This window comes from Celeribacter arenosi (assembly GCF_039539485.1).
Lineage (GTDB): Bacteria > Pseudomonadota > Alphaproteobacteria > Rhodobacterales > Rhodobacteraceae > Celeribacter > Celeribacter arenosi.
Genome location: NZ_BAABDF010000007.1, coordinates 1,391,087 through 1,448,757, shown reverse-complemented (window position 1 = coordinate 1,448,757; position 57,671 = coordinate 1,391,087). Strand labels below are relative to the sequence as shown.

Here is a 57,671-nt window from a genome sequence, read left to right as displayed (position 1 = left end):
CGCTCGGGTTTGAAGCGATCAACTGGTTCGGGGATAAGGCAAACGCTCTTTTCACCATTACGCTTCTAAGGATGTGGCAGTTCGGCTCCGCGATGGTGATTTTCCTCGCAGCGCTGCAATCCATTGACCGGTCGCTCTATGAGGCATCCGCAATTGACGGTGCGAATGCATGGCATCAGTTCCGGTTTATTACCCTGCCGCTCATCACGCCGGTGATCTTTTTCAACATGATCATGCAGACCGTTCAGGCGTTTCAGGAATTCAACGGACCCTACATCATCACGCAGGGCGGGCCGCTAAAATCGACCTACCTGTTGCCGCTCTATATCTATGAAAAAGCCTTTAAAAACTTTGATATGGGCTATGCGTCGGCGATCGCATGGGTTCTCTTTGCAATCATCATGGTGCTCACACTCGTGGCCTTCTGGTCGTCGAAAAAGTGGGTCTACTATGCCGGCGACAAGCGGAGCTAGAGCCCATGACAACTGTATCCGAAACCATGACCACACAAGACGCCGCCCGCGCGGTGCAGGCCAAGCTGGCCCGACGTCGCCGCATCTCCGCCTCGATCCGCTACGCGATTCTGGCCGGTGTTGGTCTGATTATGCTCTACCCGCTGATCTGGCTCATCGGCGCATCGTTCAAAACCAACAGCGAAATTTTCTCGAGCCCGAGTTTTATTCCCAAAGATCCGACCCTTGACGGGTATATCGAAGGGTGGAAAACCTCGACGCCTTACACCTTTGCGCGGTTCTTCTGGAACACGTTTCTGATCATCTTCCCGAAGGTTCTCTTTACCGCGATTTCTGCGACGATGGTGGCATACGGGTTTGCACGCTTTGAGTTTCCGGGCAAAAAGATCCTCTTTGCCTCCCTGATCGCGACGCTCCTTTTGCCCAACGTCGTGACGCGCATTCCGCAATATCTTCTGTTTCGCGACATCGGCTGGCTCGACAGTTTCCTGCCGCTCTGGGTGCCGTCTGCTTTGGCGGGGGATGCGTTCTTTGTCTTCATGCTGGTGCAGTTTCTGCGTGCGGTGCCGCGCGATATGGAGGAAGCCGCGCGCGTTGACGGGGCAAATTCGCTCCAGACGTTGGTCTTTATCGTGGTTCCCTTGCTCAAACCGGCAATCATTTCGGTTTGCCTGTTCCAGTTCATGTGGACGATGAACGATTTCCTCGGCCCACTGATCTACATTTCATCGGTCGAAAAATATCCGGTGAGCCTCGCGCTTAAACTGTCAATCGACACCACGGAAGCGTTCGACTGGAACAAGATTCTGGCGATGTCCGTACTCGCCATCACACCTGCGCTTGCGGTGTTCTTCATGGCACAAAAATATTTCATCGAGGGGATTTCCTCAGGGGGAGTCAAAGGCTGATGGCGGGTCTAACGATAAGAAACGTTGAGAAAACCTACGGCAACGGGTTCAAGGCCGTGCACGGGATCAATCTCGATATTGAAGACGGTGAGTTCATGGTTTTCGTCGGGCCATCGGGGTGCGCGAAGTCCACGACATTGCGCATGATCGCGGGTTTGGAGACGATCACGGGCGGCGAGGTGCGCATTGGCGACACGATCGTGAACGATCTGGCTCCGGGCAAGCGGGGCATTGCCATGGTGTTCCAGAACTACGCGCTCTACCCGCATATGAAGGTCAAAAACAATCTCGGCTTCGGCCTGCGTCTCAAACGGCGTCCAAAGCCGGAGATTGCGGAGGCGACACAGGCCGTTTCCGGCATTCTCGAAATCGGGGAACTGCTTGAGCGGTTGCCAAAGGAATTGTCAGGTGGTCAGGCCCAAAGGGTCGCGGTAGGGCGTGCTTTGATCAAGTCACCTGACGTGTTCCTGTTTGATGAACCCCTTTCCAACTTGGATGCAAAGCTGCGCGCGTCGATGCGTGTGCGCATCACGGATTTGCACAAACGCCTGCGCGCCGAGGGGCGGCCCGCGACGGTCATTTACGTCACCCACGATCAGGTCGAGGCGATGACAATGGGTGACAGGATTTGTGTGATGAAGGACGGCCATATCATGCAGGTGGCCGATCCTGTCACGCTCTACGAGAAGCCCGCGAATGCCTTCGTGGCCGGTTTCATCGGAATGCCGGAGATGAATCTCGTCGAGAGTATTCTGGACGCGTCCAGTGGGGGGGCGAATCTGTCCATCGGCGCTCAGACCCTTGATGGGGGCACCTCATTGGGATCGCGCCTCAGCGACCAGCCGAGCGCGGTCACCGTCGGAATTCGCCCCCAGCACCTCGCACAGGTGCCGCTGGGAACGCCGAACGCCCTCGAAGGGGATGTGCGCGTGATCGAGTTCATGGGGCACGAAGTCAATTTGCACGTCGAGATCGAGGGCCATCCGTTCATCGCTGTCATCGACGCAGAAAAATACGATCGCTCGATCCAGCGCGGCGACCGTGTCGCGTTGTCCGTTTTGATCGAGCGTCTCCACGTTTTCGACCGCGCAAGTGGTTTGAACATATCGCTGGGCGGGGCCTGAGGGAGGGCCCCGTTCTACACCTGAAACCGTTTCGATAAAATCTGGGAGGATACAATGAAACGATCAACGACTGCATTAGCCACGGCACTGGCTCTCACCGCACTTTCCGCGAATGCTGCCGACCTGCGCATGAGCTGGTGGGGGGGCGATAGCCGCCACCTCGCAACGCAAGAAGCGCTCAAGGTTTGCGGAGAGAAACACGGCCACACGGTTGCGCCGGAGTTCACAGGTTTCTCGGGTCACCTCGAAAAGCTCACCACCCAGCTTGCTGGCGGCACAGAGGCCGACATCATGCAGGTGAATTGGCCATGGTTGCCTTTGTTTTCGATCAACGGTGACGGTCTTGCTGATCTGAACGCCCTGTCGGGAACACTCGATCTGTCCAACTGGACGCCCGAGCAACTCGGTGCGGCGACCATGAACGGAAAACTGAACGGCCTGCCGGTTTCGACCACCGGGCGCGTCTTTATGTTCAACAAAGCCACCTACGACAAAGCGGGTGTGCCATTGCCCAAGACCTACGACGATCTCGTGACCGCTGCAAAAGCGTTCAAGGAGAAGTTGGGCGAAGATTACTATCCTATCGATATCACCACGCTAAACGCGGTTCTGATCGTGTCCAACTATATCACGCAGAAAACGGGTAAGGACCTCATCGACCCCGCAACGAACACAGTCGCATGGTCCGAAGATGAGATCACTGAAGGTCTGAACTTCTACCAGATGCTCGTCGATAACGGTGTGATGCGTTCCTGGAAGGTGGCAACCGGATCTGGCATTTCGAACCTGTGGGAAAACCCCGCATGGTCGGAGGGTCGTATTGCCGGCTCCTATGAGTGGGACAGCACGTACTTCAAATATTCGGACACGCTTGGCGAAGGTCAGGAACTCGTGCCCGTCAACATTCTGTCCGTCGAAGGTGGCCAGACCGAAGGCGTCTATCGCAAACCTTCCATGGTGTTCGCGATCTCCCAAAATTCGGAAAATCAAGAAGCCGCAGCTCAGGTCCTGAACTGTCTGCTGAACGAGCCCGAAGGCATCGCCGCTCTGGGTGCAACGCGTGGTTTGCCAGCCTCCAAAGCGGCCTCTGCGCAGCTGACAGAAGCCGGCACGATCGATCCCATTCTCGTAGATGCCAACAACATCGTCATGGCGTCGACCGGACCGAATGTATCGCCCTTCAACGAACATCCGGAAGTCCGCTCGGTGTTCACCGACACCCTGGAACTCTTTGCCTATGGTGAAATCAGCGCAGAAGACGCGGCTGACGAGATGATCCTCGGGATCAATGAAGTTCTCGAAAAATACTAAGGCTGACTAAGTCCATAACACTACCGTTCGCGCGTCGTTCAGACGCGCGGGCGACCCACGGGGCACGCGGGCGCTGACCTGTGGCTCAATGAATTCCTATGTCACACCGGAGGCCGACGCGTGAGCGATTTCATCGATACCGTTTTGCGCCCTAGCGTTGTTACGCCGCGCTATGGCGTCATGATGCTCGGTGGCTTGCGTTACACGTCACCGCATCCTGTTTTCTATCGGCTCGACGGGCCAGAAGGCACAGTGGAAGGCGAGACAAATACGGCCGTTATCCGGCTGCCCAATTTGCGGCCCGCGCAGGACTACCGCCTCACGGCAACAGCCAATGGCGAGGTGATGACGCTGTCTTTCGAGACACCGGTTTGCGCGGGTTTGATTGATGCCCGCGACTACGGCCTGTCGCAGGAAAGCGACGATAATGCTTATGCAATCCACCGCGCTGTCGCGGCCGCTCCTGATGGGGGGACGGTCTATATTCCTGCGGGAAGATTTCAGACGACGCCGCTGTTTCCAAAGGGAAATATTACACTTCACCTCGATGCGGGCGCCGAACTCATCGCTCATTCTGATCGGGACAAATATGGCAACCTGTACCCTCGCGATCCCGATGGTCGCATGCTCGGGACGTGGGAGGGTTTGCCTGCGCGCTGTTATGCTTCCTTGGTGAGTGCGATCGATTGTAACCATTTGTCAATCGTCGGTGACGGGGTGCTGAACGGTGGCGGCGCCGAGGGTGATTGGTGGACGTGGCCCAAAGAAACGAGAAACGGCGCCCGCCGCCCGCGCACTCTCTTTGCGACGCGCTGTGCCAATCTTCAGGTGGCGGGAATAACGGTGCGCAACAGCCCGTCTTGGACGGTCCACCCGGTGCAATGCAAGGGGGCGGTTTTTTCGGGGCTGACGATCGAGAACCCGCCGGACAGTCCCAACACCGATGGTCTCAATCCGGAAATGTGTGAGGAAACTTTGATCGAAGGCGTGCGGTTTTCTGTGGGGGACGACTGCATCGCGATCAAAGCAGGCAAAAGCGGGCCAGACGGCGAGGACGACCACCTCTTTGCCACGCGCGGTGTGATCATCCGGCAATGTAGGATGGAGCGTGGCCATGGAGCGGTCGTCATTGGCTCCGAGATGTCGGGCGATGTGCGCGACGTTTCGATAGATGCCTGTGAATTCACCGGAACAGATCGTGGTCTGCGCATTAAAACGCGGCGTGGTCGTGGGGGCAGGGTGCAAAACATCCAGCTCAGAGATGTGGTCATGGATAATGTGGAGACCGCATTTTCGGGCAACGCGCATTACTTTTGCGATCCCGACGGACATTCCCGCGCTGTTCAGGACCGCAATCCTGCGCCCGTCACCAAGACGACTCCATCGGTCACAGATATTTCGATCGAGGATGTAGAAATAAATGATCTGCATGTGGCGCTCGCGGCTTTTCTGGGCCTCGCCGAGGCGCCTATTACCGGCGTCCATCTGTCAAACGTGCGCTACCGATTTGCACCCAACGCGAAAGAAGGGGTCCCACTCATGGCCGATGATGTAGCGAAGATGCGACATGTCGCGATCTGGTCAGAAAACGCGCAGATCGCTGCCGACCAAGTTGTCGAGTTGTCACCGACGGATGGGGTGCGGACATGACCCAGTTGCTGACCTATTTCGATGCATTTGCCGCGCGCCATAAACCTTACAAAGGTGGTGCGTGGTGCTACGAGGATGGTTTGGTCTATGCCGGTCTCCTCGCGCTGCATGATGCGACGGGCGAGGCGCGATGGATCGACCATGCGGAACGGATGATTGCAGGTCAAATCGGTGCCGATGGCACTCTGTCCGGATATGAACGCGACGAGTTCAACATTGACAACATTCTTCCGGGTCGTGCGGTTCTCGGCCTCTACAAAAAGACGCAAACACCGATCTACCTCGCGGCGGCTGAAGTTCTGGCGGATCAACTACGTGATCACCCAAAGACGAAATCCGGCAATTACTGGCACAAGAAACGGTATCCTTGGCAAATCTGGTTGGATGGTCTGTACATGGGCCTGCCGTTTCAGGCCGAATACGGGTTGGTGACAGGCAAGGATGATTTGGTCGAGAACGCGTTGTCCCAGATGAAACAAGGGCTCGAGGTGACTTTTGTCGAGCGGACAGGTCTATACGCCCACGCCATTGATGAGTCCCGTAAACAGCTTTGGGCGGACCCGCAGAGCGGGCAGAATGCGGCCCATTGGTCGCGCGCCATCGGGTGGCTGGTCATGGCGCTGGTGGACTTGCGCGAAATGGTCGGGGCAGAGCGGTTTGACGCCGCGGGTCTCACAGCGCCAACTCACGCGCTTCTTACGCGGTTGGCGCAGTTGCAGGGGCAGTCGGGGTTTTGGCAACAGGTGACTGACGAACCCGATCTGGCACGTAATTACGATGAAAGCTCTGCTTCGGCGATGTTTGCCTACGGGTTTCTCAAGGCGGTCCGTTTGGGCCTATGGTCGTCGCCACAAGAAGGCGAGGCCGCCTTGGATGCGCTGGTTACATGCATGATGGATGGATCGCGAGCCGCGCAAGGAGTGGGGTTTGGCGGCATCTGTTGGGTCGCGGGACTGGGTGACTACAATGGTCGTTTCAGGGACGGAACCGCGGGCTATTACGTGCGTGAGGATATCGTTGAGGACGACCCGAAAGGTGTCGCGCCTTTGATGGCCGCCACGGCGGAAGCGATCCGCGCGGGTCATCCGCTCGCTCAGCCGGGTGCATCCTATGTCGCCCCGAAAACGCGCAGCTACGGGTAAAGCACGGCGTCGCGTACTTGCGCGGCGCGCAAGCCATCGCATTTTCAATGTCGTTCGGAATTTATCTATGTGGCTGCGCCCGTTTGCGGATTTGGGCGCACGACTTAAACGAATCTTCACTCCTCAAAGTCATGTCTCATGTCTATGGCCCCATTTCGAACTGGTGAACAGGTCGAGCGGTGCCAGTAGCCGGTTACGCCGTGGGACCGATACGCGACTTGAGGAGCCTGGATATGAAGATCTTTTACCGAGTTAAGTTGGCAAAAAAACTGCCCGCAATCATGATTGGATTGACGGCTCTCGCGATCATTATCGCAAATGTCGTGTCCTATCGGGGTGCTGCCAAAATGCTCCTCGTCCAGGCTGAGGAGGGGCTACAATCCGTTGCCGAAAGCCGAGCTCTCGAGATTTCGTCGTGGTTTGACATGATCAACATCGATGTCCGGTCTCAATCCGAAAACCCGACCGTCATGACCGCGATACGCGGCTTTGGCGAAGCGTGGCGGAGCCTCCCAAGAGGCGACAAAAAGGGCTACCTGCAGAACGCCTATATCGACGAGAACCCTCACGAGACCGGCCAGAAACACAACCTCGATTTCGCCGATGACGGGTCGGCGTACAGTCAGGTGCACAAGATCTACCATAGCTATTTTCGCAAACTCGTAGAGGAAAAGGACTACAGGGACGTCTTCGTTTTCAATACGGCTGGGGAGTTGATCTATTCCGTGGCCAAAGCGCGTGATTTCGCGTCCGACTTTACCTCGGGCGAGCTTAGCGAAACGGGCCTCGGGCGTGTGATCCAACAGTCTCTGGCTGACCAGAACTCGCAAATCTATTATTCTGATTTCGAAGCCTATGGCCCTTTTAATGGCGCACCTGCGGCTTTCGTTGCCACGCCGGTTCGTGATCGCAACGGCAAAATTGTAGGTGCGATCGGCTTTCAAATGTCAAACGACCGTATCGACACCATCGTCAACCGTCGTATCGGATTGGGTGAAAACGGCGACAATTACCTCGTCGGAATGGATGGTCTCCTGCGGTCGAACCGATCCCGTGGCACCGGCGACGATGTCATCAAGACCCGCGACGACACCGAGGCTGTGCGTTTGGCGCTTTCTGGCGAGGCTGGCGTTCTTGTCGCAGAAAAGGTTGATCCCGACACTGGTAACGTCACCGAAAACGCGGTCGCCTATATGCCGTTTAAGCACCACCATGTGACGTGGGCCTTCGTTGCAGAGCAACCTGTGTCAGACATTTTGGCACCGGCAAGGCAGCTCAGAACGACCATGCTGTGGCAGGGCGCACTTATGATCCTCGTAGTTGCAGGCATCGCATATTTGATTGCGCGCGCCATCTCGCGACCTCTGACCCGCGTTGAGAAATCGATGCTGTTGGTGTCTGATGGCGACTACGACACGTCAGTTCCCGAAACCGATCGCGCTGACGAAATCGGCGGTATCGCTAAAGCACTTGATGCCTTTCGTGCCGCGCTTGGTCGGGCCCAGAGCGCGACACGCGATGGTCTCTTTAAAGGCGCCGCATTCGAAGGTTCTTCTGCTGCGCTCATGATGGTCGACCGTGATTTTAACATCACCTATCTTAACAGTGCTGCTAACGATCTCATGCAATTACAACAGGACACGTTCCGCAGCCATATTGCCTCCTTTGACCCTGATGGAATTGTGGGCACGAATATCGACATGTTCCACGCACACCCAGAGCGGGTTCGCGCCATTCTCTCAGACAAAAATAATCTTCCTTACAGTACTGATCTGAAGGTTGGTCGAACGTACTTCTCAATCTCCGTAAATGCGGTCAGCGATGCCAATGGCGAACAAATTGGCTGCGTTATGGAATGGAAAGACGTCACAGCTATTCGCACCAATGCGGCGATTATTAGTGCCCTCGAAGCGGATCAGGCGAAAGCCGAATTCGACCTCGACGGATGTCTGGTTGCGGCAAATTCGAATTTCACCGAGATTCTTGGAGAAACACCTGAAACGTTGCAAGGTCGCAGTCAGGCAGAGATCTTTGATTTTGACCCCGTAAAGGCTGAAAAACATGGTGCGATTTGGGATCGGGTGCACGACGGGGAGAGCATCTATGGTCGTTTCAACCTGCGCGGAAAGGATGGTGCTGCGTCCATGCTCGACGGAACTTTCTCACCCATCAAAGACGCGAACGGTAAGCCTGTCGGTCTTATCCTGGTCGGCAACGACGTGACCGAGAGTCAAACCGCACTGCGTGAAGCAGAAGAGCTTCAATTGCGCACGAAAGTCGAACAGGACAAAGTCGTTGACGGGCTTCGTGTGGGCCTCAAGCGGTTGGCGGAAGGCGATCTTATGTCGCGCATTGAGACACCATTTGCCCCTGAATATGAAACGCTGCGGTCCGATTTTAATCTCGCAATGGAAAACCTCTTCGGTGCCATGCGAAGTGTGGTTGAGAACGCTGACATGATCCGCGGTGAAGCGTCAGAAATTTCGAACGCAGCGGACGACCTTTCCCGGCGTACGGAAAAGCAAGCAGCGACATTGGAAGAAACCGCAACTGCCCTGGACGAACTCACATCCTCTGTGAAATCTGCCGCAGACGGCGCTCACCACGCTAGCGACATGGTCAAGTCCGCGAAAACGAATGCCGAGAACTCTGGACAAATTGTTCAGGAAGCTGTCGAGGCGATGAGCCAGATTGAAACCTCTTCGAACCAGATTTCCAAAATTACGTCTGTAATCGACGATATCGCGTTTCAAACCAACCTTCTTGCACTCAATGCAGGCGTCGAAGCCGCGCGAGCCGGCGAAGCGGGGCGCGGTTTTGCAGTGGTTGCTTCGGAGGTCCGCGCGCTTGCCCAGAGATCTTCGGATGCGGCCAGAGAAATCAACGATCTCATTTCCAAGTCTGGCGTCCTCGTCAAACGAGGGGTTGGATTGGTCGGTGAGACCGGTGATGCGCTACGGGGGATCGTCACCTCTGTTACTGAGATTGCGAACAACGTCTCCGAGATTGCTGTTTCTTCAAAAGAACAGTCGGCTGGCCTCGCCGAGATCAATGCTTCCGTTAACCAGCTTGATCAAGTGACGCAGCAGAACGCGGCGATGTTCGAGGAAACGACAGCCGCCAGCCATGCGCTTACACGTGAAGCGGAGAATTTGACGGTGACGACGTCGCGGTTCTCGATCGGGGCCGCAAATGCCGCAAATTCGACCGCGCCGGTTCATGTCGATTTCAAGGCAGCCAAAGCCGCCGAGATCCAACGTGCTGCAGGCCCAGCCGTCAAGCAAACGGTCAACGCACCCACTCCTAAGCAAGTCGTAGAAGACGATTGGGAAGACTTTTGAAAGAGGGAAGGCCTCGCCACGGACGCTATTAGACACAGAATTTAGTCTCCAAAGGGAACTGACGTGCCGAAAATCAAGACCCTGATCGTCGACGATTCACCAACCATGCGGCGTTTGATCCGCAATATTCTTGAACGTGACGAGCGTCTGGAAGTTGTCGCAGAAGCGGAGACAGCCCGAGCTGCGAGAGACGCGGTAAATCGCTTTAGACCCGATGTCATGACGTTGGATGTCGAGATGCCAAATATGAATGGCCTCGAGTTTCTCGAAAGACTGATGCGCCATCGTCCCATGCCTGTCGTTATGGTGTCGACTTTGACTAAGCAAGGGAGCGACACGGCGGTCAAAGCTATGTCATTGGGCGCAGTTGATTGTGTCGAAAAACCACGCGCGGGTGCGTCGAATGACGATTTCAGTGCACTTTCCAACATCGTAGCAGTTGCTGCAGGTGCCAATGTACTGAACGTCAATTCGCGGACGAGTTACACACCAACGCTCTCGGGAAATGAATACAGCAAGATTTGTTTGATTGGTGGCTCCACGGGAGCGGTGGATGCAATCGAGCAAATCCTAAGAGTTTTCCCAGTGGATTGTCCTCCGACCATAATTACCCAGCACATGCCGGAGCACTTTCTCGCCAGTTTTGCCGCGCGGCTAGACACTTTGATGGCCCCGAAAGTACGACTGGCGCGCGAAGGTGATAGTATGGAAAAAGGTCATGTACTAATCGGGCCAGGTGGCCAACATCACGTCAACTTCTCGGGGTCAAAAGTGCCTCGGATCCGTTTGACAGAGGGTCCAAAGGTGTCTGGGCACAGACCGTCCGTGGATTCCATGTTCCGATCCGCTGTTCCATACGCAAAGAATGTTGTTGCGGCTATTTTGACAGGCATGGGCCACGATGGCGCTGCCGGCCTGCGCGAGTTGCGTGACAACGGTGCAACGACGATTGGACAGTCGAAGGAGACTTGTGTCGTTTTCGGGATGCCCCGCGTGGCGGCTGAACTCGGAGGCATTCAATCTTGGTGCGACATATCTGACTTAGGAAAAACTCTTTTGAGAGATGCGTTAAGCCATCGCAAAGTGGGTCCGGTATGAACCAAATCTTCAAAATGCGGTCCTCATGCCCAAGCACATATATTGCACAGGGCGAGTTTGCCATTTCCGCCGAGCCAGGGGCCGTCATTTCAACCATTCTGGGGTCTTGCGTAGCAACCTGTTTGTGGGACCCAGTGATGGCCTTGGGAGGAATGAACCATATTCTTCTGCCGGGGGAACCCTCTGCGAACTCGGATGCGAGTTACTTTGGGGCGGCTGCGATGGAGCAATTGATAAACGCTCTAATTCGCGAAGGCGCGGACAAGAGCCGTTTGCGGGCCAAGGTATTTGGCGGAGCAGAAATGTACCGTGGCCTCACAAAAGCCGGAAACCTGAATGGCGTCTTCGTTTTGGACTACCTCGGCCGTGAGAGAATTACTTGTGAAGCACAAAGCATCGGCGGTTCGCTGGCAAGGCGTGTCGAGTTCTTTCCGCAGTCGGGCGCGGCCCGTCAACGGTTCGTGGAAGACACTCACATTCCTGAGATACGACCAGCAAAGGTTGAAACGAATGATATCGAATTGCTTTGAAGTGTTCCTAGCCTCATGAAAATGAGTGGCCGATTGGGCGTGTACATTTGTGGAAAATGGGCCATTGGATGTGTATCGATCCAATGCGAAAAGCTGCACGTTAACCAGATTAGCGGGCTCCTGCTCCACCTTAACAGGCACGCGATACCCTAGGTGAGCAGGGATTTTTGCAGCGGTATAGATTTAGACTTTGCCAGTGCTCACATCTGCCCCTTCCATCAACCTAAAACCAAGCGACCTCACCTGAATCGTCGGCTGAAAGTGCGAAGGGAGTGTCGACATTGTCAAATAGCTTGTGCGCCAAATGGCGAAGATTGATGAGCTCCGACAGTGCAGAAGTGTCGATCTCTTCAGTCGAGCCATGCGCGGATATATGGCCCATGACCCTCTGCAAGTCGTCCAGCGTCTGATGAAGCCTGTCAATTGCTTGAAGACTACGTTGAACAGATGTTGGAAGAGTTGCGGTTGCAGCAAGGGCGGGCCCCAATGCAATTTGAACTTCCGCGGACAACATCGTTAACGCGATAATTTCGTCCTGAATGCGTTGGACAAGTGTCGTGAGGGGAATGGATGTGGGATTGGCCGCATCGGATATGTGACTAAACTTGTGATTTGCGATCGACATTACAGTTTACCCACAATGGCTTCTATAGCTTGTCGCAGGCGCGGCGGGTCAAATGGTTTTTTAAGGAAGTTGTTCATCCCCAATCGCTTTCCCGTTTCGATGATCTCGCGATCCGCGCGGCCGGTTATGAGCAAAAAACCCACGCCCCGCGTTGCTGCATTAGTGCGAAGAGCATGCAGGAGTTTCAGCCCGTCCATACCAGGCATGTTGAAATCGGAGATCACGAGATGCACAGGCGCACTGGCCATCTTTTGCAACGCTGTTGCACCATCCGCAGCACTTGAGACGTTTCTCACGCCAAATGAATCCAGTGCATTGGTAAGTAGTCCGCGGCTGGTCGACATATCGTCAACGACCATGACTCGAAGTTGGTCTCTCAATGCCATGTTTTTAGCCCCCGATCTTGGGTGTCATTTTGTGTTACGCTTTCACGAGATTTTCCGACCTGGTAGGTGGTTATCCCGCAACTTGTGAATACATCGGATTTGTCGGAGCTTAATCGTTCTGAGTGGCCAAGCATCATCCACCCATTTGGTTCAAGTGCGTGCGCAAATCTGTCGAAGAGCTTAGATTGCGCCGCCGCGTCAAAATAGATAATCACATTTCTACAGAAAATTACGTCAAAACTCTGCTTCATTGGCCAATTGCCATGTAAATTCAACTTGTTAAACCGAATGAGGTTTTTCAGGTTCGCATGGGCTGTCAGGGTCTCGACTCCGCAATCCATCGAGCGATCGAAAAACTTGTCCTTAGTGCTCTCATCAAGTCCAGAGATAAGGGTGCCTGTGTAGGCGCCGCGCCTCGCTGTTTCCAGAACCTCGGGATCAATGTCAGTGGCGAGAATGCGAACGTCCTTATTCGCGAGGCTTGGATCAAACTTGAGAAGGGTGATTGCGATTGAGTAGGCTTCTTGTCCGTTGGAGCAGCCAGCGGACCAGATTCTCAAACGACCATTGCTTTCAAGACGCGGTCGGATTTTGGGTAGGATGACTTCCGTGAGAAACTTGAAATGATGCTCTTCACGGAAAAAATGAGAAACATTTGTCGTCAACGCGGAAATGAATGCCGACATTTCTTCACCGACCTCAGCGTTTTCCAGGTAGTCGAGGTAGGCGTCAAAAGTGGTGATGCGAAGGGCCCTTAACCGGCGTGTGAGGCGCGATTTTATCATCGAGACTTTGGATTTCGAAAGCTGGAGACCCGCTTCGCGTTCGGCGATGCGTGCGATCCGGGCAAATGCCCGATCGGAAATGTCGCTTTCGATTGCACCAGTCAATGGTGTTTGGGCGAGTGCGTTCACGCGGCTTCCTCATCTCGGGGGGGGAATACGGATGCCAAATCCAAGATCCGGATCATCCTGTCGTCCACGACTGTCAACGCAGAGACGAATGTGTGCGCCTGGTCGGCCGCGAGGTCGGGTGGGGGCTGCATTTCGTCATGTGGAATTGCCAATATATCGGAGACTGCATCGACCATTAAACCAGCGGTACGACCGCCAAAATCGACGACAATGATTACGTTTCGCTCCGATTCTACCCCGTTCTCCAATCCCAATCGCGCAGCGAGATCGATGATGGGGAGGACAGTGCCGCGCAAGTTGATGACGCCTTTTACGAAAGACGGTGAATGGGGTAGGGACGTGGCCTTGGCAGAACCCCTGATTTCGCGCACTGACATGATATCAACGGAGTAATCCTGATCACCGACACGAAAGGAAAGCAGTTCGACGGAGTCGGAATCGATGTGTTTGTTTTGTTCTGTCATCGCTAAGCCTCCAAAGCGAACTGCGATTTCGGTGATTTAGTGCGGCCAGATGCCTGACCTACGAGGTCAACAGGGTCCAGTATGAGTGCGATTTGGCCGTCTCCCAAGATTGTGGCTGCTGCGATGCCAGGGACCCGACCATAGCTCGCCTCCAATCCCTTGATGACGACCTGGCGTTGGTCTTCGATTGCGTCGACCACCAGCGCGGCATGGTTGCCGTCTTCCTGTCCAATGAGAAGGACGATGCCGCCGACGTAGGACTCGCAGGGTGTCCGGTAGCCGAGTTCGGCCCCCAAATCCAAAAGCGGGACGAAACCGCTCCTGATTTGCACAACGTGTGTTTCAGGGCCGAGAGCTTTGAGGTCATTGTCGGTTAAGGTGAGCGTCTCAAGGATTGCGTTTAGGGGAACTACCAATGTCTCTCCCGCCACGCGCACGACCATACCGTCGAGCACTGCGAGCGTTAGGGGCAAGGAGATCGAGAATGTCGTCCCTTTCCCTTCCTGAGATGTAATCGTAATCCGGCCACCCAGTGCTTGGATCGCGCTTCTGACAACGTCCATACCCACGCCGCGACCGGAGAGGTTTGATACCTCGGCGGCAGTCGAAAAGCCTGGCATGAATAGTAAATTGTCGATGTCGCTGTCTGACAGAGCGGCGTCTTCAGAAATGAGACCCTTTTCAACTGCTTTTTGGCGGACCCGTGCGCGATTAATGCCAGCGCCGTCATCGGCCACTTCGATCAATATGCGCCCCGACCGATGCCGGGCTGTCAAGGTGACGTGACCCTCTGCAGGTTTGCCTGCGGCCAGTCGTTGTTCTGTGGTTTCGAGCCCGTGGTCGACGGCGTTTCGGATCATATGTGTCAGAGGATCCGCAAGACGCTCGATAACCGTTTTATCGACCTCGGTGTTTTCGCCATCGGTGTGTAAACGCGCGTCTTTCCCAACGGACGCCGAGGATTCGCGGACAATTCGACCCATGCGTTGGAACAGCGATTTGATCGGCTGCGCGCGGATCATCATCACAGATTCCTGAATGTCGCGTGTAAGTTGCTGGAATTCCTCAAGGCCCGTGGAGACGGGTGAATTTGGCTGCAAGCCGGCTTCGGTGACTGATTGGCTCAGCATGGCTTGGTTGATGACGAGTTCGCCGACGAGATTCACCAACCTGTCGATCCGCTCGAGATCGACTCTCACCGTTGCACGCGGCTGGGTGGGGGTGGGCGGTGTCCTTGGTGGTGTTGAGGCGGATGTTTCGTCTTCCGTTTGCGGCGTGGGGGCGTCCGGAGTTGCAACGGTTTCCACTATGGGCGCGGGTTCCGGTCCCTTTGGGGCCTCTACGACCGGTTGGGCAGATGGGAGGTCTTCTGGCGCAGTTGGGGGGGACGGCGCGATGGGTAGGTCCGCCAAGCTGGATTGAGCCATATCTATTGATGATTGATCATCTTCTGCCGGGTTTGCGCCCGACAGGGGGGTGATTACGAGTTCGCACAGGCCTTCGACAAACTCGAAAACTTCAACGACTGCTTGATGATCTTCCTCTGTCGCAACTTCAATGTCCCAAGTCAGGTAAGCGACTTCGGGGTCGAAGTTTGGGAGATCAGGGATCGCGCTGCAATCACAGGTGAGAGTGATATCGCCAAGGTCACGCAGGGCGCGAAGCAGGTAAAGTGGTTCATTTCCAGAGGTGTAGAGGGCGACATGCGGTTTGAAGGTGACGCGAAAGCCACTGCGTGCCTCAGAACCCGCTCCATCGATCGGTTCGGGAAATGGTTCCAAATCCGGCAGGTCGGGTAGATCCGGCAGTCCACCGTCGCCACTAAAATCCAGCGTCAGCGTCGACGGGGTGAAGTCGAGCTCTTCTTCGACCTCTTCTTCAATTCCCACCAACAGTTCGAGTTTTTCCAGGACGGGCGCAGTTACGGCCTCATCCACAGGTTCATCGTCGCGGGCGGCCCTTACGAGATCGCCCAGAATATCCGCGCAGGAAAAGAAGAGGCGGATCGTCTCGGCATTCGGGTGGAACCGTTCGGCGCGCACTTCGTCCATGACAGTTTCAAAGCGATGCGCAAAGGCGACGAGATCATCGAGTCCAAAAGCCCCGGCACCGCCCTTTATCGAGTGGACCGCGCGAAAAACGACATTGACGGTTTCCGGGTCGGTATCTCCGTCGACCATTAGCTGAAGCCCGTCTTGCAGGCTTTCGAGCAGTTCTTCGGCCTCAATAAAGAATGAGGCGCGGATTTCAGCCATCGGGTCGGACATAGGTGCTCCCTATCCTGCGACCATTTGGAGAGCTTTGACGAGTTTGGCCGGATCGAATGGTTTGACGATCCAACCGGTTGCTCCCGCAGCGCGAGCTTTCGCTTTCAATTCGTCTGCACTTTCGGTGGTGAGAACGAGAATTGGCACGCGGCTCCATTTTTCCTCGGAGCGGATCGCGTTGATAAAGCCGAAGCCGTCGAGGCGGGGCATGTTGATGTCGGTAATGATCACGTCCGGCTCGATGGTTTTGAGCACTTCAAGACCGTGTTCGCCGTCCTCTGCGAGGTGCGCAGTGAAGCCGGCAGAGGAAAGGGCGAGGTTCAGCATATCACGCATCGTGCGGCTGTCGTCGACCGCGAGGACTTCGAGGCTCATGTCCATGTCTCCGGTTGGGTCAGGGTTTCGGGTGAAAAGCCGAAAAGGCTGAGCATATCGACACAGCTATCGGAAGCGTTGGCCAAACGCGTTTTCTTGCCGGAACCTGCACGAGTTTTAACAGTCGACAAAATAGCCTGAAGGGGCAGGGTGCCCATATGACGGACCTGAGCCGCATCAAGAACGAGGTCGTCATCGTCGACGGCCCCGATATCGGCGAGCAGCGGAACTACAGATTGGTAGTCGAGGCGGTCGGGGAGTTGCACATGGACTGTCATCCGCGCGCGCCCCATTTACCGAGGGTCATATACATCCGAACAATCCCTTACATCTCCGGTCACGAAAACCTGTGTAAGGGGGAGTGCGTTAAGACGAGGTTACGGGGACCAAAATGGCTTGGGTCCGTGCCAAAATATGCCCCGACTTAAAGACCCGTTTGTCAGATGGTTTTAGGGAAACAGGTGATGGAGGTGCGACGCACAGCCCGTTAGCGCGGCGTAATCGTCTTCGATGACCGATACCGAAAAGTTCTTCATAAAACCGGCAAAGCGACCTTTGTCGCGGAACGCTTCTTTGAAACCGAAACGGTCGAAATAGGGTGTCATAGCGCGCGCAACGCCACCGATGAGGTACACGCCACCGAAGGGCAACTGGATCAGCGACAGGTTGCCCGCGACTGTGCCCAGAACCTTGATGAACAAATGCGCGGCTTCGTCGGCGCGGGGGTCGTTGCCTGCGCTGACCGCCTCCATAATCTCGGCGGCGGACTTTTCGCGAGTGTCGCCAACTTCGTTTCCGAGGAAGAGATAGACGCGCTCAAGTCCCCGTCCGGACAGAACATCTTCGACTGCAGGGAAGCCGTGGGCGGTTTCAACGAACTGGCAGAGGCGCAATTCGCGCTCGTTGCGGATAGGCAGGTTGGCATGTCCGGCTTCGGATGGGGGCACAAAGGACCCTTTGCCAGTGTCGAACACCGGAGCCGCGTTAAAACCAGTGCCGACGCCCACAACGAGGCGGACGGCATTTGATGCCGCTTCGGGGCCTTCGATGACCCGCCGGATTTTGTCATCATTCACATGGCCAATTGCATAGCCCTGTGCCTGCAAGTCATTGAGGATTGCCACATGTTCTGCGTGGGCGGCTCGACGAAGGGTATCGGAGTCGATGGTCCAGTCGAGGTTTGTCATCGTGCCGACGCCATCACGCACGGGTCCGGCGACCGCGACACAGGCACCTTTGCAATCTACATCGCCTTCTTCGGAAATGTATTTGCGCAGCACACTCTCGAGGCCGGGAAAATGGCGGTTCGCATATTTGCGGACCGTTTCGGGCAGCAAAACTGTGCCGTCTGCCAGAGCGACGCGCGTGTTGGTCCCTCCGATATCGGCGACAAGGGAGAGGGTGTTGGCAGGATGCTTGCTCATGGATCAGTCCCGACTCAGGAATTCTTTGAGCATGTGGTAAGAGGCTTTGGGGGTGCGCTTCAAGGTGTCGAAGTCCACATGCACGATGCCAAAGCGTTTCTCATACCCTTCCGCCCATTCATAGTTGTCCAATAGCGACCAGTAGAAGAAACCCTTCAGGTTCGCCCCGTCGTCGATCGACTTTTTCATGGCCGCGAGGTGGGATTTGATGAAATCGCATCTTTCAGGGTCATTGACCGCCCCGTTGAGGATGTGATCCTCCCAAGCCATACCGTTTTCGGTCACATAAATCGGCAGGTCACCGACGTATTTATCTGACATGCGGGTGATGAAGTGGTGCAGGCCCTCGGGATAGACTTCCCAACCCATCTGCGTGGTCGCGCGGTGTCCGGGAACATCGCGGTTCGGGGGCCATGCGGTGGCCGCGGGGTCATGGGCATGAATGTGGCGCGTGTAGTAATTGACGCCGAGCCAGTCGAGCGGTTGGTTGATATGGCTCTTCATATCGGCCTGCCACCCTTTGGGCATATGCGCCTCAAAGCCTTCCATGGCCTCGGAAGGGTAGGTGCCTTTGGTGATCGCCTCGATGAACCAGCGATTGAAAATCGCATCGGCGGTTGCGGCCGCCTTTTGATCTTTCGGGTCTTCAGTCGCGGCTTCGCAATAGTCGAAATTCAACACGATCCCGAGGTTGTCGCGGCCTTTGGCGCGCAGGCGGTTCATCGCCTCGCCGTGGGCTTTGAGAACATGGTGCATGGCGCGGGCGGTGGCACGTATGTCGCGCATTCCGGGCGCGTGGGCGCCGTAGAAGTGCGACAGAAAGGCGACGCACCAAGGTTCATTGATGGTCGCGATCGATTCCATGCGATCGCCGATGCGCCCGTCGATGACCTCGACGTAGTCTCCAAACCAGTTGTGGACATCCGGGTGCGTCCAGCCGCCGAGATCCGCCAAAGCGGCGGGCATTTCCCAGTGGTAGAGCGTTTGGCAGGGCTTGAGGCCGCGCTCCAGAAGAGCGTCGGTCAGACGGTCATAGTAGTCGAGGCCGGCTTCGTTTACCTGACCGCGACCTTCGGGAAGAACCCGGGCCCAGCTGGTCGAAAAACGGTAGGCATCAAAGTTGCCCTCCATCAAAAGGTCGAAGTCTTCGCCATAGCGATGATACTGGTCGCAGGCCCGCGAACCGTCTTCGCTGCGCACCACATTTCCCGGAGTTGCGGCGAAGGTATCCCAATGTGTTGGACCCGCGCCGCCAAACCCGTGTCCTTCGACCTGATAGGCTGCGGTTGCTGCGCCAAACAGAAAACCTTCGGGAAAATCGTTGCGGGTCAAGGTCATAGGCTCTGTCCTTTATAAGGGCGCGACGTTCGGCGGGAACGCGAATTTATTCTCTATCCGGCAATGGACCGGCTTTTGTCGTCTCTACCTAATATACGGGCTTGATAGCAAGGCCAAAGCGCTTTGATACCTAAACCTGCGGGCAGGCTATTCCACGATTGTCGGCTAGGACTGTGGGGCGGGTCCAGTCGTTTCGCCGATGATCAAATCCGCGTCCAGGAGTTCGTGGCGCACCGGCGTAGACGGGTCCGCGATCTTTTGCATCAAGAGTTCGGCGCACATGCGGCCCGCCTGGCGCACAGAGGATCGCGTCGCTGTGTAAATGGGCTCTTTCCCGCCATTTCTGAGGTAGGAGAGGTCGTCGTCGTGAATAATGAGTGACACATCTTTCCCCAAAACGAGCGCGCGTTCGTCGAGCGCGCGTCGGGCCCCGAAAGCCGGAATGATCGAAGATGTCAAAAGTGCTGTCGGCGGTTCGGGCCCGTCGAGGAGGGCGTTCGTGGCGGCATAGCCGTAGCTCTCTGTCATTTCCTCCGCACGGCACAAGGCGGGGTCTTCTTCGATGCCGTAGGCGGCGAGGGCGCGTTTGTAACCCGCCCTACGTTTGGCGGCAAAATCCATGTGCTCCAACCCGTTGATCAATCCGATACGCCGGTGACCGAGATCGAGTAGGAACCGTGTAGCGCGTTCGAAGGCGCGGGTGTTGTTCATGTCGACCCAAGAGTACGAGTCTTCGTCATCGCCACCGGAGCGGCCATGGACCACGAAGGGCATGTTGATTCTGCGCAGCAATTCGATCCGCGGGTCATTGATGGCAGGTCCATGAACAATGACTCCATCGACGGAACCTTTGCTCGCGATTTTGCGGTAGGTTTCTGCTTCCTGATCTACGGGAACGACCGAGATCAACATGTCATAGTTTTCGCGGGAGTAGATTTCGGATGCGCCGGCAAGGAAGTCTGTGAAAACGGGGTTCACAACCTCATGTTCCAGTGACAGGGGGATTACATGGCCGACTGCGTGGCTTCGCCCCGTCGCGAGGCTTCGCGCGCGCGTGTTCGGGGTGTAGTTGTGGTCCTTTGCTGCGAGCATTACTTTTTTGCGCGTGGCTTCCGAGACTTCTGGATAGCCGTTGAGGGCGCGTGACACGGTGGTCTGCGAAAGCCCCAACAGTTCCGACAACTCTTTCAGATTCATGCTCGCCCCTCCCGCATGTGTTCTATTTTGTCGTTGGACAAGACTAGAACGTTTCCCGAGCTAGGGTAAAGCGTATCAACTCGTATCAAGCTTGGAAGCCCGGGATTTAACAGCGTAAACGTTTTAGATAAAAAATCAACGAAATCAGACGCCAAGATTGGGGTCATGTCATTGACACGCACGTCGAACTAGCAGAAGAAATACAGCGATCAAAGCGCTTTGAAGTGACGACTTGTCACGCAGCGCGAGGATTGGATTGATTCCTTATCCCGTGGTGCTACGCTTTCGATCGAAACGAACGCTCTGCCTATGCAGAGCATCAAGCTGGGAGGCTACCAATGAAACATACATTCCTAACCGGCGCGGCCGCTCTTGCCCTCATGGCAGGCGGCGTGCAGGCAGATAATCTCACCATCGCTGGCCCGTGGATCGGTGCCGACGAAGAGCAGGTTCAGAAAGTTCTGGACGTATTCCGTGAGCAGTCCGGCCACACCGTGTCCTACGTCGGTTCCGACAGCTTCGAAACGCAGATCGTGATCGATGCCGAAGCCGGTTCCGCACCAAACATCGCCGTATTCCCGCAGCCCGGCCTTGCCGCCGATCTCGCATCGCGCGGTTTCCTGACGCCGCTTGCTGATGGCACCGGCGACTGGGTTGCTGAAAACTACGCTGCTGGTCAGTCCTGGGTTGATCTGGGCACCTATGCGGGTGCCGACGGCGAAGACCACCTCTACGGTTTCTTCTACAAAGTCGACCTGAAATCCCTCGTTTGGTATGTGCCTGACAACTTCGCGGATGCTGGCTACGAAGTGCCGACAACCATGGAAGAGCTCAAGGCGCTCACACAGCAAATCGCCGATGATGGCGAAACTGCATGGTGTGTGGGTCTGGGATCCGGTGGTGCAACCGGTTGGCCTGCAACCGACTGGGTTGAAGACCTGATGCTGCGCACGCAGTCGCCAGATGTCTACGACAAGTGGGTTTCCAACGAAATCCCGTTCAATGATCCTGCCGTCGTCGGCGCGATCAACGAATTCGGTTGGTTCATTCAGGACGACTATGTGTCCGGTGGTCAGGCAGCGGTTGCTTCCACGGACTTCCGTGATAGCCCCAAAGGCCTCTTCAGCGTGCCTTCGCAGTGCTACATGCACCGTCAGGCATCCTTCATCCCCGCCTTCTTCCCTGAAGGTACGGTTGTTGGTGAAGACGCTGACTTCTTCTACTTCCCTGCCTATGCCGAAAAAGATCTCGGTTCCCCGGTTCTGGGCGCTGGTACCCTTTGGGCAATCACGAGCGATGCACCCGTTGCACATGAGTTCGTTGAATTCCTGAAAACACCTGCCGCTCACGAAGCATGGATGGCGCAGAAGGGTTTCCTGACACCGCACAAAGGCGTAGACACATCTGTGTTCTCCGACCCGACCCTGAAAGCGATGAACGACATTCTTCTGTCCGCCACGACTTTCCGCTTCGACGCATCTGACCTGATGCCCGGTGGTGTGGGCGCTGGTTCCTTCTGGACCGGTATGGTTGACTTCGCCGGTGGCACGCCAGCTGAAGAAGTTGCGGCCGAGATCCAGGCCAGCTGGGACAGCCTGAAGTAAGCAGTCGACCAGATTATCGCGCAATCCGGGGAGTGTTCCCGGGTTGCGCATCCTAGTTTGTATGCAGGTTGCTATCCGAAGTTCGCGTCTGCGCGGCCTTCGCATCGCAACCGACTCCGAAATAGATGAGTTGGGACAGGTTTCTGCGTTCCGGTCGCGATTGAAGGGAAGGATTGGATAATGCATCCAGCAGTATTGGCACTTGTCACGATCGCGGTCGGAGTCGGTGCATGCATCGGCTATTTCTATTTCTCCAACATCATCCTCGATAAATTCATTTTCCCGGCCAAGGGTCCGAACGCAGGGCGCAATATCAACCGCGCCAACATGGTGCGGCCTTGGCTGTTCCTGTTTCCGGCCCTTTTCGCGCTGACGCTCTATCTGGCCTATCCGGTCTTTGAAACGCTTCGCCTGTCTTTGACGGACCGGTCGCAGGGCGGTGCCTTTGTCGGTCTGGACAACTACAGACAGATGGCAAAGGAGCCTAAGTTCTGGGAAGCGATGCGCAACAACATGCTCTGGCTTATTGTTGTGCCGGCGGCATCCACGGCTTTTGGTCTTCTCGTGGCGCAGCTTACCGACCGGATCAAATGGGGTAGTGTCGCGAAATCGATGATCTTTATGCCGATGGCGATTTCCTTCGTGGGTGCGGCTGTGATCTGGCGGCTGGTTTACCACGCGAACCCTATCGACGTTGATCAGATCGGCATTTTGAACGCAGCCTATCTCATGCTGGGCGGTGATGAACCCCAGCAATGGTTGACCAAGCTGTTCTGGAACAACTTCTTCCTCATGATCGTTCTGGTCTGGATCCAGACCGGTTTTGCGATGGTTATTCTGTCCGCGGCGCTACGTGGCGTGCCGGAAGAGACCATCGAGGCGGCCATTGTGGATGGCGCCAACCCGTTTCAGGTCTTCTTTCGCATCAAGGTACCACAGATCATGGGCACGATCGTGGTGGTGTGGACGACAATCACGATCGTGGTCCTGAAGGTCTTTGATATCGTTTTCGCAATGACGAACGGTCAGTGGGAAACGCAGGTTCTGGCAAACTACATGTATGACAAACTCTTCCGCGCCAGCGATTGGGGCGTAGGCTCGGCCGCAGCGATGGTGATCATGCTTCTCGTCATGCCGATCCTCGTGTGGAACGTCTACAATGCCCGTAAAGAAATGAAGTAGGGGCAGGGACATGGATAATATCGCAGGCAGCAAACCAACCCTGACATGGGCCGTTCACATCTCCGTCGCGATACTCGTCGTGCTTTGGATGATGCCCACCGTGGGCCTCCTGATTTCGTCGTTTCGTACGGCAGACCAGATTTCGACATCGGGGTGGTGGAAGGCGTTGTTTCCCCAAGAGCAGAGCATTCTGGTGCGCACCGCATCGTCGGATGACCAGACGCAGGACGGTGATCTGTGGGTGATCGAGGGCAATCTGTTTGCCCAAGAGGGGCTTGAGCAGGGCGAGATTTCGCGCTGGGGCGTTTCATCGCGTGATATTGCCGCCTACGCTGCCGGTGAAACGGCCGATTTGGAAGAAGTTGGCCGGTTGATGGTCGCGCAGAGTGGTGACTACCGGTTTGAAAACGAAGCGCCATTCGAAACTGCACGCGGTGAGCGAATTTACATTACCGCCGTAACACCACCCGAATTCACCTGGGACAATTACCGCACCGTGTTGTTTTCTAGCAATGCGCGCGGCGGGATGGGCAAAGCGTTTTTCAATACGATGACCGTAACCATACCTGCGACGGTGATCCCGATCCTGATCGCGGCATTCGCCGCCTATGCTCTGGCTTGGATGGACTTCCCCGGTCGCGCGCTATTGATCGCGTTCATTGTGGCGTTGCTGGTTGTGCCGCTCCAACTCGCGCTGATCCCGTTGTTGAAGCTGCACCTGCAAATCGGGATAGGCAAAGGATATCTCGGGGTCTGGTTAGCGCATACCGGATTTGGTCTACCGCTCGCGATTTATCTGTTGCGCAACTACATGGTGGGATTGCCCAAGGACATCATTGAAAACGCGCGCGTTGACGGGGCTACGGATTTCCAGATTTTCACCAAGATCATCCTGCCGCTCTCTTTCCCCGCGCTCGCATCCTTCGCGATTTTCCAATTCCTGTGGACGTGGAACGACCTTCTCGTGGCGATGGTCTTTTTGATCGACAGCACGGGGGAGACCACCGTCATGACGCGTCAGATTGTTGAGCTCCTCGGTACGCGAGGCGGCAATTGGGAAATCCTCGCAACGGCGGCCTTTGTGTCCATCGCGGTGCCGCTCGTTGTCTTCTTCGCAATGCAGAAATACCTCGTGCGCGGTCTTTTGGCCGGGTCCGTTAAGTAGAAAGATACCCAACTGACATGAACGTCATTTCAGGAACCGAAAACATGGCCTCGAAATACTCCCGCGACCCCGATTGGTGGCGTGGTGCGGTCATCTACCAGATCTACCCACGCTCCTATCAGGACAGCAATGGCGATGGAGTGGGTGACCTGCTCGGTATTGTGAAGCGTCTTCCCTATATCGCGTCGCTTGGTGTCGATGCGATCTGGATTTCTCCGTTCTTCACATCTCCGATGAAGGACTTCGGGTATGACGTGTCGGATTACTGCGATGTGGATCCGATGTTCGGCTCGCTCGCCGACTTTGACGCGGTGATCGAGACCGCCCATAGCCTCGGCGTGAAGATCATGATTGATCTTGTTCTCAGCCATACCTCCGACCAGCATCCTTGGTTCAAGGAAAGCCGTGCCTCAAAGGACGGCGATAAATCCAACTGGTATGTCTGGGCGGATGCAAAGCCTGACGGAAACCCGCCCAACAACTGGCTGTCGATTTTCGGTGGCCCCGCGTGGCAATGGGACGGCGGACGCATGCAGTATTACATGCACAACTTCCTGACCTCGCAGCCGGATTTGAACTTCCACGAACCCGAGGTGCAAAATGCACTGCTGGACGTCGCCCAATTCTGGCTTGAGCGGGGCGTGGACGGTTTCCGTCTCGACACGATCAACTTCTACTTTTGTGATCAGGAGCTGCGCGACAACCCCGCGCTGCCCCCCGAGAAACGCAACGCCTCCATCGCGCCAGCGGTCAATCCGTACAACTGGCAAGAACATCTCTACGATAAAAACCGTCCCGAAAACTTCGCGTTTTTGCGCAAACTTCGCGCGTTGATGGAGCCCTATAATGCGGCGGCGGTTGGCGAAGTCGGTGATGCACAGCGCGGCCTCGAAATCATGGGGCAGTATACTGCCGGCGATGATCTCATGCATATGTGTTACGCATTTGAACTCTTGTCCGGCGACACGCCTTCGGCAGCCTACGTCAAAGATGTGATGGACAATGTCGCGAAACTCGCCGCGGATGGATGGGCCTGTTGGGCCTATTCCAACCATGACGTCGAGCGGCACGTGTCGCGTTGGCACCTAAATTCAGCCGGCGCGCGCGCGTTCACGACGCTTATGATGTGCCTGCGTGGTTCGGCCTGTATCTATCAGGGCGAAGAGCTCGGCCTGCCCGAAGCGGAGGTTTCTTTTGAGGACCTTCAGGATCCGTACGGGATCGAGTTCTGGCCGGATTTCAAAGGGCGGGACGGGTGCCGCACGCCGATGGTTTGGGAAAAGTCGAACCAGAATGGCGGGTTTTCTGACGCGGGTCGCACGTGGCTTCCGGTAAGCTACGATCATATTCCCCTCGCTGTGAGCGAGGCGGAACAGGATCCCGGCGCCTTGATCCACCATTACCGACGCGCGATTGCATTCCGTCGGGCGCATTCCGCGCTGCGCGTGGGGGAGATGTCCGAACCGACTGTGGAGTCGGGGTGTCTCGTGTTTACTCGTCGCAGCGAGACCGAAGAGATTTTTTGCGCATTCAACCTGTCAGACAGCCCGGCAACGCTCGACGTGCCTGCGGGAAACTGGATGGCGATTGGCACAGAATTGAATTCCGCCTCTCCAATGGAGGACGGCAAATTGCACCTGGGGCCATGGCAGCCCTGCATCATGCTGCGCGAGCAGGGTGAATAGGGAGAAATAGAATGGCGAACCTTAAACTCACCGACATCGCAAAGGTCTACGGCGGCAAGGTTGAAGTGCTCAAGCATATCAATCTCGACATCAAGCAAGGCGAGTTGATCGTGTTCGTGGGGCCCTCGGGCTGTGGCAAGTCGACGTTGCTGCGCATGATCGCGGGCTTGGAGAAGATTTCGGAGGGCAAGCTGGAGATCGACGGGCAGGTGGTCAACGACGTGCCGCCCGCTCAGCGCGGCATCGCGATGGTTTTTCAATCCTATGCGCTTTACCCGCATATGACCGTGCGCGATAACATGGCCTTCTCGCTCAAAATCGCCAAGAAATCGAAGAGCGAAATCGACACGGCCGTCAATAAGGCGGCGAAAATCCTGCAGCTCGAGGACTATCTCGATCGCCTGCCAAAGGCATTGTCGGGTGGTCAACGTCAACGGGTTGCAATCGGGCGGGCCATTGTGCGCGACCCGAAGGTCTATCTGTTTGACGAACCACTTTCCAACCTCGATGCGGCGCTTCGCGTGGCGACCCGTCTGGAAATTGCCCAGCTCAAAGAGTCGATGCCCGAAAGCACGATGATCTATGTGACCCACGATCAGGTTGAAGCCATGACACTGGCTGATCGCATCGTCGTTCTTGCCAACAAAGGCATCGCTCAGGTGGGCAGCCCGCTCGACCTGTATGAAAAGCCTGACAATGAATTCGTGGCGCAGTTCATCGGCTCACCATCGATGAACCTGATCCCCGGCGAAATCATCGCCACCGGCGCACAGACACGTGTGAAGCTGGACGGTGAGGGCGAAGCAATCAGTGCGATCCCCACCACAGATGCCGATATGGGGAAACAGGTGAATGTTGGCGTTCGCCCCGAAGACCTGACAATTGCTGCGGCGGGCGAGCCTGCGATCATTGACGGCACCGTCAACATCATTGAAGCGCTTGGTGAAGTCACGTTGCTCTACTTCATGCCCGAGCGCGGGCAAGACCCGATTACGGCCAAGCTGCACGGGATCCATTCAGGCATCCGTGGCACGACAATCCGTTTGTCCGCGGACCCCACAAAGGTGCACCTCTTCTATGAAGGGCTGTCGATGCGCCCCAAAGATTAGGGGCAGCGCGATCAGCGTTGACTGTGCAGTGCCGATTTGAAGGCCGGCGCTGCACACCGCTCTTGCAGCCGCGACAACGCAGCGCGCGTGACCAGGGTTTCGTGGCGCAGTGACGGCTGATAGGACTTTGTGACAAGCCGAAAGCCAGGTGTTTCATGTCAAATCCGCCGCGCCAACCCATTCCGCCCAAACCATTCTCCGCGCCACCACGCGGCCTGTGGCGTGCCACGCCGCCGGCGATTTTCCCACCTCTTCTCGGCCTGTTCGGCATCGGACTTGCCTGGCGTCAGGCGACCGTTGTTTTGGGCGCGCCTGCATTCATTGGTGACATGTTCCTCGGGGCCGTTTCGCTTCTCTATTTGTTTGCGGTCTTCGCCTATCTGGCAAAGGTTGTTCGCCGCCTGGCAACTTTGCCAGAGGACCTGCGCATACTGCCCGGGCGTGCGGGTCTACCCGCTGCAAGCGCTGCAGGGATGCTCTTTGCCGCGGTTCTGGTTCCATATGCGACAATGGCTGCGCAATCCGTGCTCGTGCTGGCACTGTGTGCGCATGCTTTGATTGCGTTGCTCATCATCCGTGCTCTCCTGATCGGTCCGGTCGAGCAGCGGCGTGTGACCCCTGCGTGGCACCTGTCCTTCGTCGGATTTATTATCGCGCCACTTGCGGCGGTGCCGTTGGGGTGGGTGGAGCTTTCACAGGTGATTTTCGTCACCACGCTGCCAGTTGCGGTCGCGGTATGGATCATATCGGCCTTTCAGTTTTCGCGCGCCGATGTTCCCGTGCCGTTGCGACCGCTCCTTGCCATTCATCTCGCCCCTGTATGCCTCTTCGGGATTGTGTCCGCACTCTTGGGCTATGGGGCATTGTCAATTGCGTTTGGAGGATTGGGCATCATCGTCATGGCGGTCATGTTGATGGCGGTCCGGTATCTCACTGCTGGCGATTTCTCGGCATTGTGGGGGGCGTTCACCTTCCCGATGGCGGCTTTCGCGAACCTGATGTTTGCAGCGGCGTTTTACAAAGTCACACCGTTTGCCGTGCTCGGTGGGATTGAATTGGCGCTCGCGACACTTGCGGTCTGTGTCATTGCGTTTCGCGTGATGAAGCTATGGGCGAATGGAAAATTGGCGAAATCCACCAATGCATCGACCGTTTGATCGCTAAACCTAGGGGGCACACGCCCTGTGCACCACAAATGGTCTTTCCAACTGCAGGGTTTCGTGAAATAGGGACGTGCCAAACCGTATCATCCAAGGAGACCCCCGATGGAGATTCGCGAGGCATTGACCTTCGACGACGTATTGCTTGTTCCCGCGGCATCCGATGTGATGCCGTCCACTGCGGATACGACCACTTGGGTCACCAAATCCATTAAGCTCAACATCCCGCTTATGTCCTCGGCCATGGACACGGTGACCGAGGCGCGGATGGCGATAGCCATGGCGCAAATGGGTGGTGTGGGCGTCATTCACCGCAATCTCAGCGTCGAAGAACAAACCCGCGAAGTGCGGCGGGTGAAGCGGTTCGAAAGCGGTATCGTTTACAACCCGATCACTCTGACAGCCGATCAAACGATTGCGGACGCAAAGGAATTGGCCGAGCGCTACAATTTCACCGGCTTCCCTGTCGTGGATGAAAACCGCCATCTCGTCGGGATCGTGACCAACCGCGATATGCGGTTTGCGTCTTCGGACAAGCAACCGGTCTCCCAAGTCATGACGACAAACGATCTGGCAATTCTGCAGGAGCCTGCCGACCGTGGCGAGGCGATCTCGCTCATGAAAGCGCGCCGGATCGAGAAACTGCTGGTCACGGACGCCAAAGGCCATCTGACAGGGCTTTTGACGCTCAAGGATATGGAGCAGGCGGTTCTCAACCCCTCTGCGTGCAAGGATGAGTTGGGGCGTCTGCGTGTCGCGGCGGCGACAACCGTGGGCGATGCAGGGTTCGAGCGCTCAGAAGCGCTCGTCGATGCGGGGTGTGACCTCATCGTGATCGACACGGCGCACGGCCATTCAAAGGGCGTTGGTGAAGCCGTTGAGCGGGCCAAGAAGGCATTCGGTGACAAGGTTCAGATCATTGCGGGCAACGTTGCCACCGGTGAAGCAACCAAGGCGCTCATCGGAGCCGGTGCGGATGCGGTCAAGGTCGGCATTGGCCCGGGGTCGATTTGCACCACGCGCATGGTCGCGGGTGTTGGCGTGCCCCAGCTGACCGCAATTTCGGACTGTGCAACTGCTGCCGGTGATGTGCCGGTTATTGCAGATGGCGGGATCAAGTTTTCCGGCGATTTCGCCAAGGCGATTGCGGCAGGTGCATCTGTCGCCATGGTCGGATCAATGATTGCGGGCACCGATGAAAGCCCGGGCGAGGTGATCCTCTATCAGGGCCGGTCCTACAAAGCCTATCGTGGCATGGGTAGCCTCGGTGCCATGGCGCGCGGGTCTGCGGACCGGTATTTCCAGAAAGACGCAGCCTCCGACAAACTCGTGCCCGAAGGCATCGAGGGGCAGGTGGCCTATAAGGGGTCGGCGGGTAACGTCATCCACCAATTGGTCGGCGGTTTGCGCGCGGCCATGGGATACACGGGCAACTCTACAGTCGCCAAAATGCGGTCGAGCTGTTCGTTCGTGAAAATCACCAATGCGGGTCTCAAAGAATCCCATGTGCACGATGTGCAGATCACGCGCGAGAGCCCGAACTACCGCGTCGGCTAGGTCGGGCCGTCTTTGAATTCGATCAGGTCCCATCGGGTGCCGTAGAGGTCTTCAAAGACCGCTACGGTTCCGTAGGGGGCCTCAGTCGGTTCGCGCACAAAGGTCACGCCTTTGTCTTTGTAGGCGTTGTAGTCGCGCCAGAAGTCGTCGGTTTGCAAGAATAGAAAAACCCGCCCGCCGGCCTGATTGCCAACGAAACCCTTTTGGTCGTCAGTGCTGGCCCGCGCGAGGAGCAAACCACCGGTGCCGTGGCCTTTGGGGCGAACAACGACCCACCGTTTGTCCTGCTCGGGTTGGGCGGTATCATCGACCAATTCAAAACCGAGAATCCCGACATAAAACGCGATGGCCTCGTCGTAGTCGCGTACCACCAATGCGGTCAGGGTCAGTCTTTGGTCCATGTCGTCCTCATCTGTGAATTGCGCAATCGTGACCGAGTTGGTAGGGCGGCGCAAGCGGTTGGCAACGCGCCGTGCTTGCGTGGTGAAACCGGATCGGTCAGGGTTTGAACACACTTCTTTTCACAAGGACGCCGCCACTATGACACCCGATGCCCGCTTGTCTTCGGCTATCGAAATCCTCGACGGAATCCGCACGGGTGAAAACGCCGAGCGCCTTTTGACAGGGTGGGCGCGGGCCAATCGGTACGCGGGTTCAAAGGACCGCGCGGCAATTCGCGATCACGTTTTCGACGCGCTCAGGTGCCTGCGGTCCTACGGATGGCTTGGTGGTGCGGGCGAAGGGACGGCAACGGGACGGCAATTGATTATTGGTGCCCTGCGGGCTGCGGGAATCGATCCACAAGAGAGGTTTACGGGCGCTGGGTATGCGCCTGCACCTCTGGCGGCGAATGAAGTAACGGACACCAAAATCGAAGACGCACCCCGCGCTGTGCGGATCGACTGCCCTGATTGGCTGTTGCCCCTGTTCGAGGACGCATTGGGCGGATCGGCGGATGCTGTTCTGGACAAATTCCGCCATCGGGCGCCGGTGTTTTTGCGGGTCAATAGACGCAAGGCAACACTCGGGCATGCCATCGAGAGCCTTCAAGCAGACCGGATCGAGGCGCGCCCGCATCCACTTTCGGAAAGCGCGCTAGAGGTGACGCAGGGTGCGCGGGCTGTTGCGCGCTCTCAGGCCTATCTGACAGGCTTGGTCGAACTTCAGGATGCCGCCAGTCAGGCGATTATCGACATGCTGCCCCTCGAAGCCGGTGATAGCGTCCTGGACTTTTGTGCCGGTGGCGGTGGTAAAGCGCTGGCGATGGGGGCGACCGCGGATGTTGAGCTGACGGCGCATGACATCGACCCAGCGCGTATGCAAGATATCGCACCGCGCGCCTCGCGGGCCGGTTTGAACGTCACGATTGCGCGGAGCGAAGACCTGCAACCTTCCTATGACTTCGTGTTGTGCGATGCGCCCTGTTCAGGGGCAGGGTCATGGGCGCGCGCGCCACAGGCCAAATGGTTGCTCACGCAAGAGCGTTTGGATGCGTTGGTCGAGTTGCAGTCCAGCATTCTGGACGAGGCCTGCGAGAAGGTCGGGGCAGGTGGGCATCTCGCCTACGCAACCTGTTCAGTGCTTGAGGCGGAAAACGCGGGTCAAACCGCGGCGTTTTTGGCCCGCCACAGGGAGTTCAAGTTGATCCGCGACCGCTTGGTCTCCCCACTTGAAGGCGGCGACGGGTTTTACATCGCTTTGTTCAGCCGGGACTGATGTCAGTCCTGGAGCGCGCGCATTAATAATACAACTTTACCGATAACATTCACATATATACTCTACCTAGGACAGTTCCGGCCCGCGTGTTTCACCACCGGCCGGGCGAACCAATTTCTTTGAGCGTCGAAATGCGCGCGAAATGGGGGATATGTGACGGACGTTGGAATGACAGTCGGACCCTTGGAACGTCAGGCAGTGCGCCTCAGGCCGCATGTGTCGATGATTGCTCTGGGCGGTATTGCCCTGTCAATTGCGGCACTGTTTTTGCCACAGAGTATCGCCTCGGTCGGCGTTTTCGTGACGGGAATGGTGTTCCTGTGGTGTGCGGTGCTGTTGCGCATTTTTGCCTATCGCCACGCGCGCGCGCAGGCGCGGCTGCGTCGTACGGTTGCGGGCTTTGTCGCCAGTGACGAAACGCCCGCGTTCACCACCGATCTCGACGGCATCGTGGGATATGAAAACGACGCAGCGGTGTCGCGATTTGGCGGGAGAGGCGGGAAACCTCTTTTGCGCGGGCTGGAAGAAATTATGGCGGCGCCGTCGGTTACGCTCGCGCAGATGCAATCGCGCGCTCAGGCGCGGGGGTTCGCGCGCGAAGACATTACGATGAACCGTGGCCATGCCCGTGTTTCCGTCCATCGGCTGGGAGAGGCCGCGTTTTTGTGGCGCATTGACGAAATCAGTGACAGTGCCATCGTCGGTCAGGCCGGAGAGATCGCGCTACCGATGCTCGTGCTGGGGCCTTCGGGCAGTGTGGTTTCCACCAATGATGCCCTGCGCAAACTGATCGGGCGTCGCGAGACATCGCTGGACCGGATCGTGCGTGATTTACCGCTGCGCAATGGCGAGGTTCATTCACTCACCGGTGGGGACGGGCCAGTGCTCGCCCGTGTGGCTGTGTTTGATTGTCAAAACGGGTGTAAAGAGGTCTTCTTTTCGTCTGTTGCGGCCCGATACTCGGGTGAGTGGGATGCATTTGATGCGCTTCCTGTTGCCCTGCTGCGCGTGTCGTCTAGTGGAGAAATCCGCCAATCAAACCGACCCGCACGTGACATTTTGGGCATTGATACCCACAAAGGAATGACGCTCGGCGATCTGGTTGAAGGATTGGGAAGACCGGTTCAGGACTGGGTGCGCGACATCGCCCTCGGCCGCCAGCGAAAACCGGAGTTCGTGCGCGCATCGCTTCCCAAATCCGACACCTTTCTCCAGATCACGCTCAACCGGATCGAGGGCGAAGATCTCGTCGCGGTCCTCACGGATGCAACCGAGCTGAAATCGCTCGAGGCGCAGTTCGTTCAAAGCCAAAAGATGCAGGCAATCGGCCAACTTGCGGGCGGCGTTGCGCATGACTTCAACAATCTTTTGACAGCAATTTCAGGGCATTGTGACCTGTTGTTGCTGCGCCATGACAAGAATGATCCGGAGTATTCCGACCTTGTCCAGATTCACCAGAATGCCAATCGCGCCGCGTCTTTGGTTGGGCAACTCCTCGCGTTTTCGCGCAAGCAAACTCTCAAGCCCGAGGTGATCGACCTTCGCGACACGCTGTCCGATCTGACGCATTTGTTGAACCGGCTTGTCGGCGAAAAAGTGACCTTATCGCTCGATCATGAGGCGGGATTGTTGCCCATTCGGGTCGATAAGCGCCAACTCGAACAGGTTATCATGAACCTTGTCGTCAATGCGCGTGATGCAATGCCGGCGGGCGGCGCGATCAAGGTCGAGACGCGCAACGAGGTGTTGACGTCCACCTTGACCCGCGACCGCGCCACAGTGCCGGAAGGTGAATATGTGACCGTGCGGGTGTCCGATCAGGGCATCGGTATATCGAGCGACAAGCTGCAGAAAGTGTTCGAGCCGTTCTATACGACCAAACGCACGGGTGAGGGGACCGGGCTTGGCCTGTCCACCGCCTACGGGATCATCAAACAGACCGGCGGGTTTATTTTCGTGGATTCAGTGGTCGGGGCGGGCACGGCGTTTACCATTTATCTTCCCGCTCACACGGCGACGGCCGAAGCTGCGGTCGAAGCGGAGGTGGCAAGCGTCTCTGCGGTTGTACAGAGTGATGCTGGAACGGGCGTCATTCTTTTGGTTGAAGACGAAGCCCCCGTGCGCGCCTTTGCATCGCGCGCTCTCAAATTGCGCGGGTACACTGTTTTGGAGGCCGATTGCGCCGAACATGCGTTGGAGACTCTGGATGATCCCAATCTTCATGTGGATATTATTGTGTCTGACGTGATCATGCCCGGCATGGATGGCCCGACCTGGGTCAGCAAAGCGCGCGAATCCCGCCCCGATGTGAAGGTCGTGTTCGTTTCAGGCTACGCAGAGGACCATTTTGGCGAGAAACAGGCCCGCATCCCGAACTCTGTCTTCCTGCCTAAACCGTTTTCCTTGTCTGAATTGACAGCAACCGTTCAGGCGCAATTCGGGTAACTCATCGGCGGTATCGCCAGTGGGGCAGTTTCAACCATGTTGATAACGCATCGTTAACCAAACCAAGCCCAGTATTCATTGTAGAGAAACTTGTTGAAATGTTCCTCTTTTGTGCTCATAAAGGTTAATGAGAACAAGAGGCGAACATGAGCAGCTGTTCGCAATCCGTTGCCGCCTCAGGCAGGGTATGGAATAAGGAAACAAAGCAATGAGCACAGGCGCAGCCAAGATGGCAATGAAAGACAACGACAAACAAAAAGCGCTCGATAGCGCGTTGGCTCAAATCGAACGGCAGTTCGGTAAAGGGTCGATCATGAAACTCGGTGCGGATAATCCCGCACAGGAGATTGAATCCACGTCCACGGGCTCCCTTGGTCTCGATATCGCGCTCGGTATTGGCGGCATCCCGAAGGGGCGGATCGTTGAAATCTACGGTCCTGAATCCTCGGGTAAAACGACGCTCACGCTTCACTGTGTGGCGGAGGAACAGAAAAAGGGCGGCGTCTGTGCCTTTGTGGACGCCGAGCACGCCCTCGATCCGATCTATGCGCGTCGGCTTGGTGTCGATCTCGATGAATTGCTGATTTCCCAGCCAGACACGGGTGAGCAGGCGTTGGAGATCGTCGACACGCTGGTTCGGTCCGGTGCTGTGAGCCTCGTGGTGGTCGACTCTGTCGCGGCTTTGACGCCGAAATCCGAGTTGGAAGGGGAGATGGGCGATAGTTCGGTAGGTGTTCAGGCCCGCCTGATGTCAAAAGCCATGCGTAAACTGACGGGTTCGATCAGCCGGTCGAAATGTACCGTGATCTTCATTAACCAGATCCGTATGAAAATCGGCGTCATGTTCGGGTCCCCTGAGACGACGACGGGCGGCAACGCGCTCAAGTTCTACTCCTCCGTGCGTCTCGACATTCGCCGCATCGGGTCGATCAAAGACCGCGATGAGGTCGTTGGGAGCGAGACCCGCGTGAAGGTGGTCAAAAACAAGGTCGCGCCACCGTTCAAACAGGTCGAGTTCGACATCATGTATGGCGAAGGCATTTCCAAGACCGGCGAGCTGATTGACCTCGGTGTGAAAGCCGGCGTCGTCGACAAGTCCGGCTCATGGTACTCCTATGGCGACGAGCGCATCGGACAAGGCCGTGAGAACGCGAAGAAGTATCTGAAAGAAAACACACAAATTTCTTTGGAAATCGAAGACAAAATCCGCGCCTCGCATGGGCTGGAATTCGATCTGGGCGATGATTTTGAAAGCTCGGACGTGATCGACGACGAATAGTCTACGTTTTCGGAAGCCAGATTTGAGGCCGGTGCTCGCGCGCCGGCCTTTTCTCATGCGCTGGCGATGGACAGGTCGATGTATGGGCGGTAAACCTTGCCGAACGCAATGAAACTGCCCGCAAGTGAGCCTCCCATATGCCCAGCGTGAACGACATCCGCTCTACCTTTCTATCCTATTTCGAACGCAACGGGCATACCGTCGTGCCATCCTCGCCTCTGGTGCCGCGCAACGACCCGACGTTGATGTTCACCAACTCCGGCATGGTTCAATTCAAAAACTGTTTCACCGGCGTTGAAAAACGGGACTACGTGCGCGCGACAACGGCGCAGAAATGTGTGCGCGCAGGCGGCAAACACAACGATCTCGACAATGTTGGCTATACGGCGCGCCACCACACGTTTTTCGAGATGCTCGGCAACTTTTCCTTTGGGGACTACTTCAAAGACGATGCGATCCCCTTCGCATGGGAGTTGATCACCGGCGAATACGGTATTCCGAAAGATAAACTCTACACGACCGTTTATCACACAGACGACGAAGCCTTTGAAATCTGGAAGAAAGTCGGCGTTCCCGAAGAGCGGATTATTCGTATCGCGACCTCTGACAACTTCTGGCAGATGGGCGATACGGGGCCTTGCGGTCCGTGCACGGAGATTTTCTACGACCACGGCGATCACATCTGGGGCGGCCCTCCTGGGAGCCCGGAAGAGGACGGCGACCGGTTCATCGAGATCTGGAACGTCGTGTTCATGCAAAACGAAAAGTTTGCAGACGGCTCGATGAGCGAACTCGATATGCAGTCGATCGACACCGGCATGGGATTGGAACGTATCGCAGCGCTTCTTCAGGGCAGCCACGACAATTACGACATCGACCTCATGAAGGCGCTGATCGAGGCATCGGCCCATGCCACATCCGTCGACCCCTATGGCGACAAAAACGTGCATCACCGTGTGATTGCGGACCATTTGCGCTCGACCTCCTTCCTGATTGCGGATGGTGTGATGCCCTCCAATGAAGGGCGCGGCTATGTCCTACGCCGGATCATGCGCCGTGCGATGCGTCACGCCCATCTTTTGGGGGCAAAAGATCCGGTCATGCATACGCTGGTTCCTGAACTCGTGCGCCAGATGGGCGATGCCTATCCGGAGTTGCGTCAAGGCCAGTCGATGATTGAAGAAACGCTGCGCCTCGAAGAAACGCGGTTCAAGCAAACTCTGGATCGGGGTTTGAAACTCCTCGATGAAGAACTCGACGGCATGGAAGAGGGCGCAAAGCTCCCCGGAGCGGCGGCATTCAAACTCTATGACACATTCGGTTTTCCCCTCGATTTGACCCAAGACGCGCTGCGCGAAAAAGGTCGTGAGGTCGATACCGAAGGCTTCGATGTCGCCATGGCCGAACAAAAGGCAAAGGCGCGCGCGGCATGGTCGGGGTCCGGCGAAACGGCTGATTCCACGGTGTGGTTCGACATTGCCGAAGAGTTTGGTGCGACCGAATTCCTAGGCTACGACACCGAAAAGGCTGAGGGCGAAATCATCGCCATCGTCAAAGACGGTGCGCGAGTGGAGCAGGCGAAGGCCGGTGAAACCGTCCAGGTCGTGGTCAACCAAACGCCGTTCTATGCCGAAAGCGGTGGACAGGTCGGCGATACCGGCGTGATCCGCGTAGACAAAAACATCGCCAAAGTAACTGATACGAAAAAGGTCGCGGGTGTTTTCATTCACTTCGCGCAAATCGCAGAGGGCGTTTTGCAAGTCGGCGAGCCTGCCGTTCTGGTTGTCGACCATCAGCGCCGCTCCGCCATCCGTTCGCACCACTCTGCGACGCATTTGCTGCACGAGGCCCTGCGCGAAACTTTAGGTGACCATGTCGCACAACGCGGGTCGCTCAATGCGCCGGATCGGCTTCGGTTCGATTTCAGCCATTCAAAAGCGTTGACGGAGGCAGAAATCGCAAAGGTCGAGACCGACGTGAATGACTTCATCCGGCAAAACACGCCGGTGGAGACGCGCATCATGACACCGGACGACGCCCGCGCGATCGGTGCGCAGGCTCTCTTTGGCGAAAAGTACGGCGATGAGGTCCGCGTGGTTTCCATGGGGCGCGCAGATACCGGCAAGGGCGCAGACAAAAACACCTATTCGATTGAACTCTGTGGTGGCACGCATGTGCGTCGCACGGGGGACATCGGCCTGTGTGTCGTCACGGGCGATAGCGCGTCCTCCGCGGGGGTGCGTCGCATCGAGGCGCTGACCGGTCAGGCCGCGATGGCCTACCTCGCCGAGGCCGCTGGCCGCGCATCCGATATTGCCGCCATGCTGAAAACGCCGGTCGGTGAAGTTGTGGATCGTGTCAAAGCACTGTCCGATGAGCGCAAAAAGCTTGAGCAGGAAGTCGCGACCCTGCGCCAACAGATTGCCATGGGCGGCGGCGGTGCGGGCGGCGCATCGGCGAAAGATGTCGGTGGCATTCCGTTCCTCGCACAGGCTTTGGAGGGCGTGTCGGGCAAAGACCTTCGTGGTCTAATCGATGCGCATAAGAACAACATCGGGTCCGGCGTTATCCTGTTGATCGCGGACGAGGACGGTAAGGTTGCCGTTGCTTGTGGCGTGACGGACGACCTGACGGCAAAGGTGTCGGCTGTTGATGTTCTTAAGGCCGCTGTGCCTGCCGTGGGTGGCAAAGGTGGCGGCGGTCGCCCGGATATGGCGCAGGGCGGGGGCAAGGACTTTGCCGGAGCCCAAGCCGCCATCGAAGCTGCAGAAACCCTTCTGAGAGGATAATAGAATGCCTGCACTCTGGATCGCGCATGTAACCGTTTCCGACCCTGAGGCCTACGGCAAATATGCCGAACTGGCCGGACCTGCGATCAAGGCACATGGCGGGGCCTTTATCGCGCGGGGCGCACGCTACGTGCAGCTCGAAGGTAAGGAGCGTCCCCGCAACGTCGTGGCGCGGTTCCCGACGCTCGAGGCGGCGGTTGAATGTTACAACTCGCCCGAATACCAAGCCGCGCTGGATTTCGCGCGCGGCGCCTCCGAGCGCGAATTGATGGTTGTCGAAATCGACGACTGATACGACGCATTTTGTGTTTTGGCGGTTCTGTGAGACCCTTTGCGCGCAATCGCAGGAGGGTGAAAGATGCAGCTTGGTTGTTTTTCCGTCAGTTTGGCCGTCAAGGATCTCGGCGCATCGATAGAGTTCTATCGTGCCTTGGGTTTTGACATGTTCCACGATCAATCCGCGCATGGCTGGTGCATGATGCGGCAGGGCGATACCAACATCGGCCTTTTTCAGGGGATGTTCGAGGGCAATATCCTGACCTTCAACCCCGGTTGGGCGCAGGATGGACAGCCTCTCGAAGGCGACTTTGTAGATATTCGCGACATTCAAAACCGGCTGATCGATGCCGGTGTGGAGATAAAAGACATGCTGGATGCATCCGGAACGGGTCCGGCCCATATCACGCTGGCTGACCCCGATGGCAACGCGGTGCTCATCGATCAACATGTCGCAAAACCCTAGCCGTCAGGGGTAGGGGTCTTTCGGGCTACGATCCGTGCTGAGCGTCGATGTTTGCTCCTGCACGAGCTCTTCGATGGCGTCAGCCAAATGCACTGTGCCAATGTGGCCATCACCCGCCTGTACGCGGATCAGATGCGCGCGGTGGAGCACGTCCGTATGCGTGTGCCCCTGCGGTGGAACGAAACGGTAGGCCGCCAATTCAATCAGCATGCCGACGGGATCCTTGAAATAGATCGAGTCCATGAACCCGCGGTCTTTGGGACCGGAGTGTTTGATCCCGCGCGCATCCAGTCGCTCAACGACGTGGTCGAAGGTGACTTTCGACACCTCGAACGCGAGGTGGTGCAGGTACCCTTGGCCCTGATTGATCTTTTTGCCGTCGGGTTTGCGATCCTCGGACGTGAATACCGTGATGAGGCGCCCGTCACCGGGATCGAAGTACAGGTGTCCCTGCGAGGCGTCGTCGAGATTGGGCTGATCAAAGACAAACGGCATCCCGAGCACGCCTTCCCAAAAATCGATTGTCGATTGTCGGTCCGCACCTGTGATGGTGATGTGGTGGACGCCTTGAGTTTGGATTTTGCGCATATTTTGCATCTCCCTTTAGAGCCATTCTAGCTCTAAATTTATCGATGCCCATCCTGCAACCATACAGGGTCAGTGTCCGCCACTGCTCAGCTTGCAGGCCGTTCACATTCCATACACGTATGAAGATAGCTTACCTTACGTCAAGTCATCGAATCCGGTAGTGCACGTTTCTTGCGGCTTTCCGCCTGTTAGCGAATGACAGAGTGGCGGGAAATGGCTTTTTGAATATTGCAAATTCTAGGCAGTTGATTGGTTAGCAATTGGAAACAATTGGGTTTCACCGCCTAAAAATGTGCACTTTGCGAAACGTAGACAAAGGCAGGTTAACCATGCGTCAATTGGGGCGCGGCGCATGGGGGTTTTTTCAAGTCGTGCGCTAGCGGACCGTCTGAGTGACGTCGGCGGGTGTATTTTTATGAGTGAGGAGTGAAGTTATGACTGACAAAAGCAATGCGAATGGCGGTGATGGTGGCCGCCAACCCGAAATGGACGAAACAGAAGGGAACACAGGCTCGCCTGTGGCTCAACTGCAAACCACAGCAGACGGTGACGATGAGCTGTGGACAATGGACGAGATGCAGGAGGCGCAACCCTGCGACATCATCGAAATCGACGATGATGTACTCGACCAACAAGCTGCTGAAGAAACGCTCGAAGATCCAGATGGTGGAACGGCGAGTCCGATGGGGTTTCCAGACGACGATACGGCCGCCGACGTCGATCCGCAGGCAACCTCGGGCGGCTACAATTATCCGCCGCCCTTCACACGGTACGAGGTTTTCAGCCCGTACACGCAGTTTCCCTATCGCACCATCGGCAAGCTGTTTTTCAAGCGGGGGGGGCGCAACTACGTTTGTTCTGCTAGCTCGATTGGCAACAACGCGATCTACTCCGCCGGACACTGCCTGCATGCGGGCGACAATAAATCGTCCGGCTGGTCAACGAATGTAGTCTTTGTGCCTGCGTACAAAGATGGCGTCGCGCCCTATGGCCAATGGCAGGCCAAGCAGCTCTTTGTGCGAACCCAGTGGTACAAGAACGGAATTTCCAAAGGGTTGGCACAGGACATGGGGGCCGCAGTTCTTCATAAGCGAAATGGCAAAAAGATCAGCCAAACCGTCGGTTGGTTGGGGTTTGCGTGGAATTGGTCGAGACATCAGAGTTGGGCGCAACACGGTTATCCGGCCGCATCTCCGTTTAACGGGCGTCGTCTGATCGCCAACTATTCGTCCTATGCCTACACCGGCTCGGTGGGTGCGTCACCTGCACCTACGGGTGTCGGGTCTGACCTGACCGGTGGGTCTTCCGGTGGTCCGTGGATCCTGAAATTCGGGACGTCGAACTACCTCAATGGCGTTAACTCCTACCGCCGGTCTTCCAAGCCGCAGGAGATGTATTCGCCCTATTTCAACAACAATGCGAAGTCACTTTTCGATCTTGTGAAGTCGAAAGAGTAGCGCAAAGCACCTATCTATGGTGAAACAAAGGGCACGGCCGATAGGGTCGTGCCCGGCTTTGAAGGGGAAATAGCCATGTGTGGGCAAAAGGATCACGACGAAGACGAAAACCGTGCAGCGCCGCGCAAGGGTGAGAAACTACGCCCCTGGACCCGTGAAGAAATGGAAGAGGCGATACCGTTGCCGTTGCCCGAAATTGGCGAGGATGAGGACAAAGAGGACGACGCGCAGGATTGAGCCGCGCGTCGTCTGATTGTGTAAAGGACTTACGCAGAGCGCGCTTGGCGTTTGCGCTCATGCGGGTCGAGAAAGCGTTTGCGCAACCGGATCGATTGCGGGGTCACTTCGACCAACTCGTCATCGTTGATATAGGCGATGGCTTCTTCGAGCGAGAGCGTGATCGGCGTGGTCAAACGCACCGCTTCATCCGTACCCGAGGCGCGAACGTTGGTGAGTTTCTTGCCTTTGAGCGGGTTCACTTCCAGATCGTTGTCCCGGCTATGTTCGCCGATGATCATGCCCTGGTAGATTTTCGCCTGCGCACCGATGAACATTTTACCGCGATCTTCGAGGTTCCACAGCGCATAAGCTACGGCTTCGCCATCTTCCATGGAGATCAGAACACCCTGACGACGGCCGGGGATCGCGCCTTTGTAAGGGGCCCAGTCGTGGAAAACACGGTTGAGAACGCCAGTGCCGCGCGTGTCGGTGAGGAATTCGCCATGGTAGCCGATCAGGCCGCGCGACGGCACATGCGCGATAATGCGCGTTTTGCCGTTCTGCTGCTTCATCTCGGTGAGATCGCCTTTGCGGGCGCCCGTCAGTTTTTCGATCACAGCGCCGGAGTATTCGTCATCCACATCGATGGTGACTTCTTCAATCGGCTCGAGCTTTTGACCGTCAACTTCGCGCATAATCACCTGCGGGCGCGAAATCGACAGCTCGAAACCTTCGCGGCGCATGTTTTCGATGAGCACGCCCATCTGCAATTCGCCACGCCCGGAAACCTCGAAGGCCTCCCCACCGGGGGTGTCGGCAATTTTGATCGCCACGTTGGTTTCGGCTTCTTTCATCAGACGTTCACGGATGACGCGCGACTGAACTTTTTTGCCTTCGCGACCGGCCAGCGGGCTGTCGTTGATGCCAAAAGTAACCGTGATGGTGGGCGGATCGATCGGTTGTGCTTCGAGAGGTTCTTCGACCTCCAACGCGCAAAGCGTGTCGGAAACTGTCGCTTTGGACATGCCGGCGATGGAGACAATGTCACCTGCAATTGCGGTGTCGATTTCCTGCATGCCGAGGCCACGGAAAGCTTGGATTTTCTTGACCTGAAACTGCTCGATCTTCTGACCGCTGCGTGTGAGTGCCTGAATCGTCGCACCGGTTTTGAGTTTGCCGGTCTCGACACGGCCCGTCAGGATGCGTCCGAGGAAGGGGTCAGCGCCCAGTGTGGTGGCCAACATGCGGAACGGTTCGTCCTGCTTTTTCAACTGCTTGGGGGCAGGGACGTGGTTGACCACGAGGTTGAAAAGGGCGGAGAGGTCTTTGCGCGGGCCATCGAGTTCCGCGTCACACCAGCCGGAGCGACCGGAAGCGTAGAGATGCGGGAAGTCGAGCTGGTCTTCGTCGGCGTCCAGCGAGGCAAACAGGTCAAAGCATTCATCGAGCGCACGGTCGGGTTCGGCGTCCGGTTTGTCGACCTTGTTGAGCACCACGATCGGGCGCAGGCCGAGGGCGAGCGCTTTGGACGTCACAAATTTGGTCTGTGGCATCGGGCCTTCGGCGGCATCCACCAACAGAACCACACCGTCGACCATCGACAGGATGCGTTCCACCTCACCGCCGAAATCGGCGTGACCGGGGGTGTCGACGATATTGATGCGGTGACCTTTCCATTCGACAGAGGTCGCTTTTGCGAGAATGGTGATCCCGCGTTCGCGTTCGAGGTCATTTGAATCCATGGCGCGTTCGGTCGTCGCCTGGTTTTCGCGATAGGTGCCCGACTGTTTGAGCAGCTCGTCCACAAGTGTGGTTTTGCCGTGGTCAACGTGGGCGATGATGGCGATATTGCGCAGATCCATTGGTGCGTGTCTTTCGTGCCTATGTGCTTGGTTGGGTGCCGCCTAACGCGAGATTGCGCAAAAGGCCAGCCGAAAACGCTGCATAGCTGCAACGGAGCGCGCGACCGTGCGTCTGTGCCGCGAATTTTCTTCCGCATGATGTCTTCACGTGGCAGTTGTTTTACAACAATTTTTGGTCAAATGCACACGTCAAGAGCGAGTTCGAATGCAGACATCTCCCGAAATCACGCTTCATCCTGTCAAATTTACCGGCTCGGCGCGCGCCTATTTCGGGGTGTGGCTTTCCAATCTGCTGCTTTCAGTTGTGACATTTGGCATCTATTCGGCTTGGGCGAAGGTGCGGCGCAAACGGTTTTTCCACCAGAACACCGTGATTGACGGGCGCCGGTTCGATTATCATGCGACGGGCAAACAGATTCTGATCGGGCGGGCCGTGGTCTTTGTCGGCTTCATTATCTATTCGGTTCTGTCCGCGATCCCGTTGGTCGGGATTGTTCTGGGTGTTGCGTTGCTTTTCGCCTTTCCCTGGTTCCTGTCGCGATCCTTGCGCTTCAACGCGCGCTCTACGTCGTTCTCGGGTGTGCGTTTTGGGTTTTCGGGAACCTATTGGGGCGCATTCCGAGTCTATCTGCTCTACCCGTTTCTGGCGTTGTTCACCCTCTACCTTGCCTATCCCTTCGTGATCCGCGCCCAAAAGAACTACTCTCTCGGCGGCCATAGCTATGGCACGGCAAAGTTCACCTTTGAAAGCCGCATCTGGCCATTCTACAAGGCGGCGCTGCTGGCCGCGTTGTGTTCGATAATCATTATCGTTGTCGGGGTCGCGTTCATGTTTTCTGCGGGAATGTTTGTTGGACTAACCGAGGTTCTGAACGGCGCGGAGCCTGACCCAACCCAGTCTTTGATATTCCTTGCGATTATGCTGCTGGTGTTCATCGCGGTTTTGCCCGGTTATTTCATCTACTCCGCGTTCATCCGCAATACAGTCTATGAGGCGACGATGCTGGAGGGTGGGCATGGCTTTATCTCCACGGTGCGCCCTCTGCGATTGATGTGGATTGCGCTTTCCAATGCGATTGTAAGCGTGTTGACCCTGTTCTTGATGGTGCCATGGGCGGAGGTGCGGATGGCGCGCTATCTGGCGGACTGCACGGACGTCGAAGTTGTGGGCGACCTTAATCATTTCGTGGGTGTGGAATCTGACAGGGTTTCGGCCTTTGGAGATGCATTCACGGATATGGAGGCCTTTGATTTTGGCATCCCTGGCTGATCGCCCCGTGTCATTCGGCACGTTGACGGGCGTTGCTTCGCGGGCAGGGGCGTCGCATCGCCAGCCCGCCCGATATGTCATCGACCAGTCCGGCGCACGTCTCGTCGGCGAGAATGGAGAGACCCTCGTGCACGGCATGCCGGTGCGTCGCGAGGCCAGTTTTGGCGGAACGCTCGATCTCGACCTGCCCGATGGCTGGCGCTTTTCCACCGAAGACATCAAAGGCGCGCGTGCGGTTCTCGGCGAAGAACCCGGCGCGTGGCTGAGCAATCTGGAATCCTGGCACCCGCGTTTGGTGTTGGTGTTGATCGGCTGTCTTTTGGGGGCCTACGCGATTTGGCGGTGGGGCCTCAATGTTCTGGTCACATTGGCCATTACGGTGACGCCACCCACGCTGGTCGGGGCAATTGACCGCGGGAACCTCTCGGCGATGGATCAGTTTCTGGCGGAACCCACAGCTTTGTCGGCGGTAGAGCAGGCGCGGGTGCGCGGGATTTTCGACAGTATCGCAGCGGCAGCACCGCAAAGCGACTTTGGCCCTTACCGTCTCGAATTCCGCGATATGCCCGCCGTTGGTGCAAACGCCTTTGCCCTGCCGGGCGGGACGGTTGTTGTCACGGATGACATGGTAGCGGAGTTCGGCGGCGACGATATCCTTGCGGGCGTTATCGGGCACGAATTGGCACATGTGTCAGAGGAACATTCGTTGCGCCAACTATATCGGTCGCTGTCCGTCTATCTCCTGATCGCGCTCATTGCCGGCGATGTGGGGCCGATTTTGGAGGACGTGCTGCTCGAAGGGTCCGCGATTGTGTCCCTGTCGTATTCGCGCACCCATGAGGCAGATGCGGATGCTCTGGGTGTGGCCACTGCGCGGGTGGCCGGATATGACCCTGCCGCATTGGCGGAATTCTTCAGGCGTCTGGAGGCGGAGTACGGCGATGGAGGGCCCGCGTGGCTCTCGACGCATCCCGCCAATGCAGACCGGATTGAACAGATCGAACGCTTGGCTGCAGAGTGACGCGCCCGCAAACCTGACGCGGTTACATCGCGATGTAGCGATCGCGCCGGTGGTTAATGGCGATGACCAAATTCACGACCACCGCCCCGACGAGGGAATAGAGAACCAGCGGGAGCGGCAGAATGAAGGCGGCGATGGCAAACAGGACCGCATCAAAGGCCAGTTGCGAGTAGCCTGCCTTTACCCCGGTCGCGTCCTGAAAATAGAGCGCAAGAATGCCGATCCCGCCGAGCGAGCCGCCGTGTCGAAAGATGGCCAGCAGGCCGGCACCCGTCATCAGACCGAAGAGAACCGCGCCGAACAGGGGATCGATCCGCTCAAAAGCGACCAAGGTCGGGAACAACTCTGCAAACGCCGAGATCAGAGCGACGTTGACGAATGTGCGCATCACGAATGCGCGCCCCATGCGTCGGTAAGCGAACCAGTAGAAGGGCAGGTTGACCACAAAGAACACCCAGCCAAAGGGCCATCCGGTGACATAGGAAATAAGGATCGCGAGGCCCGCGGTCTGACCGGTCACAAGCCCGAGCGTGCGCAGCATCACCAGCGCAAAGGCGCACATGGCGGTTCCGAACAGATAGCCCTGCGCGTCATCAAGGAGCGAGTGGCCGGCGGCTTTTTGATCTTCGTTTTGCATAGGGCCTTTTGGTCCTGCACGCGGGCAGGGGCAAGGTGCATTCGCGCCTATCCGGCGATGTAATGGTCTTGGCGATGGTTAAAGGCGATAACGGCGTTCAGGATCAGCGCACCCAATAGGGAATAGAGTACGCGGTCGAGCGGGAAGAGAAAGAAGGCGACGGCGAAAAGCGCGGCGTCAAAAGCGATCTGCACATAGCCCGCGCGGATGCCGAAATTTGCCTGCGCGTAGAGGGCGATTACGCCCAACCCGCCCAGAGACCCTTTGTGGCGGAACACCCCGAGCAGACCGAAACCCGTCAGGATGCCAAAGGCGACGATACCAAAAAGCGGGTTCAGTGTCTCAAAGCGCATCCAGTCTGGGATATAGGCCATAAGGAGGGAGAGCGCCGTCACACAGAGCGCTGATTTTATTGTGAATTCCGGCCCCATCCGAAACCAGGCCAGAATGTAGAAGGGCACGTTGATGAGCCAGAAGACCCATGAAAATGACAGGCCGGAGAGGTATGAAATGACCAGAGCGAGGCCTGCGGTCTGGCCGGTGATAAACCCCAATTGAGTGATGAATGACAGCCCGATTGCCGTTGTAATGAGACCGATGGCAAACCCCTGCACATCCTCAAAGAGGGTGTGTTTGGGCGGGTTCTGCGGGATTGGAAACGGTGCTGGCATGCTGCCACTTTAGGACAGCTATATTGACCTGTCTAGATGAGTCGGCGGTGCTGTGCAGGGGTGTTGGTTGACGTAGTGTCAATAGGGTCTCGACCGCGACGACGTCGTCTTTACGCCATGTAAAAATACCAGCGGTTTCTTTTCATTACGGCGAGGGTGCCCATAGAAAAACCCGCCCGAAAGGGGCGGGTTCGCATTTCAGATCGGGACGGATTTAGCCCACCAGCGCTTTGTTCAGGTTCTCGTCGATCTTTTCGAGGAACCCCATGGTCGTCAGCCAGCTCTGGTCCGGTCCGACGAGCAGGGCGAGGTCCTTCGTCATGAAACCGCTTTCGACGGTATCGACAATGACTTTCTCGAGCGTGGTGGCAAAACGCATCAGTTGCGCGTTGTCGTCGAGTTTTGCGCGGTGCTTCAACCCGCCGGTCCATGCGTAGATCGAGGCAATGGAGTTGGTCGATGTGGCTTCGCCCGCCTGATGTTGGCGATAGTGGCGCGTGACGGTGCCGTGGGCTGCCTCGGCCTCGACGATCTTTCCATCGGGCGTCATCAATTGCGATGTCATCAGGCCGAGAGAGCCAAAGCCTTGGGCCACGGTGTCGGATTGCACGTCGCCGTCGTAGTTTTTACAGGCCCAGACGAATTTGCCCGACCATTTCATCGCGCAGGCGACCATATCGTCGATCAGGCGGTGTTCGTACCAGATGCCGGCCTTTTTGAAGCCATCTGCGAATTCGGCCTCGTAGACTTCTTCAAAAATATCTTTGAAGCGGCCATCGTAGGCTTTGAGGATGGTGTTCTTTGTCGACAGGTACACAGGCCAACCGAGGTTGAGGCCGTAGTTCAACGAGGCGCGCGCAAAGTCGCGGATTGAGTCGTCGAGGTTATACATGGCCTGATAGACACCTGCGGAAGGCGCATCATAGACCTCTTTTTCGATCACCGTACCGTCGGCGCCCTCATATTTCATCGTCAACTTGCCCGGCCCGGGGAAGGTGAAGTCGGTGGCTTTATACTGATCCCCGAAAGCGTGACGGCCGACGACGATCGGATGGGTCCAACCGGGAACGAGGCGGGGGACGTTTTTACAGATGATCGGTTGGCGGAAAACCACACCGCCGAGGATGTTGCGGATCGTCCCGTTGGGCGATTTCCACATCTTCTTGAGATTGAACTCCTCGACGCGCGCCTCATCGGGCGTAATGGTCGCACATTTGACCGCGACGCCGACTTCCTTGGTCTTTTCTGCCGCGTCGATGGTGATCTGGTCATCGGTGCGGTCGCGCTCTTCGATGCCGAGGTCGTAGTAGAGCAAATCAATATCGAGATAGGGAAGGATCAGCTTCTTCTTGATAAAGTCCCACATGATGCGGGTCATCTCGTCGCCATCCATTTCGACGATGGGGTTGTCTACCTTGATCTTCGACATGCGCGGGGCACTCCTAGGGTTTTCGGGAATCTCTCTGTGGCGGGTGTAGCGCATCAGGAGGCTGTCGTGAAGACAGTATACCTTCGTATACTAAGCGCCGCGCGTGATTCTTGGTTAAGCTGCCTTAAAATTGACGTTCCAGAATGGAAACAATGCAGGGTAGGGCGAAATTGTGTTTCGTAACGTTACGTTAATAGGTCCCAAATCTGCCCTTATTCAGTTGCTGCACTTGCATAACATTCATTTGCTACGATATATGAGCGGCAAGACCCAAACCGATTTGGATGACCAAAACGGCGAAGAGTTTGTGAAATGTGATTAAGAGTGCGGATGCGTTTCTTCCGTTTACGAGGGGCTAAAAATGAAGACTTTGTTTACTACCGCTGCGGTTCTGCTTGCTGGCACGATCGGCGCACAGGCGGCTTCTTTGACCGCTGTTGAGCTGATGAACCAATACGTTCTCGTCACCGAGGGTGACGTGACTGGCAATAACCTCCATGTTCATGGGCGCGCCCTCGTGGGCGGCAACATCGACATGAATGGTTGGGCCGAAATCAACAACGTGAACGCAGACGAAGCTCCGATGGTTGCAGATTCCGTCTTCGACGAACTCGTTGTCCTGGGCGATATCAAAAGCGACACCCGCGTGAACCAGAGCGGCGACGCCGCAGTTCAGGGTTCCACGAACGGCAAGCTGTACTTTAACGGTGGCTCGCTTAGCTCTTCTTTCGCCGCGCCGGAAAACTTCGTTTCTGTTCTCGAAACCCTGTCGAGCGATCTCGCAGGTCTGGAAGCAACCGCACTTACGCCAGCTCATAACAAGCTGTCGATCACAGATGGCGGGATCTACTCGATTTCCGCAACTGATCTGGCGAAAGTCGGTGGCTTCAACTACAGCTTTGATACCGATGAAACGGTCATCATCAACGTCACCGGCGAAGCTGCAACGTTCGAAGCCAACGCAGAAGGCATGGGCAAAGATCTTTCGCGCAATGTGATCTGGAACTTCCTGAGCACAACCACCGTGTCCCTAAAGTCGTCGATTTATGGCACAGTTCTGGCCATGGGCGCTGAGGTCAAATTCACATCTGACATCGAGGGTTCGCTCCTCGCCCAGTCCGTATTTGCCGGCGCACAGGTTCACACGCAATCCTTCCGCGGTGACCTTCCGGAAACGCCCGAGACTCCGGTTGTTCCACTTCCGGCTGGCTTCCCGCTGATCCTGACTGGCCTCGGGGCATTTGCTCTGCTGCGCCGTCGCGCAGCATAAGCCTACCAAACAGAATACAAAGGGCGGTCTTCGGGCCGCCTTTTTTGTTTCAGCCGGAAAATTGCGTTATCACCATGTCCATAGGGCAAACGGAATTGAAGGCACAGCAATGGCCAAGATAATTGCATGGATGCGTCACCATCCGGAGGGGGGCGCATTTTGGGGGGCTCTGTCTCTCATGGGGTTTCAGGCACTTTATTACATCTGGCCCGGGGAGTGGTCTTTGCGCCTCGTGAGCGCGAGTGTTCTCATTTCCGGTGTGATCGGGCTCGCGCTCTTCGGGGCAGAGGGGCTATCCGCCGATCTCGACCCCAAACGGGACCGCTACCTGCATTTTCAGTCTCTGATGCGTTTCGTCCTGCCGATCGCCTTCTTTTTCATGCTCGACGGGACGACGTTGGAGGGGGGGGAGCCTTGGGCCGAGCTCGGCATCATGGTCGTCGTGCTCGGTGGGGGTTACTACCTGTTGCGACTGGACCAGAGGTGGGATTTCGCGGGGATATGGCATCGTGAGACGTTGCGGGATCGTGGCGGCCTTCTGTGGGGTTTGTGGCAGGTCTGGCCGGTGATCTGTCTTGGGTTGGTGATCGGGCTTGGCCTCGCGGGGTTCAAGGTTCAGATCGTTGCCCTGATCGGTGCGCTGTTTATGGTGTTCGAGCCACGGTATCGCCATCGTATCCATCAGCCGCGGTGGTTTCCCATGACACGGCTCGCGTTGATCGCGGTCCTCTCGGTGGGCGGCGTCATTCTGTGCTATCCGCCCGAAATGTGGGGTAATATAATACCTAATTTTTAGGGCATTGATTTTGAACGTTTTTTCGGAATATTGCGCTCTTGACGTGGGCTGCCAAACCTATAGAACTCGCGCATCCGAATTCCCATCCGTAAGGGTAGATATACATGAACACCTTCTCCGCAACTCCCGCGGACATTGACAAGAAATGGATCATCATTGATGCCGAAGGCATCGTGCTGGGTCGTCTTGCTTCAATCGTCGCGATGCGTCTGCGTGGCAAACACAAAGCCACCTTCACCCCGTCCATGGACATGGGTGACAACGTAATCGTCATCAATGCTGACAAAATCCAGCTGACCGGCAAGAAACGCACAGACAAGCGTTTCTACTGGCACACTGGCCACCCGGGCGGCATCAAGTCCCGCACGATGCAGCAGATCCTCGAGGGCAACCACCCCGAGCGCGTTGTTACCAAAGCAGTTCAGCGTATGCTGCCGGGCAACAAATTGGCCCGCACGCAGATGACCAACCTGCGCGTTTATGCCGGTTCCGAGCACCCCCACGAAGCTCAGAAGCCGGAAGTGTTGGACGTTAAGTCCATGAACAAGAAAAACACCCGGAGCTAATCCATGGTTGATGAAATCAAATCCCTCGACGAGCTGAATGCTGTCGCCGGCGGTGACGTCGCTGTGGCTGAAGTTGCCGCACCGCGTGTTGCTGTTCGTGACGAACTTGGCCGCGCATATGCGACCGGTAAACGGAAAGACGCGGTTGCACGCGTTTGGATCAAACCGGGCTCCGGTAAGGTCACTGTCAACGGCAAGGAAATGGGCACCTATTTCGCCCGTCCCGTGCTTCAGTTGATCGTCAAACAGCCTGCACAAGTTGCTGGTGTTGAAGGCGAATTCGACGTTGTTGCGACCGTTAAAGGTGGTGGACTTTCCGGTCAGGCCGGTGCGGTCAAGCACGGCATTTCCAAAGCTCTGCAGCTTTACAACCCCGAACTGCGCGGGGCTCTGAAAGCCGCGGGCTTCCTCACACGCGATAGCCGCGTTGTTGAGCGCAAAAAGTTCGGTCGCGCGAAAGCACGTAAGAGCTTCCAGTTCTCCAAGCGTTAAGCTTCTGCAGGACTTGCTACGATTTTGGGCATCCGGGAAACCGGGTGTCCTTTTCTGTTTAGGGGCCTTGGTGGCAGGGTCGGTTTGATGTCCGGGGCGGCCCTATGTGAGGCCGCAAAGCCGCAGATGGGTGAGGATGGGAGGTGAGAGCGGTGCACGGCCTCTTGGCAGGGGGGATCACCGCCGCCATAATCCGCCAATGAGTGCCCATCATCCTTATGCAGATTTACCTGATAGCCGGTTCTGGCGTGCAGGGGTCGTTGAAGCGGACCGTCTGGCGTGGCATGACCTCTATTGCCCGAAATTTCCCGTCACCGCGCAAACCGAGATTGCCACGGCAGGCAGTTGTTTTGCCCAGCACATTGGGCGCGCCCTCGCCGGTGCCGGGGTTGTGCCCCTTAACGGCGAACCTGCACCCGCCAGCATGCATCCCCAAACCGCAGAGCGGTTCCAATATGGCCTCTATTCTGCGCGATACGGCAATATCTACACCGCGCGGCAGTTTCGCGAATTGCTCGACGATGCCGCGACAGGTCATGTCGATGACCGGTTGATCTGGCGGGCAAGGCGGCGGTTTTTTGATGCCCTGCGCCCGAGTGTGGAACCCGACGGGTGGATTAGCCAAGCCGAAGTCATGGCCATGCGGCGCGATCACCTGATGCGCGTTCAGGCGGTGGCGGAGTCGGCAGATGTGTTCGTCTTTACGCTCGGTCTGACAGAGGCATGGATTGACACAGCGACCGGTCGAACGGTGCCAACGGCCCCCGGGGTGATCGCGGGCCGCTACAAACCGGCGCAGGTGCGGTTCCATAACTATTCCTACGACGAGATCATGGAGGATCTGGCGGGTATTCGTGACGCGCTGCAGGTGGCGCGGGCGGGGTCCAAGTTGTTGCTGACTGTATCGCCAGTACCGCTTACCGCGACGGCGAGTGGGGCACATGTTCTGGCGGCGACCCAGCTGTCCAAGGCGATTTTGCGCGCCGCCGCGGGGGATTTCGCGGATGCGCATGATGATGTGGACTATTTTCCTTCCTACGAGATCGTCACAACCCACGCCAGCGGCGAGATGGCATTTGCGCAGAACCGACGCTCGGTTCGCCCCGAAATGGTCGCACGTGTCATGGATGTCTTTCTCAGGGCGCACGGGTTGGAGCCCTCCGAGCAGGGACCGAAACCGTCCTTTGACGCCAGCGAGCCTCAAGATGCGGATGAGGAGGATGCACTGGTGTGCGAAGAGGCGTTGTTGGACGCGATGAGAGAATGACAGGACGCAGGATCGCACTGGTCGGAAACTCACATATGGCGGCTTTGGCCTCGGCGACCAAGCGCCATGGGGACAGGTGGCCCGATGTCCGTTTCGACCTCTTCGGTGATCATACAGCGATGGGAAAGTTCACCGTGCGCGAGGGCCTCGTCCAGAGTGAGGATGCCGAGGCGCGCGCCTCAGTCCATCGACTGTGCGGTCGCGATGTGCTCGACCTTGCCGACTATGAGGCGGTCATCCTGACGGGGCTGCAATTCTCCGTATTCGCCGCCTTGCGACCCTTTCGTGACGTCGTCGTGACGTCCCAGCCGTCGATCACCGATGTCGCGGCATTGGCGGGTGGGGAGCACCAGTTGGTCTCGTTTGGCGCGCTCGGCGCGATGGTGGAGGATTTTCTTTCCCAAACGCCGGGGTTTGCTCTGGCGCGAGACATCGCCGCCACGGGCCTCACGCAGGTCATCATCGCGAGCCAGCCACGCCCCTCCATCGCCGCCCGTGAAGACGCCCGTCAATTCAATCGACTAAGGACTCTGGACCGAGATGGGGACGGGGCCTTTGCGAGCCAATTTGTGGACAAACGCGCCGCTCTTCTGTGCAAGGCTGCGGGTATCCGGTATCTGCCCCAACCGGGCAAAAGCATCACGCACAATTTGTACACCCGACACCCTTTCATGCGAGGGTCTGTGCGACTGGCCGCCCGTGAGGGTCTTTCGCATGGTCGAGAGGATGTCATACACGCAAACGCGGCTTTTGGAGCCTTGGTGATCGATGATGCCCTCAAAACTCTCGAAAGTGCGAAAGACGCGCCGGCGGTGTAGAAAACCTCTTGCATGCGGTTGTGAAAAACGGAAACGATCTGCGAACGTGATTATGTGGGGAAGATGCATTTCGATGCAGATGGGCGATCGATTGAGGCGGTTCTTCCGCTCTGATGCCGGAGCGGGGGCAATGCTCGTGTCGCCAACCGCGCTATATGCGCTTTTGTTGCTGGCGGTGCCTCTCGCCGCGATCGTGATTATTTCGTTCTGGACCCAGACCGGTATCCGTGACTTTGACACGACCTTCACGCTCGCAAACTACAAAGAAGCGCTGAGCGAGCCGCTCTATCGCCAATTGATGCTGCGGTCCTTGATGGTGTCGGGTCTGGTGACATTGATCACCGTCGTGCTGGCCTTTCCGGTCGCATATTTCGTGTCCTTTGCCGTCCAACCTTCGCGGAAATCACTGTGGATTTTCATCATCACCATCCCGTTCTGGACCTCCTATCTGATCCGCGTGTTCCTGTGGAAGGTGATTTTGGGGTTCAACGGTGTTCTTAATTCTGGCCTGCAAGCTATTGGGATCATTGATGAACCTCTCACGTTCATTTTGTACAATGTGAATGCGGTGATCATCACCTTGGCGCATGCCTATGCACCATTTGCGATCCTGCCGATCTTTGTGGCGCTCGAAAAGATTGACCGCTCACTTCTCGAGGCTTCGCGGGATCTCGGTGAAAGCCGTGTGATGACTTTTCTTCGCGTGACGCTGCCTTTGGCGATGCCCGGTGTTGTGGCGGCGATCCTGATCGTGTTCATCCCGACCATTGGCGACTACGTGACGCCCCGCCTTGTTGGCGGCCCGGGCGGGTTGATGATCGCCAATATGATCCAGACCCAGTTCCTCAGGCTTAACAATGCGCCATTGGGTGCGACACTCGCGGTGCTGGCTATGCTGATCGTGGCGGTTATTGCGGTGATCTTGATGCTGCTCGCGCGACGAGCAGCGGGTGGGGGGCGTCGTCGATGAAATCGCTAAAGGTCTACGTCCTGGTCTATCTGGTGTTTCTCTATGCGCCGATTTTCCTGCTCCCGCTCTTTGCGTTCAATTCGTCAACCATCATTGCCTTTCCTTTGGAGAGCTTCACGACGGAATGGTTCACGGCACTCGGCGGCATCAAAGAAATGCATGGCGCAGTCATAAATTCGCTGCAGATCGCTGTAACCTCGGCGGTTCTGGCGACGATGTTCGGGATTTTCGCAGCCATGGCGGCCACGCGCTACCCGTTCCCGGGCCAGAAAGGCATCATGGGTTTCATCATGTTGCCGCTGGTGTTGCCGGAGATCATCGTTGCGGTTTCGCTGTTGGTGGTGATCCTGCGTTTGGGCATGTCGCCGGGGGCTTGGTCCGTGGTGGCCGGTCACACGTTGATTTGCACGCCCTTCGCGATTGCCATTCTCCAGTCGGCCTTTGCCGCGCTTGATCCGTCGTTGGAAGAAGCGGCCTATGATCTGGGCGAAACACGTGTTTCGACGTTCCGCCGAGTGACCCTGCCGCTGGTCATGCCGGGGATTATTTCGGCGCTGTTGATCTCTTTCACGATCTCGATGGACGAGTTCATCATCGCATTTTTCCTGACAGGCTCGGACCCGACGCTGCCGGTGTATCTGTTCTCCATGCTGCGTTTCCCGAGGCTGTTGCCGGCGGTAATGGCATTGGGGACGATCCTCGTAGTGCTTTCCATCATATTGATTACATTTGCAGAAATCATGCGCCGGCGCGGCATTGCGCGTGCGGGCAAGACAGATACCGGAGGCTTCCTCTGACATGACCGCCCCTCTCATCCACCTCCAGAATGTGCAAAAGCACTATGGTGACTATCACGCCCTTCGCGACATCACCCTCGACATACAAGAGGGCGAGTTCTTTTCGCTGCTCGGGCCATCGGGATGTGGAAAGACCACGCTCCTGCGCACGATTGCAGGCTTTGAGGATTACGACAGCGGCTATGTTATGCTCAGCGGTCAGGACATGCGGGGCGTGCCTGCCAACAAACGCCCCACCAACATGGTGTTCCAGTCCTATGCGATTTTTCCTCATCTGAGCGTTGCGCAAAACGTCGGTTTTGGTCTGCGGCGCCGACGCGATATTGATGCGGCGGCCAAGAACACGCTCATCAATGAAGCTCTCGAAATGGTTGGTCTGGATGGCTACGGCGCGCGGGCTGCGCATGCTCTTTCGGGTGGGCAACGTCAGAGGGTTGCCCTTGCACGTGCCCTTGTGTTGCGCCCGCGTGTGTTGCTTCTCGATGAACCGCTTTCTGCCCTTGATCGTAAAATGCGCGAAAAGATGCAGGTCGAATTGATCAAGCTGCAGCGCCACGTTGGCATTACCTTTGTCCTCGTCACCCATGATCAGGAAGAGGCATTGGTGATGTCGGACCGCATTGCGGTAATGTTCGAGGGCGAAATCGCGCAATGTGACGATCCCGAAATCCTCTACCGCCGCCCGAACTCCAAACGGGTTGCCGATTTCATCGGGGTGATGAATTTCCTGCCTGCGACGATGTCGGGGCATGAGGTCGATGTGGCCGGACTCGGTCGCACGGAGATCACACCAGATCAGGCGCCACAGGGGCTGCCATCGGGCAATGTGACGGTGGGCCTGCGCCCCGAGACGTTGACCTTGCTCTATGAGGGGCAGACGGCCACGCACCGCGAGGCGCCCGGTGTGATTGAAGAGGTCGTCTACTACGGCGACATGACCTACTATGACGTGCGTCTAGAGGGCGTCGAAAAGCCCGTGCGCCTGTCGATGCGCAACCTGTTCGGGCGCGACGTTTTGGAAGTCGGGCAGGCCGCGCGGGTGAGTTGGTCACCGGGGGCTTTGGTGGTTTTCGCCTGACGTGAGGTCGCTGGCCTATTCGTCTTCTGGCAGCAACCCCAGTCCACGCAAATAGATCAGGATGCCCGTTTCGAGCAGATCCTCAGGCGGGAAGGGGCTTTTGGTGCCGGGGCTTCCGCGTGCGAATAGTTCGACCACGCCATGCGACATTGCCCAGATATGGGCGGCAAACATCTGCGAGGGTGGGCGTTTGTCGGCGGGGATGTGTTTGGACAGCTCCACCGCCGCCTTTTCCATGATGCCATGCGCGCGCGATGCCAAAGTGAAGAGTTCCGGCGTGCGCTGCATTGAAATGCCGCTTTCGAACATGGCGATGTAGTGGCCGGGATATTTGCGCGCAAATGCGAGATAGGCGCGACCAGTCGCCTCGAAAGACGCCAGCGCGGATGGCTGACCTTTGTCGTAGGCGTATTCCATCACATCGGCAAAAATCGCGTAGCCCTGTAGGGCGATTTCCGCAATCAGGTCTTCGCGTCCTTCGAAATGGCGATACACGGCCGCTGGCGTGACGCCAGCAGACTTTGCCGCCTCGGACAGGGTGAAACCCGTCGGGCCCTTTTCCTCGATCAGGTTCAGGGCCGCATCGACCAATGCCTGTTTCAGGTTTCCGTGGTGGTAGCCGCGTTTGCTCATTCCGCCTCTTTACCGCTCAGCAGCATGTCCGGACCACCAACAATCTTCGTGTCGATTTCGCCCAGAGATTTGGATTTTTTGCCCGCATAGTCGAGTTGCGTCAGAACCGCGCGGATCGCATTCAGGCGTGCGCGGTATTTGTCATCGGACCGGATGATGGTCCATGGCGCAACCTCGGTGTGCGAGCGGGTCATCGTCTCTTCGATGGCCTGCGAATACTCGTCCCATTTGGACAGGCCCGCAACGTCGATGCCCGATAGTTTCCACTGTTTGAGCGGGTCTTTTTCGCGCGCGAGGAAACGGCGCAGCTGTTCGGCGCGCCCCACGTTCAGCCAGATTTTGACCAGATGAATACCCTCGTTGACGAGCATGTCTTCGAATTCGGGCAATTGGTGGAAAAAGCGTTCGCGTTCATCGTCCTTGCAGAAGCCGAAAACCTTTTCCACGACACCGCGGTTGTACCACGAGCGGTCGAACAGGACGATTTCACCGGCCGTGGGCAGATGGTCGATATAGCGTTGGAAATACCATTGCCCGCTTTCGCGTTCCGTGGGTTTGCCGAGTGCAACGACACGCGCAGAACGCGGGTTCAGGTTTTCGCGCAACCGTTTGATTGTGCCCCCTTTACCTGCCGCATCACGCCCTTCAAAGACCACGACAACGCGGGCACCGCTTTCACGAATGCCTGACAACATTTTTACCAGTTCGCGCTGCAGATCTTCCATCTGCTCTTCGTAGTCGTCCTTGTCCATCCATTTGTCGTAGGGATAGCTCGGAGACAGAATGTCCTTTTTGCCGCCCTTTTCGATGGCGTCACGAATTTGCTTGGG

53 protein-coding genes (1 of these 53 cut by a window edge) are annotated in these 57,671 nt (G+C 56.9%); 35 read left to right on the top strand and 18 right to left on the bottom strand.

What is annotated here, in order from left to right:
- From ABD815_RS14750 to ABD815_RS14710, 9 genes are all read left to right on the top strand, one after another.
- Positions 1 to 473 carry the 3' portion of a carbohydrate ABC transporter permease gene (locus tag ABD815_RS14750; RefSeq protein ID WP_344848403.1) on the top strand. Its footprint begins 391 nt before the window's first position, so 473 of the gene's 864 nt are visible here — the last part of the coding sequence; the start codon falls outside the window, past its left edge; its stop codon occupies positions 471 to 473.
- Positions 474 to 478: 5 nt separating this feature from the next.
- Positions 479 to 1,381 (top strand): carbohydrate ABC transporter permease, encoded by a 903-nt coding sequence (locus ABD815_RS14745; RefSeq protein WP_425549864.1) that lies wholly within the window; start codon positions 479 to 481, stop codon positions 1,379 to 1,381.
- Positions 1,381 to 2,505, top strand: coding sequence for an ABC transporter ATP-binding protein (locus tag ABD815_RS14740; RefSeq protein ID WP_344848400.1), 1,125 nt, complete (start codon positions 1,381 to 1,383; stop codon positions 2,503 to 2,505). The genes ABD815_RS14745 and ABD815_RS14740 overlap by 1 nt, the downstream gene beginning before the upstream one ends.
- Before the next feature lie 54 nt (positions 2,506 to 2,559).
- Positions 2,560 to 3,816: an ABC transporter substrate-binding protein gene (locus tag ABD815_RS14735; RefSeq protein WP_344848397.1), complete on the top strand. Its 1,257-nt coding sequence runs from the start codon at positions 2,560 to 2,562 to the stop codon at positions 3,814 to 3,816.
- Between the two features lie 120 nt (positions 3,817 to 3,936).
- Positions 3,937 to 5,466: a polygalacturonase PglA gene (gene pglA / locus ABD815_RS14730; RefSeq protein ID WP_344848395.1), complete on the top strand. Its 1,530-nt coding sequence runs from the start codon at positions 3,937 to 3,939 to the stop codon at positions 5,464 to 5,466.
- Positions 5,463 to 6,608 (top strand): glycoside hydrolase family 88/105 protein, encoded by a 1,146-nt coding sequence (locus tag ABD815_RS14725; protein WP_344848392.1) that lies wholly within the window; start codon positions 5,463 to 5,465, stop codon positions 6,606 to 6,608. The genes pglA and ABD815_RS14725 overlap by 4 nt, the downstream gene beginning before the upstream one ends.
- A 233-nt stretch (positions 6,609 to 6,841) precedes the next feature.
- A complete protein-coding gene (locus ABD815_RS14720) occupies positions 6,842 to 9,949 on the top strand; it encodes a methyl-accepting chemotaxis protein (RefSeq protein WP_344848390.1) in 3,108 nt (1,035 codons plus the stop codon).
- Between the two features lie 63 nt (positions 9,950 to 10,012).
- Positions 10,013 to 11,047: a chemotaxis-specific protein-glutamate methyltransferase CheB gene (gene cheB, locus ABD815_RS14715; RefSeq protein WP_344848387.1), complete on the top strand. Its 1,035-nt coding sequence runs from the start codon at positions 10,013 to 10,015 to the stop codon at positions 11,045 to 11,047.
- A complete protein-coding gene (locus ABD815_RS14710; RefSeq protein ID WP_344848384.1) occupies positions 11,044 to 11,577 on the top strand; it encodes a chemotaxis protein CheD in 534 nt (177 codons plus the stop codon). Before cheB ends, ABD815_RS14710 begins: the two co-directional genes overlap by 4 nt.
- 223 nt (positions 11,578 to 11,800) lie before the next feature.
- On the opposite strand, the gene ABD815_RS14705 is transcribed toward ABD815_RS14710, so the two are convergent.
- The 10 genes from ABD815_RS14705 to ABD815_RS14660 all read right to left on the bottom strand — a co-directional run bounded on the left by ABD815_RS14705 (position 11,801) and on the right by ABD815_RS14660 (position 20,567).
- A complete protein-coding gene (locus ABD815_RS14705) occupies positions 11,801 to 12,202 on the bottom strand; it encodes a hypothetical protein (protein ID WP_344848381.1) in 402 nt (133 codons plus the stop codon).
- Positions 12,202 to 12,588: a response regulator gene (locus ABD815_RS14700; protein WP_344848379.1), complete on the bottom strand. Its 387-nt coding sequence runs from the start codon at positions 12,586 to 12,588 to the stop codon at positions 12,202 to 12,204. Before ABD815_RS14700 ends, ABD815_RS14705 begins: the two co-directional genes overlap by 1 nt.
- Entirely contained in the window at positions 12,579 to 13,502 is a 924-nt protein-coding gene (locus ABD815_RS14695; protein ID WP_344848377.1) for a CheR family methyltransferase, read from the bottom strand. Before ABD815_RS14695 ends, ABD815_RS14700 begins: the two co-directional genes overlap by 10 nt.
- Positions 13,499 to 13,966: a chemotaxis protein CheW gene (locus ABD815_RS14690; protein WP_344848375.1), complete on the bottom strand. Its 468-nt coding sequence runs from the start codon at positions 13,964 to 13,966 to the stop codon at positions 13,499 to 13,501. Before ABD815_RS14690 ends, ABD815_RS14695 begins: the two co-directional genes overlap by 4 nt.
- 2 nt (positions 13,967 to 13,968) lie before the next feature.
- Positions 13,969 to 16,233, bottom strand: a complete 2,265-nt coding sequence (locus ABD815_RS14685) for a chemotaxis protein CheA (protein ID WP_344848374.1) — start codon at positions 16,231 to 16,233, stop codon at positions 13,969 to 13,971.
- A gap of 9 nt (positions 16,234 to 16,242) precedes the next feature.
- Positions 16,243 to 16,608: a response regulator gene (locus ABD815_RS14680; RefSeq protein WP_344848372.1), complete on the bottom strand. Its 366-nt coding sequence runs from the start codon at positions 16,606 to 16,608 to the stop codon at positions 16,243 to 16,245.
- Positions 16,605 to 16,886, bottom strand: coding sequence for a hypothetical protein (locus ABD815_RS14675; protein ID WP_344848370.1), 282 nt, complete (start codon positions 16,884 to 16,886; stop codon positions 16,605 to 16,607). Before ABD815_RS14675 ends, ABD815_RS14680 begins: the two co-directional genes overlap by 4 nt.
- A 171-nt stretch (positions 16,887 to 17,057) precedes the next feature.
- Entirely contained in the window at positions 17,058 to 18,032 is a 975-nt protein-coding gene (locus ABD815_RS14670) for a glucokinase (protein ID WP_344848367.1), read from the bottom strand.
- 3 nt (positions 18,033 to 18,035) lie between these two features.
- Complete coding sequence (locus tag ABD815_RS14665; protein WP_344848364.1) at positions 18,036 to 19,370, bottom strand: GH1 family beta-glucosidase; 1,335 nt, start codon at positions 19,368 to 19,370, stop codon at positions 18,036 to 18,038.
- Positions 19,371 to 19,535: 165 nt separating this feature from the next.
- On the bottom strand, positions 19,536 to 20,567 hold the full coding sequence (locus tag ABD815_RS14660) for a LacI family DNA-binding transcriptional regulator (protein WP_344848361.1): 1,032 nt from the start codon (positions 20,565 to 20,567) through the stop codon (positions 19,536 to 19,538).
- Between the two features lie 338 nt (positions 20,568 to 20,905).
- On the opposite strand from ABD815_RS14660, the gene ABD815_RS14655 reads away from it, so the two are divergent.
- From ABD815_RS14655 to guaB, 7 genes are all read left to right on the top strand, one after another.
- Positions 20,906 to 22,171: an ABC transporter substrate-binding protein gene (locus ABD815_RS14655; RefSeq protein ID WP_344848357.1), complete on the top strand. Its 1,266-nt coding sequence runs from the start codon at positions 20,906 to 20,908 to the stop codon at positions 22,169 to 22,171.
- Between the two features lie 180 nt (positions 22,172 to 22,351).
- Positions 22,352 to 23,353 (top strand): carbohydrate ABC transporter permease, encoded by a 1,002-nt coding sequence (locus ABD815_RS14650; protein ID WP_344848355.1) that lies wholly within the window; start codon positions 22,352 to 22,354, stop codon positions 23,351 to 23,353.
- A gap of 10 nt (positions 23,354 to 23,363) precedes the next feature.
- Positions 23,364 to 24,518, top strand: a complete 1,155-nt coding sequence (locus ABD815_RS14645; protein ID WP_344848352.1) for a carbohydrate ABC transporter permease — start codon at positions 23,364 to 23,366, stop codon at positions 24,516 to 24,518.
- Positions 24,519 to 24,535: 17 nt separating this feature from the next.
- Positions 24,536 to 26,203, top strand: coding sequence for an alpha-glucosidase (locus tag ABD815_RS14640; RefSeq protein ID WP_344848349.1), 1,668 nt, complete (start codon positions 24,536 to 24,538; stop codon positions 26,201 to 26,203).
- Positions 26,204 to 26,214: 11 nt separating this feature from the next.
- Positions 26,215 to 27,312 (top strand): ABC transporter ATP-binding protein, encoded by a 1,098-nt coding sequence (locus tag ABD815_RS14635; protein ID WP_344848347.1) that lies wholly within the window; start codon positions 26,215 to 26,217, stop codon positions 27,310 to 27,312.
- 155 nt (positions 27,313 to 27,467) lie between these two features.
- The gene (locus tag ABD815_RS14630; RefSeq protein ID WP_344848344.1) at positions 27,468 to 28,469 is read left to right on the top strand and encodes a TDT family transporter; all 1,002 of its coding nucleotides are present in this window, start codon (positions 27,468 to 27,470) and stop codon (positions 28,467 to 28,469) included.
- 108 nt (positions 28,470 to 28,577) lie between these two features.
- Positions 28,578 to 30,029 (top strand): IMP dehydrogenase, encoded by a 1,452-nt coding sequence (gene guaB / locus ABD815_RS14625; RefSeq protein WP_344848342.1) that lies wholly within the window; start codon positions 28,578 to 28,580, stop codon positions 30,027 to 30,029.
- On the opposite strand, the gene ABD815_RS14620 is transcribed toward guaB, so the two are convergent.
- Positions 30,026 to 30,430 carry a VOC family protein gene (locus ABD815_RS14620; protein ID WP_344848339.1) on the bottom strand — a complete coding sequence of 135 codons (405 nt, stop codon included), beginning with the start codon at positions 30,428 to 30,430 and terminating at the stop codon, positions 30,026 to 30,028. The genes guaB and ABD815_RS14620 overlap by 4 nt on opposite strands.
- A gap of 139 nt (positions 30,431 to 30,569) precedes the next feature.
- On the opposite strand from ABD815_RS14620, the gene ABD815_RS14615 reads away from it, so the two are divergent.
- From ABD815_RS14615 to ABD815_RS14590, 6 genes are all read left to right on the top strand, one after another.
- Positions 30,570 to 31,745 (top strand): RsmB/NOP family class I SAM-dependent RNA methyltransferase, encoded by a 1,176-nt coding sequence (locus ABD815_RS14615; protein ID WP_344848336.1) that lies wholly within the window; start codon positions 30,570 to 30,572, stop codon positions 31,743 to 31,745.
- Positions 31,746 to 31,913: 168 nt separating this feature from the next.
- On the top strand, positions 31,914 to 34,190 hold the full coding sequence (locus tag ABD815_RS14610) for an ATP-binding protein (protein WP_344848333.1): 2,277 nt from the start codon (positions 31,914 to 31,916) through the stop codon (positions 34,188 to 34,190).
- 208 nt (positions 34,191 to 34,398) lie between these two features.
- Positions 34,399 to 35,469: a recombinase RecA gene (gene recA / locus ABD815_RS14605; RefSeq protein WP_344848330.1), complete on the top strand. Its 1,071-nt coding sequence runs from the start codon at positions 34,399 to 34,401 to the stop codon at positions 35,467 to 35,469.
- Between the two features lie 137 nt (positions 35,470 to 35,606).
- Positions 35,607 to 38,258 carry an alanine--tRNA ligase gene (gene alaS, locus ABD815_RS14600; protein WP_344848327.1) on the top strand — a complete coding sequence of 884 codons (2,652 nt, stop codon included), beginning with the start codon at positions 35,607 to 35,609 and terminating at the stop codon, positions 38,256 to 38,258.
- A gap of 4 nt (positions 38,259 to 38,262) precedes the next feature.
- Positions 38,263 to 38,550, top strand: coding sequence for a DUF1330 domain-containing protein (locus ABD815_RS14595; protein WP_344848325.1), 288 nt, complete (start codon positions 38,263 to 38,265; stop codon positions 38,548 to 38,550).
- A gap of 66 nt (positions 38,551 to 38,616) precedes the next feature.
- Positions 38,617 to 39,000, top strand: a complete 384-nt coding sequence (locus ABD815_RS14590; RefSeq protein WP_344848323.1) for a VOC family protein — start codon at positions 38,617 to 38,619, stop codon at positions 38,998 to 39,000.
- A gap of 3 nt (positions 39,001 to 39,003) precedes the next feature.
- Here the strand turns inward: ABD815_RS14590 and ABD815_RS14585 are convergent, their stop codons facing one another.
- Positions 39,004 to 39,588 carry a VOC family protein gene (locus ABD815_RS14585; RefSeq protein WP_344848321.1) on the bottom strand — a complete coding sequence of 195 codons (585 nt, stop codon included), beginning with the start codon at positions 39,586 to 39,588 and terminating at the stop codon, positions 39,004 to 39,006.
- A 434-nt stretch (positions 39,589 to 40,022) separates the two neighbouring features.
- Between ABD815_RS14585 and ABD815_RS14580 the strand changes: the two genes are divergently transcribed.
- Together ABD815_RS14580 and ABD815_RS14575 are read left to right on the top strand one after the other, a co-directional pair.
- A complete protein-coding gene (locus ABD815_RS14580) occupies positions 40,023 to 41,045 on the top strand; it encodes a trypsin-like serine peptidase (RefSeq protein WP_344848318.1) in 1,023 nt (340 codons plus the stop codon).
- 75 nt (positions 41,046 to 41,120) lie between these two features.
- Positions 41,121 to 41,282, top strand: a complete 162-nt coding sequence (locus ABD815_RS14575) for a hypothetical protein (RefSeq protein ID WP_344848315.1) — start codon at positions 41,121 to 41,123, stop codon at positions 41,280 to 41,282.
- A 29-nt stretch (positions 41,283 to 41,311) separates the two neighbouring features.
- Here the strand turns inward: ABD815_RS14575 and typA are convergent, their stop codons facing one another.
- The gene (gene typA, locus ABD815_RS14570; protein WP_344848313.1) at positions 41,312 to 43,126 is read right to left on the bottom strand and encodes a translational GTPase TypA; all 1,815 of its coding nucleotides are present in this window, start codon (positions 43,124 to 43,126) and stop codon (positions 41,312 to 41,314) included.
- Positions 43,127 to 43,331: 205 nt separating this feature from the next.
- Between typA and ABD815_RS14565 the strand changes: the two genes are divergently transcribed.
- A complete protein-coding gene (locus ABD815_RS14565; protein ID WP_344848310.1) occupies positions 43,332 to 44,396 on the top strand; it encodes a YjgN family protein in 1,065 nt (354 codons plus the stop codon).
- Positions 44,380 to 45,417, top strand: a complete 1,038-nt coding sequence (locus ABD815_RS14560; RefSeq protein ID WP_344848307.1) for a M48 family metallopeptidase — start codon at positions 44,380 to 44,382, stop codon at positions 45,415 to 45,417. The genes ABD815_RS14565 and ABD815_RS14560 overlap by 17 nt, the downstream gene beginning before the upstream one ends.
- Before the next feature lie 22 nt (positions 45,418 to 45,439).
- Here the strand turns inward: ABD815_RS14560 and ABD815_RS14555 are convergent, their stop codons facing one another.
- From ABD815_RS14555 to ABD815_RS14545, 3 genes are all read right to left on the bottom strand, one after another.
- Positions 45,440 to 46,054 (bottom strand): YitT family protein, encoded by a 615-nt coding sequence (locus ABD815_RS14555; protein ID WP_344848304.1) that lies wholly within the window; start codon positions 46,052 to 46,054, stop codon positions 45,440 to 45,442.
- 47 nt (positions 46,055 to 46,101) lie between these two features.
- A complete protein-coding gene (locus ABD815_RS14550; RefSeq protein ID WP_344848301.1) occupies positions 46,102 to 46,725 on the bottom strand; it encodes a YitT family protein in 624 nt (207 codons plus the stop codon).
- Positions 46,726 to 46,939: 214 nt separating this feature from the next.
- A complete protein-coding gene (locus ABD815_RS14545; protein WP_344848298.1) occupies positions 46,940 to 48,154 on the bottom strand; it encodes an NADP-dependent isocitrate dehydrogenase in 1,215 nt (404 codons plus the stop codon).
- A 361-nt stretch (positions 48,155 to 48,515) separates the two neighbouring features.
- On the opposite strand from ABD815_RS14545, the gene ABD815_RS14540 reads away from it, so the two are divergent.
- The 9 genes from ABD815_RS14540 (at position 48,516) to ABD815_RS14500 (ending at position 56,208) form a co-directional block, all read left to right on the top strand.
- Positions 48,516 to 49,424, top strand: a complete 909-nt coding sequence (locus tag ABD815_RS14540) for a collagen-binding domain-containing protein (RefSeq protein ID WP_344848296.1) — start codon at positions 48,516 to 48,518, stop codon at positions 49,422 to 49,424.
- Positions 49,425 to 49,533: 109 nt separating this feature from the next.
- The gene (locus tag ABD815_RS14535) at positions 49,534 to 50,220 is read left to right on the top strand and encodes a hypothetical protein (RefSeq protein ID WP_344848294.1); all 687 of its coding nucleotides are present in this window, start codon (positions 49,534 to 49,536) and stop codon (positions 50,218 to 50,220) included.
- 104 nt (positions 50,221 to 50,324) lie between these two features.
- Positions 50,325 to 50,786: a 50S ribosomal protein L13 gene (rplM, locus tag ABD815_RS14530; RefSeq protein ID WP_344848291.1), complete on the top strand. Its 462-nt coding sequence runs from the start codon at positions 50,325 to 50,327 to the stop codon at positions 50,784 to 50,786.
- Positions 50,787 to 50,789: 3 nt separating this feature from the next.
- The gene (gene rpsI / locus ABD815_RS14525; protein ID WP_344848289.1) at positions 50,790 to 51,278 is read left to right on the top strand and encodes a 30S ribosomal protein S9; all 489 of its coding nucleotides are present in this window, start codon (positions 50,790 to 50,792) and stop codon (positions 51,276 to 51,278) included.
- A 199-nt stretch (positions 51,279 to 51,477) separates the two neighbouring features.
- Positions 51,478 to 52,545, top strand: a complete 1,068-nt coding sequence (locus ABD815_RS14520) for a GSCFA domain-containing protein (RefSeq protein WP_344848286.1) — start codon at positions 51,478 to 51,480, stop codon at positions 52,543 to 52,545.
- Positions 52,542 to 53,363: a hypothetical protein gene (locus ABD815_RS14515; RefSeq protein ID WP_344848283.1), complete on the top strand. Its 822-nt coding sequence runs from the start codon at positions 52,542 to 52,544 to the stop codon at positions 53,361 to 53,363. The genes ABD815_RS14520 and ABD815_RS14515 overlap by 4 nt, the downstream gene beginning before the upstream one ends.
- Positions 53,364 to 53,436: 73 nt before the next feature.
- Positions 53,437 to 54,333: an ABC transporter permease gene (locus ABD815_RS14510; RefSeq protein ID WP_344848280.1), complete on the top strand. Its 897-nt coding sequence runs from the start codon at positions 53,437 to 53,439 to the stop codon at positions 54,331 to 54,333.
- Positions 54,330 to 55,130, top strand: coding sequence for an ABC transporter permease (locus ABD815_RS14505; RefSeq protein WP_344848277.1), 801 nt, complete (start codon positions 54,330 to 54,332; stop codon positions 55,128 to 55,130). The genes ABD815_RS14510 and ABD815_RS14505 overlap by 4 nt, the downstream gene beginning before the upstream one ends.
- Position 55,131: 1 nt before the next feature.
- Positions 55,132 to 56,208, top strand: coding sequence for an ABC transporter ATP-binding protein (locus ABD815_RS14500; RefSeq protein WP_344848275.1), 1,077 nt, complete (start codon positions 55,132 to 55,134; stop codon positions 56,206 to 56,208).
- Positions 56,209 to 56,223: 15 nt separating this feature from the next.
- Here the strand turns inward: ABD815_RS14500 and ABD815_RS14495 are convergent, their stop codons facing one another.
- Complete coding sequence (locus tag ABD815_RS14495) at positions 56,224 to 56,841, bottom strand: TetR/AcrR family transcriptional regulator (protein WP_344848272.1); 618 nt, start codon at positions 56,839 to 56,841, stop codon at positions 56,224 to 56,226.
- A partial coding sequence (gene ppk2 / locus ABD815_RS14490; protein WP_344848270.1) for a polyphosphate kinase 2 occupies positions 56,838 to 57,671 on the bottom strand: 834 nt, incomplete at its 5' end. The genes ABD815_RS14495 and ppk2, both read right to left, overlap by 4 nt.

Coding starts and splice junctions, on each gene's coding strand:
- ABD815_RS14660 (WP_344848361.1), bottom strand. CDS start 20,567: ATGAATCTGAAAGAGTTGTCGGAACTGTTGGGGCTTTCGCAGACCACC.
- typA (WP_344848313.1), bottom strand. CDS start 43,126: ATGGATCTGCGCAATATCGCCATCATCGCCCACGTTGACCACGGCAAA.
- ABD815_RS14620 (WP_344848339.1), bottom strand. CDS start 30,430: ATGGACCAAAGACTGACCCTGACCGCATTGGTGGTACGCGACTACGAC.
- rpsI (WP_344848289.1), top strand. CDS start 50,790: ATGGTTGATGAAATCAAATCCCTCGACGAGCTGAATGCTGTCGCCGGC.
- ABD815_RS14670 (WP_344848367.1), bottom strand. CDS start 18,032: ATGAGCAAGCATCCTGCCAACACCCTCTCCCTTGTCGCCGATATCGGA.
- ABD815_RS14555 (WP_344848304.1), bottom strand. CDS start 46,054: ATGCAAAACGAAGATCAAAAAGCCGCCGGCCACTCGCTCCTTGATGAC.
- ABD815_RS14585 (WP_344848321.1), bottom strand. CDS start 39,588: ATGCGCAAAATCCAAACTCAAGGCGTCCACCACATCACCATCACAGGT.
- ABD815_RS14645 (WP_344848352.1), top strand. CDS start 23,364: ATGGATAATATCGCAGGCAGCAAACCAACCCTGACATGGGCCGTTCAC.
- ABD815_RS14580 (WP_344848318.1), top strand. CDS start 40,023: ATGACTGACAAAAGCAATGCGAATGGCGGTGATGGTGGCCGCCAACCC.
- ABD815_RS14735 (WP_344848397.1), top strand. CDS start 2,560: ATGAAACGATCAACGACTGCATTAGCCACGGCACTGGCTCTCACCGCA.
- alaS (WP_344848327.1), top strand. CDS start 35,607: ATGCCCAGCGTGAACGACATCCGCTCTACCTTTCTATCCTATTTCGAA.
- ABD815_RS14720 (WP_344848390.1), top strand. CDS start 6,842: ATGAAGATCTTTTACCGAGTTAAGTTGGCAAAAAAACTGCCCGCAATC.
- ABD815_RS14635 (WP_344848347.1), top strand. CDS start 26,215: ATGGCGAACCTTAAACTCACCGACATCGCAAAGGTCTACGGCGGCAAG.
- recA (WP_344848330.1), top strand. CDS start 34,399: ATGAGCACAGGCGCAGCCAAGATGGCAATGAAAGACAACGACAAACAA.
- ABD815_RS14520 (WP_344848286.1), top strand. CDS start 51,478: ATGAGTGCCCATCATCCTTATGCAGATTTACCTGATAGCCGGTTCTGG.
- ABD815_RS14595 (WP_344848325.1), top strand. CDS start 38,263: ATGCCTGCACTCTGGATCGCGCATGTAACCGTTTCCGACCCTGAGGCC.
- ABD815_RS14630 (WP_344848344.1), top strand. CDS start 27,468: ATGTCAAATCCGCCGCGCCAACCCATTCCGCCCAAACCATTCTCCGCG.
- ABD815_RS14745 (WP_425549864.1), top strand. CDS start 479: ATGACAACTGTATCCGAAACCATGACCACACAAGACGCCGCCCGCGCG.
- ABD815_RS14545 (WP_344848298.1), bottom strand. CDS start 48,154: ATGTCGAAGATCAAGGTAGACAACCCCATCGTCGAAATGGATGGCGAC.
- rplM (WP_344848291.1), top strand. CDS start 50,325: ATGAACACCTTCTCCGCAACTCCCGCGGACATTGACAAGAAATGGATC.
- ABD815_RS14640 (WP_344848349.1), top strand. CDS start 24,536: ATGAACGTCATTTCAGGAACCGAAAACATGGCCTCGAAATACTCCCGC.
- ABD815_RS14680 (WP_344848372.1), bottom strand. CDS start 16,608: ATGAGCCTCGAAGTCCTCGCGGTCGACGACAGCCGCACGATGCGTGAT.
- ABD815_RS14495 (WP_344848272.1), bottom strand. CDS start 56,841: ATGAGCAAACGCGGCTACCACCACGGAAACCTGAAACAGGCATTGGTC.
- ABD815_RS14565 (WP_344848310.1), top strand. CDS start 43,332: ATGCAGACATCTCCCGAAATCACGCTTCATCCTGTCAAATTTACCGGC.
- ABD815_RS14535 (WP_344848294.1), top strand. CDS start 49,534: ATGGCCAAGATAATTGCATGGATGCGTCACCATCCGGAGGGGGGCGCA.
- ABD815_RS14650 (WP_344848355.1), top strand. CDS start 22,352: ATGCATCCAGCAGTATTGGCACTTGTCACGATCGCGGTCGGAGTCGGT.
- ABD815_RS14550 (WP_344848301.1), bottom strand. CDS start 46,725: ATGCCAGCACCGTTTCCAATCCCGCAGAACCCGCCCAAACACACCCTC.
- ABD815_RS14690 (WP_344848375.1), bottom strand. CDS start 13,966: ATGACAGAACAAAACAAACACATCGATTCCGACTCCGTCGAACTGCTT.
- ABD815_RS14665 (WP_344848364.1), bottom strand. CDS start 19,370: ATGACCTTGACCCGCAACGATTTTCCCGAAGGTTTTCTGTTTGGCGCA.
- ABD815_RS14685 (WP_344848374.1), bottom strand. CDS start 16,233: ATGTCCGACCCGATGGCTGAAATCCGCGCCTCATTCTTTATTGAGGCC.
- ABD815_RS14700 (WP_344848379.1), bottom strand. CDS start 12,588: ATGGCATTGAGAGACCAACTTCGAGTCATGGTCGTTGACGATATGTCG.
- ABD815_RS14575 (WP_344848315.1), top strand. CDS start 41,121: ATGTGTGGGCAAAAGGATCACGACGAAGACGAAAACCGTGCAGCGCCG.
- ABD815_RS14710 (WP_344848384.1), top strand. CDS start 11,044: ATGAACCAAATCTTCAAAATGCGGTCCTCATGCCCAAGCACATATATT.
- ABD815_RS14725 (WP_344848392.1), top strand. CDS start 5,463: ATGACCCAGTTGCTGACCTATTTCGATGCATTTGCCGCGCGCCATAAA.
- guaB (WP_344848342.1), top strand. CDS start 28,578: ATGGAGATTCGCGAGGCATTGACCTTCGACGACGTATTGCTTGTTCCC.
- ABD815_RS14590 (WP_344848323.1), top strand. CDS start 38,617: ATGCAGCTTGGTTGTTTTTCCGTCAGTTTGGCCGTCAAGGATCTCGGC.
- ABD815_RS14515 (WP_344848283.1), top strand. CDS start 52,542: ATGACAGGACGCAGGATCGCACTGGTCGGAAACTCACATATGGCGGCT.
- ABD815_RS14610 (WP_344848333.1), top strand. CDS start 31,914: ATGACAGTCGGACCCTTGGAACGTCAGGCAGTGCGCCTCAGGCCGCAT.
- ABD815_RS14740 (WP_344848400.1), top strand. CDS start 1,381: ATGGCGGGTCTAACGATAAGAAACGTTGAGAAAACCTACGGCAACGGG.
- ABD815_RS14705 (WP_344848381.1), bottom strand. CDS start 12,202: ATGTCGATCGCAAATCACAAGTTTAGTCACATATCCGATGCGGCCAAT.
- ABD815_RS14675 (WP_344848370.1), bottom strand. CDS start 16,886: ATGACAGTCCATGTGCAACTCCCCGACCGCCTCGACTACCAATCTGTA.
- ABD815_RS14655 (WP_344848357.1), top strand. CDS start 20,906: ATGAAACATACATTCCTAACCGGCGCGGCCGCTCTTGCCCTCATGGCA.
- ABD815_RS14540 (WP_344848296.1), top strand. CDS start 48,516: ATGAAGACTTTGTTTACTACCGCTGCGGTTCTGCTTGCTGGCACGATC.
- ABD815_RS14615 (WP_344848336.1), top strand. CDS start 30,570: ATGACACCCGATGCCCGCTTGTCTTCGGCTATCGAAATCCTCGACGGA.
- ABD815_RS14505 (WP_344848277.1), top strand. CDS start 54,330: ATGAAATCGCTAAAGGTCTACGTCCTGGTCTATCTGGTGTTTCTCTAT.
- ABD815_RS14500 (WP_344848275.1), top strand. CDS start 55,132: ATGACCGCCCCTCTCATCCACCTCCAGAATGTGCAAAAGCACTATGGT.
- ABD815_RS14510 (WP_344848280.1), top strand. CDS start 53,437: ATGCAGATGGGCGATCGATTGAGGCGGTTCTTCCGCTCTGATGCCGGA.